Source organism: Hymenobacter metallilatus, assembly GCF_003944705.1.
GTDB lineage: Bacteria > Bacteroidota > Bacteroidia > Cytophagales > Hymenobacteraceae > Hymenobacter > Hymenobacter metallilatus.
Genome location: NZ_RWIS01000010.1, coordinates 1 through 57,509, shown reverse-complemented (window position 1 = coordinate 57,509; position 57,509 = coordinate 1). Strand labels below are relative to the sequence as shown.

Annotated in this window: 52 protein-coding genes and 1 pseudogene (1 of these 53 running past the window's edge); 24 read left to right on the top strand and 29 right to left on the bottom strand. The window is 57.3% G+C overall.

What is annotated here, in order from left to right:
• Positions 1–704, top strand: the 3' portion of a protein-coding gene (gene glmM, locus EI290_RS14875) for a phosphoglucosamine mutase (protein WP_125432005.1). Its footprint begins 685 nt before the window's first position; 704 of the gene's 1,389 nt are visible here — the last part of the coding sequence; the start codon falls outside the window, past its left edge; it ends in the stop codon at positions 702–704.
• Positions 705–880: 176 nt separating this feature from the next.
• On the top strand, positions 881–2,023 hold the full coding sequence (locus tag EI290_RS14870; RefSeq protein ID WP_125432003.1) for a cysteine desulfurase family protein: 1,143 nt from the start codon (positions 881–883) through the stop codon (positions 2,021–2,023).
• A gap of 195 nt (positions 2,024–2,218) precedes the next feature.
• Here the strand turns inward: EI290_RS14870 and EI290_RS14865 are convergent, their stop codons facing one another.
• Both EI290_RS14865 and EI290_RS14860 read right to left on the bottom strand, forming a co-directional pair.
• The gene (locus EI290_RS14865; protein ID WP_125432001.1) at positions 2,219–3,424 is read right to left on the bottom strand and encodes a hypothetical protein; all 1,206 of its coding nucleotides are present in this window, start codon (positions 3,422–3,424) and stop codon (positions 2,219–2,221) included.
• Complete coding sequence (locus tag EI290_RS14860; protein ID WP_125431999.1) at positions 3,421–4,425, bottom strand: DUF2157 domain-containing protein; 1,005 nt, start codon at positions 4,423–4,425, stop codon at positions 3,421–3,423. The genes EI290_RS14865 and EI290_RS14860 overlap by 4 nt, the downstream gene beginning before the upstream one ends.
• A gap of 164 nt (positions 4,426–4,589) precedes the next feature.
• Here EI290_RS14860 and EI290_RS14855 point away from each other — a divergent pair, with 164 nt between their 5' ends.
• The 3 genes from EI290_RS14855 to EI290_RS14845 all read left to right on the top strand — a co-directional run bounded on the left by EI290_RS14855 (position 4,590) and on the right by EI290_RS14845 (position 7,293).
• A complete protein-coding gene (locus EI290_RS14855) occupies positions 4,590–6,017 on the top strand; it encodes a B12-binding domain-containing radical SAM protein (protein ID WP_125431997.1) in 1,428 nt (475 codons plus the stop codon).
• A gap of 95 nt (positions 6,018–6,112) precedes the next feature.
• Positions 6,113–6,766, top strand: coding sequence for a hypothetical protein (locus tag EI290_RS14850; protein WP_125431995.1), 654 nt, complete (start codon positions 6,113–6,115; stop codon positions 6,764–6,766).
• Positions 6,767–6,810: 44 nt separating this feature from the next.
• On the top strand, positions 6,811–7,293 hold the full coding sequence (locus tag EI290_RS14845) for a PRC-barrel domain-containing protein (RefSeq protein ID WP_125431993.1): 483 nt from the start codon (positions 6,811–6,813) through the stop codon (positions 7,291–7,293).
• 98 nt (positions 7,294–7,391) lie between these two features.
• Here the strand turns inward: EI290_RS14845 and hemH are convergent, their stop codons facing one another.
• Entirely contained in the window at positions 7,392–8,441 is a 1,050-nt protein-coding gene (gene hemH, locus EI290_RS14840; protein ID WP_125431991.1) for a ferrochelatase, read from the bottom strand.
• 217 nt (positions 8,442–8,658) lie between these two features.
• Between hemH and era the strand changes: the two genes are divergently transcribed.
• From era to EI290_RS14820, 4 genes are all read left to right on the top strand, one after another.
• The gene (gene era / locus EI290_RS14835) at positions 8,659–9,558 is read left to right on the top strand and encodes a GTPase Era (protein ID WP_125431989.1); all 900 of its coding nucleotides are present in this window, start codon (positions 8,659–8,661) and stop codon (positions 9,556–9,558) included.
• Positions 9,559–9,819: 261 nt separating this feature from the next.
• Positions 9,820–11,142, top strand: a complete 1,323-nt coding sequence (gene der / locus EI290_RS14830; protein ID WP_125431987.1) for a ribosome biogenesis GTPase Der — start codon at positions 9,820–9,822, stop codon at positions 11,140–11,142.
• A 155-nt stretch (positions 11,143–11,297) separates the two neighbouring features.
• Complete coding sequence (locus EI290_RS14825) at positions 11,298–11,534, top strand: hypothetical protein (protein ID WP_125431985.1); 237 nt, start codon at positions 11,298–11,300, stop codon at positions 11,532–11,534.
• Positions 11,535–11,733: 199 nt separating this feature from the next.
• On the top strand, positions 11,734–11,970 hold the full coding sequence (locus EI290_RS14820; RefSeq protein ID WP_125431983.1) for a hypothetical protein: 237 nt from the start codon (positions 11,734–11,736) through the stop codon (positions 11,968–11,970).
• A 59-nt stretch (positions 11,971–12,029) separates the two neighbouring features.
• On the opposite strand, the gene EI290_RS14815 is transcribed toward EI290_RS14820, so the two are convergent.
• The 4 genes from EI290_RS14815 to EI290_RS14800 form a co-directional block, all read right to left on the bottom strand.
• The gene (locus tag EI290_RS14815) at positions 12,030–12,596 is read right to left on the bottom strand and encodes a hypothetical protein (RefSeq protein WP_125431981.1); all 567 of its coding nucleotides are present in this window, start codon (positions 12,594–12,596) and stop codon (positions 12,030–12,032) included.
• A gap of 131 nt (positions 12,597–12,727) precedes the next feature.
• A complete protein-coding gene (gene murQ, locus EI290_RS14810) occupies positions 12,728–13,528 on the bottom strand; it encodes an N-acetylmuramic acid 6-phosphate etherase (protein WP_125431979.1) in 801 nt (266 codons plus the stop codon).
• 125 nt (positions 13,529–13,653) lie between these two features.
• A complete protein-coding gene (locus EI290_RS14805) occupies positions 13,654–13,914 on the bottom strand; it encodes a cytochrome b5 domain-containing protein (RefSeq protein ID WP_246008970.1) in 261 nt (86 codons plus the stop codon).
• A gap of 141 nt (positions 13,915–14,055) precedes the next feature.
• Complete coding sequence (locus EI290_RS14800) at positions 14,056–15,240, bottom strand: formimidoylglutamase (protein ID WP_125431975.1); 1,185 nt, start codon at positions 15,238–15,240, stop codon at positions 14,056–14,058.
• Positions 15,241–15,446: 206 nt separating this feature from the next.
• Here EI290_RS14800 and EI290_RS14795 point away from each other — a divergent pair, with 206 nt between their 5' ends.
• From EI290_RS14795 to EI290_RS14770, 6 genes are all read left to right on the top strand, one after another.
• Positions 15,447–17,228 carry an AMP-dependent synthetase/ligase gene (locus EI290_RS14795; RefSeq protein WP_125431973.1) on the top strand — a complete coding sequence of 594 codons (1,782 nt, stop codon included), beginning with the start codon at positions 15,447–15,449 and terminating at the stop codon, positions 17,226–17,228.
• Positions 17,229–17,496: 268 nt separating this feature from the next.
• Positions 17,497–17,973, top strand: coding sequence for a MarR family winged helix-turn-helix transcriptional regulator (locus EI290_RS14790; protein WP_125431971.1), 477 nt, complete (start codon positions 17,497–17,499; stop codon positions 17,971–17,973).
• A 153-nt stretch (positions 17,974–18,126) separates the two neighbouring features.
• Positions 18,127–20,535 (top strand): 3-hydroxyacyl-CoA dehydrogenase/enoyl-CoA hydratase family protein, encoded by a 2,409-nt coding sequence (locus EI290_RS14785; RefSeq protein WP_125431969.1) that lies wholly within the window; start codon positions 18,127–18,129, stop codon positions 20,533–20,535.
• 181 nt (positions 20,536–20,716) lie between these two features.
• The gene (locus tag EI290_RS14780; RefSeq protein WP_125419172.1) at positions 20,717–21,895 is read left to right on the top strand and encodes an acetyl-CoA C-acyltransferase; all 1,179 of its coding nucleotides are present in this window, start codon (positions 20,717–20,719) and stop codon (positions 21,893–21,895) included.
• Positions 21,896–22,275: 380 nt separating this feature from the next.
• Entirely contained in the window at positions 22,276–24,063 is a 1,788-nt protein-coding gene (locus EI290_RS14775) for an acyl-CoA dehydrogenase family protein (protein ID WP_125431967.1), read from the top strand.
• 342 nt (positions 24,064–24,405) lie between these two features.
• Positions 24,406–25,830 (top strand): Glu/Leu/Phe/Val family dehydrogenase, encoded by a 1,425-nt coding sequence (locus tag EI290_RS14770; protein ID WP_125431965.1) that lies wholly within the window; start codon positions 24,406–24,408, stop codon positions 25,828–25,830.
• 98 nt (positions 25,831–25,928) lie between these two features.
• Here EI290_RS14770 and EI290_RS14765 read toward each other — a convergent pair whose 3' ends face one another.
• From EI290_RS14765 to mutY, 6 genes are all read right to left on the bottom strand, one after another.
• Positions 25,929–26,258 (bottom strand): YegP family protein, encoded by a 330-nt coding sequence (locus EI290_RS14765; protein WP_125431962.1) that lies wholly within the window; start codon positions 26,256–26,258, stop codon positions 25,929–25,931.
• Between the two features lie 152 nt (positions 26,259–26,410).
• Positions 26,411–27,859, bottom strand: a complete 1,449-nt coding sequence (locus EI290_RS14760) for a hypothetical protein (RefSeq protein WP_125431959.1) — start codon at positions 27,857–27,859, stop codon at positions 26,411–26,413.
• 774 nt (positions 27,860–28,633) lie between these two features.
• On the bottom strand, positions 28,634–30,733 hold the full coding sequence (recG, locus tag EI290_RS14755; protein ID WP_125431956.1) for an ATP-dependent DNA helicase RecG: 2,100 nt from the start codon (positions 30,731–30,733) through the stop codon (positions 28,634–28,636).
• Between the two features lie 106 nt (positions 30,734–30,839).
• Positions 30,840–31,436 (bottom strand): gliding motility lipoprotein GldD, encoded by a 597-nt coding sequence (gene gldD / locus EI290_RS14750; RefSeq protein WP_125431953.1) that lies wholly within the window; start codon positions 31,434–31,436, stop codon positions 30,840–30,842.
• Positions 31,437–31,565: 129 nt separating this feature from the next.
• A complete protein-coding gene (locus tag EI290_RS14745) occupies positions 31,566–31,985 on the bottom strand; it encodes a single-stranded DNA-binding protein (protein ID WP_125431950.1) in 420 nt (139 codons plus the stop codon).
• Positions 31,986–32,080: 95 nt separating this feature from the next.
• Positions 32,081–33,172 (bottom strand): A/G-specific adenine glycosylase, encoded by a 1,092-nt coding sequence (gene mutY, locus EI290_RS14740; protein ID WP_246008963.1) that lies wholly within the window; start codon positions 33,170–33,172, stop codon positions 32,081–32,083.
• Positions 33,173–33,373: 201 nt separating this feature from the next.
• On the opposite strand from mutY, the gene EI290_RS14735 reads away from it, so the two are divergent.
• The 4 genes from EI290_RS14735 (at position 33,374) to EI290_RS14720 (ending at position 39,257) form a co-directional block, all read left to right on the top strand.
• Entirely contained in the window at positions 33,374–33,676 is a 303-nt protein-coding gene (locus EI290_RS14735) for an HU family DNA-binding protein (RefSeq protein WP_110979047.1), read from the top strand.
• 179 nt (positions 33,677–33,855) lie between these two features.
• On the top strand, positions 33,856–34,677 hold the full coding sequence (locus tag EI290_RS14730; RefSeq protein ID WP_246008962.1) for a tetratricopeptide repeat protein: 822 nt from the start codon (positions 33,856–33,858) through the stop codon (positions 34,675–34,677).
• Between the two features lie 415 nt (positions 34,678–35,092).
• Positions 35,093–36,700 (top strand): Rne/Rng family ribonuclease, encoded by a 1,608-nt coding sequence (locus EI290_RS14725; RefSeq protein WP_125431947.1) that lies wholly within the window; start codon positions 35,093–35,095, stop codon positions 36,698–36,700.
• A 232-nt stretch (positions 36,701–36,932) separates the two neighbouring features.
• Positions 36,933–39,257, top strand: coding sequence for an ATP-binding protein (locus EI290_RS14720; RefSeq protein WP_125431944.1), 2,325 nt, complete (start codon positions 36,933–36,935; stop codon positions 39,255–39,257).
• Between the two features lie 2 nt (positions 39,258–39,259).
• Here EI290_RS14720 and EI290_RS14715 read toward each other — a convergent pair whose 3' ends face one another.
• A complete protein-coding gene (locus tag EI290_RS14715; RefSeq protein ID WP_125431941.1) occupies positions 39,260–39,985 on the bottom strand; it encodes a LytR/AlgR family response regulator transcription factor in 726 nt (241 codons plus the stop codon).
• A gap of 367 nt (positions 39,986–40,352) precedes the next feature.
• Between EI290_RS14715 and EI290_RS14710 the strand changes: the two genes are divergently transcribed.
• Positions 40,353–40,757, top strand: a complete 405-nt coding sequence (locus EI290_RS14710) for a hypothetical protein (protein WP_125431938.1) — start codon at positions 40,353–40,355, stop codon at positions 40,755–40,757.
• Positions 40,758–41,015: 258 nt separating this feature from the next.
• On the opposite strand, the gene EI290_RS14705 is transcribed toward EI290_RS14710, so the two are convergent.
• Positions 41,016–41,687: a porin family protein gene (locus EI290_RS14705; protein WP_125431935.1), complete on the bottom strand. Its 672-nt coding sequence runs from the start codon at positions 41,685–41,687 to the stop codon at positions 41,016–41,018.
• Between the two features lie 92 nt (positions 41,688–41,779).
• Here EI290_RS14705 and gldB point away from each other — a divergent pair, with 92 nt between their 5' ends.
• Positions 41,780–42,805: a gliding motility lipoprotein GldB gene (gene gldB, locus EI290_RS14700; RefSeq protein ID WP_246008961.1), complete on the top strand. Its 1,026-nt coding sequence runs from the start codon at positions 41,780–41,782 to the stop codon at positions 42,803–42,805.
• A 187-nt stretch (positions 42,806–42,992) separates the two neighbouring features.
• The gene (locus tag EI290_RS14695; RefSeq protein ID WP_125431932.1) at positions 42,993–44,192 is read left to right on the top strand and encodes a glycosyltransferase family 4 protein; all 1,200 of its coding nucleotides are present in this window, start codon (positions 42,993–42,995) and stop codon (positions 44,190–44,192) included.
• A gap of 59 nt (positions 44,193–44,251) precedes the next feature.
• On the opposite strand, the gene nth is transcribed toward EI290_RS14695, so the two are convergent.
• The 5 genes from nth to EI290_RS14670 all read right to left on the bottom strand — a co-directional run bounded on the left by nth (position 44,252) and on the right by EI290_RS14670 (position 47,414).
• Positions 44,252–44,953, bottom strand: coding sequence for an endonuclease III (nth, locus tag EI290_RS14690; protein WP_125431928.1), 702 nt, complete (start codon positions 44,951–44,953; stop codon positions 44,252–44,254).
• Between the two features lie 295 nt (positions 44,954–45,248).
• Positions 45,249–45,479: a hypothetical protein gene (locus tag EI290_RS14685; protein ID WP_125431925.1), complete on the bottom strand. Its 231-nt coding sequence runs from the start codon at positions 45,477–45,479 to the stop codon at positions 45,249–45,251.
• Positions 45,418–46,053, bottom strand: a complete 636-nt coding sequence (locus EI290_RS14680) for an RNA polymerase sigma factor (protein WP_125431922.1) — start codon at positions 46,051–46,053, stop codon at positions 45,418–45,420. The genes EI290_RS14685 and EI290_RS14680 overlap by 62 nt, the downstream gene beginning before the upstream one ends.
• A gap of 320 nt (positions 46,054–46,373) precedes the next feature.
• Positions 46,374–46,949 carry a DUF6799 domain-containing protein gene (locus EI290_RS14675; protein WP_125431919.1) on the bottom strand — a complete coding sequence of 192 codons (576 nt, stop codon included), beginning with the start codon at positions 46,947–46,949 and terminating at the stop codon, positions 46,374–46,376.
• 48 nt (positions 46,950–46,997) lie between these two features.
• Positions 46,998–47,414 carry a hypothetical protein gene (locus tag EI290_RS14670; RefSeq protein ID WP_125431916.1) on the bottom strand — a complete coding sequence of 139 codons (417 nt, stop codon included), beginning with the start codon at positions 47,412–47,414 and terminating at the stop codon, positions 46,998–47,000.
• Positions 47,415–47,631: 217 nt separating this feature from the next.
• Between EI290_RS14670 and EI290_RS14665 the strand changes: the two genes are divergently transcribed.
• Positions 47,632–48,924: an MFS transporter gene (locus EI290_RS14665; protein ID WP_125431913.1), complete on the top strand. Its 1,293-nt coding sequence runs from the start codon at positions 47,632–47,634 to the stop codon at positions 48,922–48,924.
• Between the two features lie 155 nt (positions 48,925–49,079).
• Here the strand turns inward: EI290_RS14665 and EI290_RS14660 are convergent, their stop codons facing one another.
• From EI290_RS14660 to EI290_RS14650, 3 genes are all read right to left on the bottom strand, one after another.
• On the bottom strand, positions 49,080–49,835 hold the full coding sequence (locus EI290_RS14660; RefSeq protein WP_125431910.1) for a copper resistance protein NlpE N-terminal domain-containing protein: 756 nt from the start codon (positions 49,833–49,835) through the stop codon (positions 49,080–49,082).
• Positions 49,836–49,922: 87 nt separating this feature from the next.
• On the bottom strand, positions 49,923–50,522 hold the full coding sequence (locus EI290_RS14655; RefSeq protein WP_125431908.1) for a hypothetical protein: 600 nt from the start codon (positions 50,520–50,522) through the stop codon (positions 49,923–49,925).
• 108 nt (positions 50,523–50,630) lie between these two features.
• On the bottom strand, positions 50,631–52,118 hold the full coding sequence (locus tag EI290_RS14650) for an alpha/beta hydrolase family protein (protein WP_125431905.1): 1,488 nt from the start codon (positions 52,116–52,118) through the stop codon (positions 50,631–50,633).
• 314 nt (positions 52,119–52,432) lie between these two features.
• On the opposite strand from EI290_RS14650, the gene EI290_RS14645 reads away from it, so the two are divergent.
• The gene (locus EI290_RS14645) at positions 52,433–53,125 is read left to right on the top strand and encodes an SGNH/GDSL hydrolase family protein (protein ID WP_185817009.1); all 693 of its coding nucleotides are present in this window, start codon (positions 52,433–52,435) and stop codon (positions 53,123–53,125) included.
• Between the two features lie 40 nt (positions 53,126–53,165).
• On the opposite strand, the gene EI290_RS14640 is transcribed toward EI290_RS14645, so the two are convergent.
• From EI290_RS14640 to EI290_RS14615, 6 genes and pseudogenes are all read right to left on the bottom strand, one after another.
• A complete protein-coding gene (locus EI290_RS14640) occupies positions 53,166–53,672 on the bottom strand; it encodes a YdeI/OmpD-associated family protein (RefSeq protein ID WP_125431898.1) in 507 nt (168 codons plus the stop codon).
• A gap of 13 nt (positions 53,673–53,685) precedes the next feature.
• Positions 53,686–54,660 (bottom strand): hypothetical protein, encoded by a 975-nt coding sequence (locus tag EI290_RS14635; protein WP_125431895.1) that lies wholly within the window; start codon positions 54,658–54,660, stop codon positions 53,686–53,688.
• Between the two features lie 79 nt (positions 54,661–54,739).
• Positions 54,740–55,165: pseudogene (gene arr / locus EI290_RS14630) on the bottom strand (NAD(+)--rifampin ADP-ribosyltransferase).
• 1 nt (position 55,166) lies between these two features.
• Entirely contained in the window at positions 55,167–55,745 is a 579-nt protein-coding gene (locus EI290_RS14625; RefSeq protein ID WP_125431892.1) for a YdeI/OmpD-associated family protein, read from the bottom strand.
• 93 nt (positions 55,746–55,838) lie between these two features.
• Positions 55,839–56,456 carry a hypothetical protein gene (locus tag EI290_RS14620; RefSeq protein WP_125431889.1) on the bottom strand — a complete coding sequence of 206 codons (618 nt, stop codon included), beginning with the start codon at positions 56,454–56,456 and terminating at the stop codon, positions 55,839–55,841.
• 214 nt (positions 56,457–56,670) lie between these two features.
• Positions 56,671–57,099 carry a hypothetical protein gene (locus EI290_RS14615; RefSeq protein ID WP_125431886.1) on the bottom strand — a complete coding sequence of 143 codons (429 nt, stop codon included), beginning with the start codon at positions 57,097–57,099 and terminating at the stop codon, positions 56,671–56,673.
• Between the last annotated feature and the right edge of the window lie 410 nt (positions 57,100–57,509).

Below are 57,509 nucleotides of genomic sequence, written 5' to 3'. Positions count from 1 at the left end.
ACCTACGCGAAATTGCCAAAACCATGGAGAAGGGTTCCTTCGACCTGGGTATTGTGGTAGACCCCGATGTGGACCGCCTGGCTCTGGTAAACGAAGACGGTACCATGTTCGGGGAGGAGTATACGCTGGTGGCCGTGGCCGATTACGTGCTACAGCAGAGTGGGGGCGGCAACACCGTGAGCAACCTTAGTAGCACCCGGGCCCTGCGTGACGTAACTGAGAAGCAGGGCGGGCAGTACGCTGCCGCTGCCGTGGGCGAGGTGAACGTGGTGAACAAAATGAAGGAAACAAACGCCGTTATCGGGGGCGAGGGCAACGGGGGCATCATCTACCCCGAGCTGCACTACGGCCGCGACTCTTTGGTGGGCATTGCTTTGTTCCTGAGCCATCTGGCCAAAACCGGCCTGACCATGACACGCCTGCGGGCTTCTTACCCAAGCTACTTCATTTCTAAAAACAAGATTGAGCTGACCCCTGAAATTGACACCGACCAAGTGCTGGTGGAAATGGAAAAGCGCTACGCCAAGCAGCCGGTAAACACCATCGACGGGGTGAAAATCGAGTTTGATAAGGAGTGGGTGCACCTGCGCAAATCCAACACCGAGCCCATCATCCGCATCTACGCCGAGTCGGACTCCAACGCCACGGCCGACCACCTGGCCAATAAAATTATCGGCGACATCAAGGAAATTATCAGCCAGTAGCTGGTAGCCGCCTGCCCGGGCGGCTGCAGAGCGCCACCTGCCTCCGGTACTATTCGTCGGAAGTGGGTGGCGCTTTTCGTTTCGCAGGGGTATAGCAGGCCGCTTAGCCCAGCAGAAACTGCTATTTTTGTGGGCGTTTTCCTTTCCTGCGTTTTCACTCTGCTTTTGTCTTGCTTATGAACGTGTATTTCGATAATGCGGCTACCACACCGCTGGACCCCGAGGTGCTGGACGCTATGTTGCCGTTCCTGCAAAACCACTTCGGCAACCCCAGCAGCATTCACGGCCACGGCCGCCAGGTGCGCGCTGCCATCGAAAACGCCCGCAAGACCATTGCACACCTGATTAATGCGGCTCCCGCCGAAATTGTATTCACCTCCTGCGGGACGGAGGCCGATAACTACGCGGCGTTTGGGAGCGTGCGTACTCTTGGCCTCAGGCACGGCATTACCTCGCAACTGGAGCATCATGCGGTGCTGCATACCATGCAGGCCCTGGAAAAGTGCGGCGACCTGACACTGAGCTACTTGCGCCACGATGCTCAGGGCCGCCTGGATCTGGCGCACCTGGAAGAGCTGCTGGCCACTCACCCGCGCACCTTTGTGAGCCTGATGCACGCTAACAACGAGTTGGGCAACCTCAACGACATTGCGGCCATTGGGGACATCTGTGCCCGGTATGACGCCGTGTTTCATACCGATACAGTGCAGACAATGGGCCACTACCGCCACGATGTGCAGCAGCTGAAGGCGCATTTTCTGGTAGGCTCGGCGCACAAGTTTCACGGGCCGAAGGGCGTGGGCTTTCTGTACCGCCGCTCGGGCCAAACAGTGGACGCCCTCATTCACGGCGGCTCCCAGGAGCGGAACCAGCGGGCCGGCACCGAAAACGTGTACGGCATCGTGGGGCTGGCAAAGGCCTTGGAAATTGCCTACCGCGACATGGCCGCGCACCAGCAGCACATCCAGGGGCTAAAGGACCGGTTTATTGAGAAGCTGCGAGCTGAAATTGACGGAGTAGAGTTCAACGGCACCTCTGCTGACGCCGACCATAGCCTATACACAGTGCTGAGCGTGAGCCTGCCGCCCTCCGACCTGAACGAAATGCTGCTCTTCAACCTCGATATCAACCACGTATCGGTATCGGGCGGCTCGGCATGTACCAGTGGGGCCAACGCTGGTTCCCACGTACTCAATGCCCTGAATGCCGACCCTAACCGGGGCACCATCCGCTTCTCCATGAGCAAGTACAACACCCCCGAGGAGGTGGACTACGCCGTGGAGCAACTGGCCAAGATGTACCGCCGGGTGCCGGCGTAGCCAGCTTCTTCGATAGTGAACCTGTTTAGGAGGCAAGCGGACGCCGGATAGAGCCTGCCGCCCTTGTGATTTTCTAAACAGCTTCAATAAAAAAAGCCCCGGTGCATGGTTCGTGCACCGGGGCTTTTTCATACGGTTATATTGAATGCTTGTATCGAGCTGTTCGATTACGTGTGGTGTCAGACCAATTCAATCCTAATACTCACCGGTGGCGCCGCCGCCCCCGGAGGAGCCGCCCCCAAACTGGAATGTTTCGGCCGGAGCCGGAGCAGCGTGGGCGGTTTCGGCCACAATCAAGGATTCCAGGTTGAGCTGCGGATCTTCGGCATCATCGGGGGTGGAGGTGAGGCCGTGGCGGGAGTGGCGCAGGTAGCGGGTGGCCCACGCCGCCCCGCCCGCAAGCAGGACACCCGCCAGCACGGCGGCCGTTTCAGGTGGCAGCACGCTGCGGTAGTAGCGCAGCGTATACACCGAAAACGCCGCCGTGAGCAACCCCAGCCACAGCCAGGTCCGGTCAGGTCGGCGCAGGCCCTGCACCAGATAAAAGACCGGAATGCCGGCCGTAAGCCCATAGAACAGCGGCGCCCGCGGAATCTGCGGGGCGGGGCCGGTCCAGTTTCCGCTCGACAGCAGCTCCGCGTTGCCCTCGCGCACAACCAGGTAGTTGACGGCTAGATACGCCGTGCCGAGGGTGAGGGCCCGTAGTACCCGCAGGCACCGGTGGTAGGGCAGCCGTTCGGGCCGCGCCAGCTGCCGCGTTGCCCACGCATGAGCACCCGCTGAGGCGGCGCTCAGGGCGAAGGGCAGCAGCAGCGTGCCGAGCGGCAGCATCAGTACCCCATTGGCGAACAGCAGCAGCGCGCAGAGGTAGGCTGCGGCGGCCACCAGCCGGTCGGCGTAGCGCAGTGTGGCCAGCACCAGCACCGCCAGCGTCAGGAGCAGGGCCAGCGCCAGCCGCAGGGTGCCGGGCGTAGGGTCGAGGTGGTCGGCGTAGCCGTACTCGTTTAGATGCGCGAAGGTGAGGTCGAAAATTAGTACGACCAGCCCCAGCAGCTCCAGGTAGAGCAAGGCGTTGTCGGCCCCGGAATGGTAGAGGTGCTTGCCGGCAATGACTAGCTCCAGCGTTACGCCGCCGACAAGCAACACGGGAAGGAGCGTGCCGAGAAAGTGGAATTGCGCTAGTACCCCAGCGAAGCCGGCCGCAAACAGCGCCCCCAGCGTGGTAAACAGAAACAACCCGATTCGTAGAAACAGGTGGGGGCGGTAAAACTCAAGCGGAAACGCCGCTTCAATGGCTCCGAGCTGCTCGGGCGTCAGCAGGCCCCGTTTGTGCCAGCGGCGGGCCTGGGCCTGAATGGCTTCGTGTCGGGGCCAGGTAGGATTGTAGGCGTAGAGGTTCATCGGAGGCCCAGGATCTTCTTGATATTCACGAAAAACAGTATCACGCCCACCGCCGACAGCGGCACGTACAGAAACAGCAGCATAAACACCCCGCCGTCGTGGCCATAGTCGGCAGTGGCCACCAGAAACCGTACCACCACATAAGTCACGGCCGTGTAGGCGTAGCCCACGCCCATGAGCAGGAACAGGTAGGAATGCGTGCGGCGGGCGTGCCAGATAAGCGCCGCGCATACCCCCAGAATCAGCAGCACCAGCAGGGCGGGCGGCAGGCTGTCGGGCCCGGGAGTGAAATCGAGCAGGGTAGCCGTGGCGGCTAGCAGCAGCAGGTTGCTGCCCAACGACAGGTAGGTAAAGGCGAAATGTGCCTTCCGGCCCAGCCGCTCCGAGGCTATGCCGGCGGCCATTAGCCCCAGGCCCAGCCCAATGGCGGCCGTGCTGAGCCGGGAATGCCAGAAGTTGTTGGTGGCGAAGGCCGACAGAGGCTGAATGGTGACGCCCACCCACGAGGCCAGCGCCGTAATGCCCATTGCCAGCACGCCCCGGTGGTCGAACCAATACGCCAGCCCCAGAAACAGCCCCGCCGGCAGCAGCGTGACCAACCCATAGCGGGTGCCGAAAAAGCTGTACTGCACCTGCAAGTAGGTTTCGAGCGTGATAAACAGCAGGCAACCCAGCAGCAGGGCGTAATCGGGCAGGAAACCCGCGCGGGGCGCTTCGGCCCAGGTGAAGGGTGGACGGTGCCGGGCTGCGTAGCCGAAGCAGCCCAGCATCAGCAGGGTAATGGCAGCCACCACCACGCCGTGCCCGATTTCGTTGATGTGTTGGTAGATGAGTACGCCCAGCCCACCGCTGAGCAGCACGATACCCAGGTACAGCAGCAGGCGCAGCTCCCGGTGCAAAGAAAACGGCCGGGTGGCTTCGTCCTGGCGGATACGCTCGGCCTGGGCGGGAGGCAGCAGCTGGTGTTCCAGCAGTTCCGTGAGTACGGCTTCGGGCAACATAGGCGGGGCAGCAGAATGGAGCGGCAAATACTGGATTCGTGGGCACAGTTATGCCTAGAGTCTAACGAATAGATTGACCGGAGTGCGTGATGTTTTTAAAAGAACTTTGAATTGCAAAGTATAATGTATTCCTTTCGGCCATATTCACTTTATGCCTTTTTGCTATGCGTGTGAAATTCATTCTGCCGGCCCTCACGGAAGCCACTAACCCCTACTGGCGACCCATCAAATACTCCTTATTTCCGCCGTTAGGACTGGCCACGCTGGCGGCTTTACTGCCGGATAGTTGGGAGGCTGAGTTGCAGGACGAGCACGTCGAGCCACTTCACCTCGATGATACCCCCAACCTGGTTGTTATTCAGGTGTACATCACCAACGCCTTCCGGGCCTACGCGCTGGCCCGCCATTACCGGGCCCGGGGCTGCTACGTGTGCCTGGGCGGCCTGCACGTAACCAGCCTACCCGAGGAGGCCGCGGAATTCGCCGACAGTATATTTCTGGGGCCAGGCGAAGACACCTTTCCGGAGTTTCTGCGCGACTGGCAGCAGCGGCGGCCCCGGGCCCGGTACGTAGCTCCGGCCCGCCGCACGCTGGTGGGGCTGCCGCCCATCCGCCGCGACCTGGTTAAGCGGGAGCTGTACTTGGTGCCCAACTCCATTGTAGTTACGCGCGGTTGCCCTCACCACTGCGACTTTTGCTATAAGGATGCCTTTTTCGAGGGTGGCAACACGTTCTACACCCAGCCCGTGGACGCGGCCTTGGCCGAAATTGAGCGGCTACCCGGCCGGCACTTATACTTTCTCGATGACCATCTGCTGGGCCACCAACGGTTTGCGGCCAGCTTGTTTGATGGAATGCGCGGGATGCGGCGGCTATTTCAGGGTGCGGCCACGGTGGACAGCATTCTGCGCGATAATGGCCTGCTGGAAAAAGCAGCTGAAGCAGGGTTACGCAGCTTGTTTGTAGGGTTTGAAACGCTGAGCACGGCCAACCTAAAAGCCAGCAATAAGCGCCAGAACCTGGGTAGAGACTACGCCCGGGCCATTGAGCGGCTGCATAGGTTGGGCATTATGATAAATGGCAGCTTTGTGTTCGGGCTGGATGACGATGGGCCGGATGTGTTTAAGCGCACCGTGGACTGGGCCGTGCAGCAGGGCATTACCACGGCTACCTTTCATATTGCCACCCCCTATCCTGGCACCGAGTACTTCCGGCGGATAGAGGCTGAAGGGCGCCTGCTGCACCGCCGCTGGAACGAGTACGATACCCGTACCGTGGTTCATCGGCCGGGTCCGGGACTTACTGCTGCCCAACTGAAGGAAGGGTATGATTGGGCATACCGGGAGTTTTACTCCTGGTCCAATATCACGAGGGCCAGTCTGGCACACCGCTCGGTGAAGCATCAGCTCAAGCATTTCGCCTACGCCGGCGGTTGGAAACGACTGGAGCCGCTGTGGAATTTTATCATCAAAACCCGGCAGCTACACTCCATGCGGCCGTTGTTGGAAGCAATTCTAAGTAAAGTGCAGGGCATCCGACAACTACCACAGGCCACCCCCGCCGATTTTATTCCGCTTCCCTTGCTGCCCTAGGTGCCTGGCTTGGAGTGCAAGGGAAGCTGATATATCGGAATCGAATCATATTTTGGCCGGAGCGCGTAAGGCACACGCACCCTTTTCCGGTTTGTATGGCTGATATTAATATTCAACGCAAGAAAAATACTCCCAGCCCCTGGCTGATTCTGCTGCTGGTGCTGGCTGTGGTGGGCATAGGTGCTTACTTCCTGTTCCGGGCTGAAACCGCTCCGCCCACCGATGTGCCCGCTCCGGCCGGCTCGGGCATTCCGGCCCCGCCCGACAGCACCACCGGGGCCGAAACCGGGCCTCGGCCCTCAGTGGATGCGGTAGGGGATATGGCCACCGAAGAAAGTACCCCCGTAACGGCCGAGGTGCTAACGGCTTTTGCGCAGGGAGATGCCAGCCAGCCAACATTCGGCCGGGAAGGTCTGCGTCTGCTTACCTCGGCCCTGGTAGATCTGGCGGACCGCGACGACCTGCGCGACGCCACCATCCGGAGCCGCCGCGACGACCTGACCAGTGCCACCAGCCGGCTCAGCGAAGCCGGGACCAGCCTACGGCCGGGGTATGTGGCTGCGGCCCTGCTTGTGCAGGCCATTCAACAAAAGGCCTACCCGGAGCTGGCTCCCGCAGCCCAGCAGCTTACCACTTTGGCCGACAACCTGAGTGGCCGTAGCAGCACTGCGCAGGAGCAGCAGCAGGTAAAAGATTACTTTACCACGGCCGCCCAACTGGTAAAAGCTCTGAATGAGCCTCCCCAATAACTTTCGTGGGGGTGACTCTATACTTCAGCCCTGACTATCAATTCATGGAAACAACTACCGACCCCATTCCCTCCGCCGAGGGTATGCACCTGCGCCGCCTGCGCGACCTGACCGAATTTGAAGTAGCCGATGGCAACCCCGACGTAAGGGGGTGGCCCGTGCGCGGTGCCGATGGCCGACAATTCGGACAGGTGTTTGAGCTAATCGTGGATGTGGAAGCGCTGAAAGTCCGCTACCTGGATATTGAGCTGGATGAGGCCCTGAACATCAATAAATGGGACCGGCACATTCTGCTGCCAATTGGGGTAGCCGCCCTCGATGAAGAAGCCGATAATGTGTTTGTGCCTTCCCTGACGGCTCAATCGGTACTGGAGTATCCGCCCTACGTCGAAATTCAGATTACCCGTCAGTACGAGGAAGCTATGCTGCGGGCCCTTAACCTTCCCCTGGCCGATACCGCCGGGTCGGATTTCTATGGGCAGCCAGGGTACGATGCGTCCACGTTTTACCAGCGCCGGCTACGCTAGAGACCAGAGCGCAAGAGGCGGGGGCCATATGGCACACGGGTTGTCCTGAACAACGCATGTGCCATATGGCCCCCGCCTCTTGCGCTCTGGTCTCTATTCTAATTTTGCCGGATCATATCTGTTACGGCTTCTACCCACAGCGGGGAGGAGTTTAGGCTGGGTACCAACTGCCAGTGCTGGCCGCCGGCTTCCTCAAACATCTCTTTGAACTCCTCGCCTACTTCAATGGTGGTTTCCAGGCAGTCGGCCACAAAAGCGGGAGAGAAGGCCAGCACGTTCTTAATGCCTTTGGCGGGCATTTCTTTGAGTGCCTCATCAGTGTATGGCTGCAGCCAGGGGTCACGCAGGCGGCTTTGCAGGCGGCTCTGGAAGCAAGTAGTGTACTGCTCGGGGCTGAGGCCCAGCGCGGCCCCCAACTGGCGTGAGGTTTCAAAACACTGGGCGCGGTAGCAGTAGCGGTTGTTTTTGTTGTAGCTGTTACAGCAGCTGCCCAGCTTGCAGTAGCCTTTGTGGCTCCCCTTCAATACGTGGCGCTCCGGAATACCGTGGTAGCTGAACACAATGTGGTCGTAGTTACGTTTGGCCAGCTCAGCCTTGCCCAGCGCGGCAAAGCTGTTGATAAAGCCAGGGTCATCCACAAATGAGCTGATAAAGCTGATGCTGGGTACCACCCACCACTTGCTCACCAACTCCATCACCTTCTCCTGCACCGAGCCGGTGCTGGCCGCCGCGTACTGCGGAAACAGCGGCAGCACAATGATGCGGTCCACAGCCGCGTCGCGCAGTTCCTGGAGGGCACTCTCAATGCTGGGGTTCTGGTAGCGCATACCAAAAGCCACCAGGTACTCCTTGCCCAGCTTTTCCTGCACCAGTTTCTGCAAATCCAGGCCGTGGTAGAGCAGGGGGGAGCCGCGTTCCGTATCCCAAAGCTGCTGGTACACCTTTGCCGATTTAGGCGCCCGCAACGGCACAATCAGCCCCCGGAACAGCGGGTAGCGCACTGCCGCCGGCATATCAATTACCCGGGCATCGGTGAGAAACTCGTTGAGGTAGCGGCGTACATCGGGCGTATTGGGCGAATCGGGGGTACCCAGGTTCACAAGCAGGACGCCGATACGGCCTTTGGAAGATGCTGAAGGTGAAGGCATTTTATTTAACTACTAGCTGTTAGCTGTCAGCGACTGGCCTGAGATGATAACCGCGCGACAGATACGTCAGCAACTGGGGGTATGTACTGGTTGGTGCATTAACCGGCAGGCGGGCTTTTTGACTTAAATCATCGTGCAAAAAAAGCTAATAGCTGACAGCTAACCACTAACAGCCCAAAATAACCGTACCTTTGCAGCCCAAAATCCAGAATCTGAAGTGAATACCGAACCAACTCCGCACCGCGCCGGCTTCGTGAGCATTATTGGCAAGCCCAACGTGGGCAAGTCCACGCTCATGAACGCCCTGATGGGTGAGCGGCTCAGCATCGTCACGAGCAAGGCCCAAACCACGCGCCACCGTATTCTGGGCATCCTCAACGGCGACGATTTTCAGCTGGTATACTCCGACACGCCTGGCATCATTCAGCCCAAATATGAGCTGCACAACGCCATGATGTCGTTTGTGTACTCCTCCCTGGAAGATGCCGATGTGGTGCTGTTTGTAACGGATATTTATGAGAAGCACGACGAGGAGCCGGTGGTAGAGCGCCTGCGTAAGATGGTGGACACGCCTATTCTGCTGCTGGTAAACAAAATAGACCAGGCCGACCAGGCCGAAGTGGAAGCGAAAGTGGAGTACTGGCGCAGCCATTTACCTAATGCTGCCCGGGTGCTGCCCATTTCGGCCTTGGAAAAGTTTGGCACCGGCGAGCTGCTGGATCTGGTGCTGGGCTACCTGCCCGTACATCCGCCTTACTACCCCAAAGATGAGCTAACGGATAAGCCGGAGCGGTTTTTTGCCGCCGAGATGATTCGGGAGAAAATCTTCAAGCTCTATAAAAAAGAGGTGCCTTACAGCTGCGAGGTAGGCATTGAGGAGTTCAAGGAAGATGATGATATTATCCGGATGCGCGCCATCATCTTCGTGGAGCGCGCCAGCCAGAAAGGCATCATCATCGGGCAGCAGGGTGCGGCCCTGAAGAAGGTAGGCACCTGGGCCCGGGAGGAAATGGAGAAGTTCTTCCAGAAAAAAGTGTTCCTCGAAATTCACGTCAAAGTCAACGAAAACTGGCGCACCGATCCCAAAGCCCTCAACCGCTTCGGGTACAGTCAGTGAGAGGGTGTGAGGGTGTGAGGGTGTGAGGGTAGGGGGGTAAGAGTCGTCATCCTGAGTGGAGCGAAGGCCTTACCACGTTAAAACAAACCGTTATAACGTCCTTTCTTCAACATTTACAGGGTCCTTCGCTCCGTTCAGGATGACAACACCTACCTCCACACCCCCACACCCTCCTACCCTAAAAATACCTCCGACCTCACATTCACTTAACTACTCCGGGCACTGCCGAAATTGGTCGGGCCGGCGGCTGGAGTCAGACGCATGAAGAATACAATTGCTATTGTGGGCCGCCCGAACGTGGGCAAATCCACCCTGTTTAACCGCCTGGTAGGCCAGCGCAAGGCCATCATGGACAACGAAAGCGGCGTAACCCGCGACCGGCACTACGGCTACGGCGACTGGACCGGTAAGTACTTTACCGTCATCGATACGGGCGGGTACGTGCACAACTCCGACGATATTTTTGAGGGCGAAATCAACAAGCAGGTAAAGCTGGCCATTGATGAGGCCGACGTGGTGCTGTTTATGGTAGACGTGGACGCCGGCGTGCACCACCTCGACGAGGAGTTTGCCAACGTGCTGCGCCGCTACCAGGGCAAAAAGCCCATTTACATTGTGGCCAACAAGGCCGACACCAACGCCCGCGCCCACGCCGCCGGCGAGTTTTACACACTTGGCGTTGGCGACGGGGAAATTTACCCCATCAGCTCCCAGAGCGGCTCGGGCACCGGTGATTTGCTGGATGCCGTTATCAGCCACTTCGAGGACGAGGGCGTAGAGGAGCCCGACCTGGGTATTCCCAAAATTGCCGTGGTGGGCCGCCCCAACGTGGGCAAGTCCTCGTTCGTGAACCTGCTGCTGGGTACTGACCGTAGCATTGTGACTGATATTGCCGGTACCACCCGCGACTCTATCCAGGCCCGCTACAACGCCTTTGGCAAGGAGTTCATGCTGGTGGATACCGCCGGTTTGCGCCGTAAAACCAAGGTGCACGAAGATGTGGAGTTTTACTCCGTGCTGCGCTCCATTCGGGCCCTGGAAGAAGCCGATATCTGCGTGGTAATGCTGGACGCTACCCGGGGCATTGAGGCCCAGGACGTGAACATCATCGGCCTGGCCGATAAGAACCGCAAGGGCATCGTAATACTGGTGAACAAGTGGGACCTGATTGAGAACAAGGAAACCAATACGGCCAAGGAGTTCGAGGCTAAAATCATGGAGAAGATTGCGCCTATTGCCTATCCACCCGTGATTTTTATTTCCGTACTCAACAAGCAGCGCGTACACAAAGCCATTGAGACGGCCATCGACGTGTACGAGAACAAGCGCCGTAAAATTCCGACCTCGGAGTTGAATGAGGTGATGCTGAAGGAAATTGAGAAGTACCCGCCGCCCATCCAGAAGGGCAAAATGGTGCGCATCAAGTACGCCACGCAGCTGCCCACGCACAATCCGGTGTTTGCTTTCTTCTGCAACCTGCCCCAGTACGTGAAGGAAAGCTACACCCGCTACCTGGAAAACCGCCTGCGGGAAAACTTCAACTTCACCGGAGTACCCATTGGCATTGTGTTCCGCAAAAAATAGGCTAACGCCATGGTAGGCAGCCCCGCGGAAAAAAAGATGAAAATATTTTTTAGCCGCTGGGTTACCTTCTAGCTGAACAGATATAAAGCCCTGATTGTCGGCGCAGGCTGGCAGTTATTGTCTTTTGAAATTCCATTCTCTCAATCATCCCCATCATGAAAAAGGTATTGTTCCTCGCCCTGGCTGCTGCTTCGTTCTCTTTCGCTTCTTGCGACAGCAAAACCGAAAACGCTCAGGAAGCTCAGGCTGAGAAAGTAGAAGACGCTGGCGAAGCTAAGGCTGACGCTATGGAAGCTGCTGGCAACGAAGCTGGTGCTGACTCGGTTGAAAACTCGACCGAAGCCAAAGCCGACGCTATGGAAAACGCTGCTGACGCAACCGACGCCAAGTAAGTCGACGCGCCACTCGGCGCGCCAGGAAGCCGGCCCTTCGCACGAAGGGCCGGCTTTTTTGTGTCCGCCCGCTGGCGGGTGCCGTAGTTTGCAGGAAGCAGGAAGGCTTTAGTTGCCTTCCCGTTGAGCTGGAGCACCTGATGAAATTGGATGGTAGCCCTGCAAAGCGGTCCGCTGTTATTGCCATTCCCTCTCTACCATGAAAAAAGCACTGCTCCTGATTATTGCGTTTCTGGCTTTAGCTTCCTGCAATACGAGGAGTAAGGATATTCAGGAGGCCGCCCGCCCGGTTGGAACGCCGGACGATCTGAAAACGGATGCGTTGGAAGCGGCAGCCGACTCAATCCGCGACGCTGTTGAGGCCGCAGGCGACAAAATGGAAGCCTCTCCTGACTCCACCAGCACCAGGCAGGAAGCCGCACCAACCGGCGGCTAGCAAAACGGGCCGCCCCGGAAGGGGCAGCCCGTTTCTAAGGGGTGGGGTGGAGGCCGGTTTTACCCCAGGCGGCGCTGTAGCAGGCCATCTACTACTTCAACTAGCTTGCGGGGCGGGTAAGTACGCCACGGAAGCTCATCCAGCTGTCCCCCAAAATTGACGTACGAATCCAGGTTGTACTGGCGCATTTCACGGATAACGTGGTCCTGGAAGTTTACGGCGGCAATCCAGCCGTCCTCTACATCCTCAAACCATTCCTCGTAGTATGAGTCATCGGAGCCGTGAAAATTGAATACGTTTTCGCCGATGAGAATAAACTTGCGGATGCCCTCGTGCGTCATCAAATCCACTATGTTACGCTTGAGCAGCATGATGTCGTTTTCGATGGCGTCGTTCCACTCGCCGATAAACTCAATAACAGCCGTGCCCAACTCGTAGTCCACAAACAGGATTTTCAGGTACAGCGTATCGGAGTCGAGGCTGTCCCATTGGGGATGAATGTAGTAGCCGTAAATCGTATTGGTGTAGGTGTCGAGGCTGTTTTCGGCCTCAAACAATGGGGAGCGAGGGTCTTCGGACGCCTGGTACTGTTCCAGCCAGGCGTAGTGCGGCTCAAGGGTATGCATAGCAGTTACGGAAAGAAAAGCCCACACCGGAGCCTGGGCTGGCTGTTTTCTTGGCTAACTGTGAATATGCAAACGGGGTTTCCAAAGCCCGGCGAAAAGTAGCTGCAGCGCCCCGTTGAGCCGGCCTGCAACTACTGTTTGGCCTCCAGCGCCGCCCGCACCGAGCCGTACTGGCGTAGCAATGCGGCCGCTTCGGGTTGGGCAATGCCCAATTCATCCATCAGCATCTTCTCGCCCCGGTCTACCAGCTTGGCGTTGCTGAGCTGCATGTCCACCATCTTGTTGCCCTTCACCCGCCCCAACCGGATGAAGGTGGCAGTAGTAAGCATATTGAGCACAAGCTTTTGGGCGGTGCCGGCCTTCAGGCGAGTACTGCCGGTTACAAACTCTGGGCCCGTTACCACCTCCACCGGATATTCGGCTACGGCCGCTACCCGGGAGCCGGCGTTGCACACAATGCAGCCGGTGGCTATGCCTTGCCGCCGGGCTTGCTCCAGGCCCCCAATTACGTAGGGAGTCCGGCCCGAGGCAGCAATACCCACCACCATGTCATTGGCGTTGATGTTGTAAGCAGATAAGTCTTGCCAGGCCTGCTCGGCATCGTCCTCAGCATTTTCCACTGCTTTCCGGATGGCGGTGTCGCCGCCGGCAATCAGGCCAATAACGATGCCGTGCGGCACGCCAAACGTAGGCGGACACTCCGAGGCATCCAGAATACCGAGTCGCCCGCTGGTGCCAGCCCCAATGTAGAACAAACGCCCGCCCTTGCCCAACCGCGCCACAGTAGCTTCCACCAGTGCCTCAATCTGGGGCAACGCCTGGGCCACGGCCCGGGGTACCGTCTGATCAACACTATTAATGCCGGCCAGCAGCTCGCGGGTGGACAGGGTTTCGAGGTGGTTGAATTCGGAAGGACTTTCGGTGGTACTCATGCAGATAGGAATGAGGGAGTGGAGAAATGAGGTGAGAAGGTGGTGGGAGTAAGAGATAAGGAGATTGTGCGGATACCGTTGCCGCTACCGCCTGATCCTCCCGTTTCTCATCCCTCATTACTCACTTACGCCAGGCGGCCGATAACCGGGAATTTATCGAATACGTTGGGGGTGTGTGGAGCGTCGTGGTCCAGCTCTTTGGTGAGGTCCTGGCCGGCCCAGTGCTCGTAGTGGTTGCCCCGCTTCCAGAGGCGGGAGCGGCTCACATCATACACCAACCCCCGGTAGGCCACCCAGATTTCGTCCCGATCCTGCCCGTTGCGCAAAGCCAGCTGGCCCCTGGTATACGTTACTGGTTGCGGGTTGCCAGTGGCTGGTTGAGGCAGAATAGCAGAGGAGGCCGCCTCCGTTACACCTTCGTTGGCAGCGTCGGGTTTGGCGTCTTCCGCAAAGGAATCAGCAGGCGAAATCGGCGTTTGCATACACATCAACTAGAAACCAGAAACAAGCAACCAGAAACTCAACTCTTACCCCAGCAGCGCCTGTGTCAGAATCCAGCGGTGCGGCAGGTCGCCTTGGGCGGCGTGCAGGTAATCCTGGTAGCTGCAGGGTACAATGCGTTTCACATTGCCCGCCAGGTTTACCACTTCCATCCACCACCGGTCCGTCTGTTGCGACTTATAGAACACAATCCGGTCAGGTCCTTCCTCCGCGGACTCATCCAAAGGGCTGTAATCGGGCGGACCGTGCAGGCCCGCCGCGTACCGGATAAAGCTGGGTCCGCGAAAATCGGTTTCGCGGCGGCGGTGGTAGTAGCCTTCCACAAAATACCAGAGCATAGTGGCCAGCACCATAGCCGCCAGCCCATGGGTGTCATAGTCGGGGCGGTAGCCGTATAATCCGAAGGAGGAAAGCTGGTCGTTGCAGCCGGCGTACCAGGCCAGTTTGGCGGCCTCCTCATTAGTAAGCCCGAACGGGTTGGCTGGATAGTAGCCGGGTGCATCGTTCCAGCGCAGGGCCGTAATATCCACGCTCACAAAATCGGCCTGGCGCAGCAGAGGCTCGGCCTGCCGGATATCATCACGCACTTGGCCTACCCGCAGCGTTTCAAAATGCAGCTTTTCCAGGGCCGTCAGCACATCGGGGGCTACTAGATACTGCTGATGCGCCAGTTGAGCGAAATTGAACAGAAAGCTGGGCTCGTGCAGCAGCATCCGGCGCAGGTGGCTGTCCTCAGGCGTAGCGCTATCCGGCTCGGCCATGTCCACGCGGGCATCAATTGCCGCAAAACTGATAGGTCGTTCCAGCGTTTCGTAGGCCAGAAACTGCCCGTAGTCAAGGTCGTGTGAGCCTCCCAGCAGCAGTGGTACGGTGTTGTGCTCCAGCAGGGCCGCAATAATTTCGCGCAGGCGCTGGTAGGTGTCTTCCAGCGTGAGGCCAGGCCGCAGGTTGCCCAAATCCACCAGCCGGCAAGGCCCCGAGCCCTTCTGCAGCTGATACAGGCAGGTGCGCACGGCATCGGCACCGTGTTGAGCCGGCGGGCCCGCGGCGCTGCCTCTCCATTCATCCAGCCCGATAAGCGCCAAATCGGCTGCTCGCCAATCCGGAAATGTATCCAGGAAGGGCGTAACGTAGCTTGCCAGCGTAGTAGAAGCGGATGCGGAAGAAACCAGCTCCTCGGTGAGCGGGTCAAAAAAGATGGCCAGATTCATCGTGCGCGGCGGGTGCGTACTCCGACAAAGCTACGCAAAACCCTGCCATGGCCCTACCCTCATTTAATTCCCGGATAGCGCTTTCCCGCGAAAAAAATAGTTATTTAAGCTGCCGTTCCCGCTGTCGGTCTTTTTGTTTGCCCGTATCAGGAGTGGCAATGCCCTTTCTCTCTGGTTCCCTATCCCACCAAGTGCCCCCGTTTCACATGGATATTCGTCGTACGTTCGACATTCTGCCTCACCTGCAGCAGAAGTACAATAAGCCCGACTGTTTCGCTGCCAAACTCGACGGCCGATACACGCCCATCAGCACCGATGCCGTTGTCGAGAAGGTCAACCAGGTAAGCCTGGGACTGCGCAGCCTCGGCATTGGCAAGGACGACAAGGTGGCTATTATTGCCATGAACCGTCCGGAGTGGATGTTCGCCGATTTTGGTATTGCCCAGCTGGGAGCCACCAGTGTGCCCATGTACCCCAGCATCACGGTGGAGGATTATAAGTACATCTTCCAGGATGCCGGCGTAAAGGCCGTATTTGTGTCGGATAAGAAGCTGTTCGATAAAGTACAGGAAGCGACGCAGGGGTTGAATATTCCGGCCGCAAACGTCTTCACCTTCGATAAGGTGGAAGGAGCCCGTCATTTCGATGAGCTGCTGGAGCTAGGCAAGAAAGGCAGCCCCGCCGACCTGGAGCCCCTGAAAGCCGCCGTGCAGCCCGACGACCTGCTCACGCTGATTTATACCTCGGGTACTACCGGGCAGCCCAAGGGCGTAATGCTTACCCACAACAACCTGCTCAGCAACTGCCGCAATTCCCAGCGCTTCGTGCCCGTGTCCAAAGAAGACAAGGCCCTGAGCTTCCTGCCGCTCTGCCACATTTTTGAGCGCATGGTTACCCACCTCTACCTCATCAACGGTGTAAGCATCTATTACGCCGAGAGTATGGAAACCATTGCCGACAACCTGCGCGAGGTAAAGCCTGAAATCTTCACCACCGTACCGCGGCTGCTGGAGAAGGTGTATGATAAAATCGTTGCTAAGGGCCACGAGCAGACCGGCGTCAAGAAAAGTCTGTTTTTCTGGGCCCTGGACCTGGGCCTCAAGTACGACAACCAGAAAGACCACGGCTTTTTCTATAACACCCAGCTGGCCATGGCCAACAAGCTCATTTTCAGTAAATGGCGGGAGGCCCTGGGCGGCAACCTGCGCTGCATCGTGAGCGGTGGCGGGGCGTTGCAGCCCCGGCTGGCGCGGGTATTCTGGGCCGGCGGTATCCGCGTAATGGAGGGCTACGGCCTCACCGAAACGTCCCCCGTAATTGCCGTGGGCGGCTACGAGCCCGAAAACAACATGATTGGCACCGTGGGCCCCATTATTGACAACACCGAGGTGAAAATTGCCGCTGATGGCGAAATCCTCACCAAATCGGAATCGGTGATGAAGGGATACTACAATAAGCCTGAACTAACGGCCAAGGAATTTGACGAAGAAGGCTGGTTTCATACCGGCGACATTGGGGAGTTGGTGGATGGCCGCTTCCTCAAAATCACCGACCGTAAAAAGGAAATGTTCAAGACCTCCGGCGGCAAATACATTGCCCCGCAGGTTATCGAAGGCAAGCTGAAGGAGTCGCCGCTGGTGGAGCAGTGCATGGTGGTTGGCGACGGGCAAAAATTCCCTTCCGCGCTGGTTATCCCTTCCTTCGACGACCTGAAAGGCTGGTGCAAGCGCAATGGCGTCGACTGCAACTGCTCCAACGAGGACCTGGTGAAAAATGAGAAAGTGGTAAAGATGTACGAAGACCTCGTGCACAAGTATAACAACGGCTTTGCGCAGTGGGAGCAGGTCAAGAAAATTGCGTTGCTTCCCAGTCTCTGGACCGTGGAAACCGGCGAAATGACCCCTACCATGAAGGTGAAGCGCAAGGTCATCACTGAAAATAATAAGGATATCATCGAGGGTCTTTATCATCAGGACGGCCAGCGCTAATACCAAAAGAGGCTCTACTACACCAGCAGTAGAGCCTCTTTTTTTCTGAACTCCACAACCGTCCACATACCGGTGCCAACAGGCAAACGGTCAGATGCCGCAGCCAGGAGCCACAGTTGAGTCCGGACGGGTTGGCATAGGCAAGGGTACCATTGGCAGCCGACCGGTTTCAGCTAAGGTGCGAGAGGAAGCCAAAACTTTTTTTGGGCAACATAGTATGCAAGCATAACAGTTTTCTGTATGTTTACCGGACTTGCAGTACCTCTCCATGACTCCCGAAGAAACCGTCGATTATAATATCAAAGTTGCCTGGCATGCCATTTCGCGCATGTACAATACGCAGGCCGCCAAGCACGACATCACCACGAGCATTGGGTTCGTGCTACTGAACATCGACCAGGAAAACGGCACCCCGGCTACTAAAATAGCTCCCTTGCTGGGTCTGGAAACCCGCTCCCTGACGCGCATTCTGCGCAGCATGGAGGAAAAGGGCCTTATCTATAAACAGGCCGACACTCAGGACAAACGCTCAGTGCGCATCTTCCTGACCGAAGAAGGCCTAAAGAAAAAAGAGGTTTCCCGCCAAACGGTGCGCCACTTCAACCTGAAAGTGCGCGAGAAAATCCCGCAGAACGAGTTGAACGTGTTTTTTAAGGTTGTCAGCCAGATTACCGGCATGATTGAGAGCAAAACGCTTTTCGACGATTTTAAGCTGAAACCCCTGCGCTCCGAGTCGCCGGCCTAGCCGGGCGGCCCGGAGTTTTTTATGGGCTGACCTTCTGGTAAGAGGGCCACCTGTTTGCCCAAGAACTCGGCATGACGACTAGTTAAGGCTTATGGCCAGCAACTGGTAACTGATAACTAATAACTCATTTTCCCACCTCATTCCTCCCCAAGAATGAACCGTACCATCAAAAAAGTAGCCGTACTAGGCTCCGGGGTGATGGGCTCGCGCATTGCGTGCCATTTCGCCAACATCGGTGTGCAGGTGCTGCTGCTCGACATTGCGCCCAAGGAGCTGCTGCCCGCCGAAGAGGCCAAAGGCCTGAAGCTGGACAACCCGGCCGTGAAGAACCGCATCGTGAACAGCTCCTTGCAGGCGGCCGTGGCGGCCAACCCCTCGCCGCTGTACCGCAAGCAGGATGTGAGCCGCATCAAGACCGGTAACTTTGATGATAACCTCAAGGACATTGCCGGCTGCGACTGGACGATTGAGGTGGTAGTGGAACGTCTCGACATCAAAAAGAGCCTGTTTGAGCGCGTAGAGCAGTTCCGCAAGCCCGGCACGCTCATCACCTCGAACACCTCCGGTATTCCGATTCACATGATGACGGAAGGCCGCTCTGACGACTTCCGCAAGCACTTCTGCGGCACGCACTTCTTCAACCCGCCCCGCTACCTGAAGCTGCTCGAAATCATCCCGACGCCGGAAACCGACAAGTCGGTGGTGGATTTCCTGATGCACTACGGCGACCTGTACTTGGGCAAAACCACCGTACTGGCCAAGGATACTCCGGCTTTCATTGCCAACCGCGTGGGCGTATTCGCCATCATGGACGTGGTGCAGGTGATGAGCGAGCTGGGTTTGACGGTGGAGGAAGTGGACAAGCTGACCGGCCCGGTTATCGGCCACGCCAAGTCGGCCACGTTCCGCACTTCCGACGTGGTGGGTTTGGATACGATGATCAATGTGGCCAACGGCCTCGCCCAGAACCTGCCCAACGACGAAGCCAAGCACGTGTTCCAACTGCCCGACTTCATCAAGAAGATGGCCGAGAACAAGTGGCTGGGCGACAAAACCGCTCAGGGCTTCTACAAGAAAGTGAAGGGCGCCGGCGGCAAGTCGGAAATCCAGGCCCTCGACCTGAACACGCTGGAATACAAGCCCAGCCAGAAGGTGAAGTTTGCCACTCTGGAAGCCACCAAGCCGATTGAAAAGCTGGCGGACCGCTTCAAGGTGCTGGCCGCCGGCAAAGACAAGGCCGGGGACTTCTACCGCAAGACCTTCGCCGGCCTGTTTGCCTACGTGAGCAACCGGATTCCGGAAATCACCGACTCGCTCTACAAGATTGACGACGCCCTGCGTGCCGGCTTCGGCTGGGACCTGGGCCCCTTCGAAACCTGGGATGCCCTGGGCGTGCAGAAGGCCCTGGAGCTGGCCAAGGCCGAAGGCAAAACCGTAGCGCCATGGGTAGAGGAAATGGTAGCCGCCGGCCACACCGCCTTCTACAAAGTGAGCGAAGCGGGCGTGAAGCAGTTCTACGACATCGAGTCGAAGAGCTACCAGACCATTCCGGGCATGGAGAACTTCATTATTCTGGATAACCTGCGCGCCACGGGCAAAGTGCTGTGGAAAAATGCCGGGGCCTCGGTGCTCGACATGGGCGACGGTATCCTGAACGTGGAGTTCCACTCGAAAATGAACGCGCTGGGTTCCGACGTCATCCAGGGCCTGCTGAAAGGCGTGGAGCTGGCTGAAAAGGACTTCCGCGGCCTCGTAGTGGGCAACGACGCGCCGAACTTCTCAGCCGGCGCCAACCTGGGCCTGGTGTACATGTTTGCGCTGGATCAGGAGTACGACGAGCTGAACCTGATGATTGCCCAGTTCCAGCAGGCCATGATGCGGATGCGCTACAGCAGCATTCCGGTGGTAGGCGCGCCCCACGGCCTGGCTCTGGGCGGCGGCTGCGAGCTGAACCTGCACTGCGACCGGGTGGTAGCGGCGGCCGAAACCTACATGGGCCTCGTGGAATTCGGCGTGGGCCTGATTCCGGGCGGCGGCGGCACCAAGGAAATGACCCTGCGCACCGCCCTCAAGTACGAGGAAGGCGAGCCAGAGTACAACCTGCTGCGCAACGCCTTCATGACGGTGAGCACCGCTAAGGTCTCTACCTCGGCCCACGAAGCCTTCGACCTGGGCTTCCTGCGCCGCGGCGACGAAGTGGTGGTTAACTCCAACCGCGTACTGGCCCAGGCCAAAGCCGCCGCCATTGAGCTGGCCGAGGATGGCTACACCCAGCCCGTGCAGAAAACCAACATCAAGGTGCAGGGCAAAGGCGCCCTGGGCATGTTCCTGACCGGCGTACACGCCATGAAGGAAGGCCGCTACATCTCCGACCACGACGTGAAGATTGCCAACAAGCTGGCCTACATCATGTGCGGCGGCGACCTGAGCAGCCCCACCGAAGTATCGGAGCAGTACTTGCTGGACCTGGAGCGCGAAGCCTTCCTCAGCCTCACCGGCGAGCGGAAAACGCTGGAACGGATTCAGTCGATTCTGACGACCGGCAAACCATTGAGAAACTAGAGCTAAAAACTAGTTCCCCTCCTTGGAAAGGAGGGGCTAGGGGTGGTTGAATGACGTCAGAACAATACTAGAGCTAGTTCTAAATACTGTTCTACCAGCCATCAACCACCCCCAACCCCTCCTTTCCAAGGAGGGGAGCTAGCCCACCTCAACTTCTCCACCTTCTCTAAGACTCAACACCATGAACGCATATATCGTAGCCGGCTACCGTACGGCCGTTGGCAAGGCCAACCGTGGCGGTTTCCGCTTCACCCGCCCCGATGACCTCGCCGCCGACGTCATCAAGCACCTGGTGGCCTCGGTGCCCCAGCTGGACCCCACCCGCATCGACGACGTGATTGTGGGCAACGCCGTACCGGAGGCCGAGCAGGGCCTGCAGATGGGTCGCCTGATTTCGTTGCTGGCTTTGCCGATGAACGTATCGGGCCTCATCGTGAACCGCTACTGCGGCTCCGGCGTGGAAACCATTGCCATGGCCGCTGGTAAAATTGCTGCTGGTATGGCCGACTGCATCGTGGCCGGTGGTACCGAAAGCATGAGCCTGGTGCCTACCGTGGGCTGGAAAACCGTGCCCAACTACAAGCTCGCCCAGCAGCACCCCGACTATTACCTCGGCATGGGCCTCACCGCCGAAGCCGTGGCTCAGGACTACGGCATCACCCGCGAAGACCAGGACCAGTTTGCCTACAACTCGCACCAGAAGGCCATCAAAGCCATTCAGGAAGGCAAGTTCAAAGAGCAGATTGTGCCCGTAACAGTGGAGGAAACCTACCTCGACCAAGCCACCGGCAAGAAGAAAAACCGCTCGTTCGTGGTGGACACCGACGAAGGCCCCCGCGCTGATACGTCGATGGAGGCGCTGGGCAAGCTGCGCCCCGTGTTTGCCGCCAACGGCTCGGTAACGGCCGGTAACTCCTCCCAGACTTCCGACGGTGCTGCTTTCGTCATTGTGATGTCGGAGCGCATGGTGAAGGAGCTGAACCTGGAGCCGATTGCCCGCATGGTGACCTACGCCACCGAAGGTATCGATCCGCGCATCATGGGCATGGGTCCCATCAAGGCCGTGCCGAAGGCGCTGCGCCAGGCCGGTATGAAGCTCCAGGACATCGACCTGTTCGAGCTGAACGAGGCCTTCGCCTCCCAGAGCCTCGCCGTAATGCGCGAGCTGGACATGGACCAGAGCAAAGTGAACGTGAACGGCGGCGCTATTGCCCTCGGCCACCCGCTGGGCTGCTCCGGTGCCAAGCTCAGCATCCAGCTGTTCCACGAGCTGCGCGCCCGGGGTCAGAAGTACGGCATGGTAACCGCCTGCGTAGGCGGCGGCCAGGGCGTAGCTGGCATCTACGAGTTGCTGAAGTAGCAATGTAGCATACGCTTTAGCTTGTGCCGTGGGCGGCCCGAAGCCCAGCTTCGGACGGAAAACTCAGCCGCTCACGGCACAAGCTAAAGTTTCTGTGACTGATTTGTCATCCTGAGCGGAGCGAAGGACCTTATCACGCCAGAACGAATCGTTACAACGCGACAAGGTCCTTCGCTCCGCTCAGGATGACAGATGGTTGACAAAGATTTCCCCGCTGATCCGGGGTTTTCTTTTCGTGAACTAGTCGGCAAGCATAACAAATTTTTGTATCTTTCGGTACGACAAAACAACGGGGCTTACTTGCCGGTAAATAGTAGGTAAGCCGAGTAGTTTCTCTTCTTTTTGACTTCGAATTTTCCCACATCAACCCTCACCCGGTCATGGAAGTAACCAACCAACTTGTGAAAGGCGGCGAGTTTATCATCAAGGAAACCGACGCCCAGGACGTATTCACGCCCGCCGATTTTTCGGAGGAGCAGAACATGATGCACCAGACCGCTCTCGACTTCGTGGAGAAGGAGGTGACGCCGCTGCTGGAGCGCCTCGATAACCACGAGGAAGGCCTCATGCGCAGCCTGATGGAAAAGGCCGGCGAGCTGGGTTTGTTCGGCGTGAGCATTCCCGAGCAGTACGGCGGGTTGGACATGGACTTCCCCACGTCGCTGCGCGTGACGGAGGGTGTGGGCGGTGGCCACTCGTTCCCGGTAGCCTTCGCGGCCCACACGGGTATTGCCATGCTGCCCATTCTGTACTTCGGCAACGAGGAGCAGAAAGCCAAGTACCTGCCCGGCCTGACCTCCGGCGAGCTGATGGGCGCCTACTGCCTCACTGAGCCTGGCTCCGGTTCCGACGCCCTGGGCGCCAAAACCAAAGCCATGCCCACCGAGGACGGCGAGCATTACGTGCTCAACGGCCAGAAAATGTGGATTACCAACGGTGGTTTCGCCGACGTATTTATCGTGTTTGCCCAGGTGGACGGTGACAAGTTCACCGGCTTCATTGTGGAGAAAAACACGCCCGGCCTGAGCCTCGGCAACGAGGAGCACAAGATGGGCATTAAGGGTTCCTCGACCCGCCAGGTGTTCCTCTCCGACGTGAAAGTGCCGAAATCGGCGGTGCTGGGCGAGATTGGCAAAGGCCACCTCATTGCCTTCAACATCCTGAACATCGGCCGCATCAAGCTGGCTGCCGCTTGCCTGGGTGCTACCAAAATGGCTTCCACGCTGAGCGTGAAGTACGCCAACGAGCGGGTGCAGTTCAAGCTGCCCATCAGCAAGTTCGGCGCTATCAAGTACAAGCTGGCCCAGCAGGCCGTGCGGATCTACGCCGTGGAATCGGCTATTTACCGCGCCGGCATGGACATCTACCGCATGGAGCAGGAGCTGCTCAGCAAAGGCCAGAGCCACAACGAGGCCCTGCTGGGTGCCGCCCGCGAGTTTGCCGTGGAGTGCGCTCTGCTGAAAGTGGAAGGCTCGGAAGTGCTTGATTACGTGGTGGACGAAGGCGTGCAGATCTACGGTGGCTACGGCTTCTCAGCCGACTACCCGATGGACCGCGCTTACCGGGACTCGCGTATCAACCGCATCTTCGAGGGCACCAACGAAATCAACCGCATGCTGCTCGTGGACATGATCCTGAAAAAGGGTCTAAAAGGCGAGCTGGACCTGATGGGCCCTGCCCAGGCCGTGCAGCAGGAGCTGATGGCTATTCCGGACTTCAACCTGGAAGAAGAAACCGGTCTGTTCGCCGCCGAGAAGAAAACCATTCAGAAGCTGAAGAAGGCCATCCTGATGGTAGCCGGTACGGCCGTGCAGAAGTACATGAACTCGCTCGCCAAAGAGCAGGAAGTACTAATGAACATTGCTGATATGGCTATCAAGGTGTACACCGCTGAAAGCACCCTGCTGCGCGTGGAGAAGGAAGCCGCCGCTAAAGGCGAAGAGGCCGTTTCGACGCAAATCGACATTGCCCGCGTGTACCTCTACGACACCGTGGACCAGGTGAACAAGTTCGGCAAAGACGCCATCGGCACCATGACCGAAGGCGACGAGCAGCGCCTGCTGGCCATGGGCCTGAAGCGCTTCACTAAGTCGGACCTCTACAACGCCAAGGAAGCTCGTCGCCGCATAGCCGACAAGCTGATTGCCGCCAACGAGTACGCCTACTAAATCACGGATTTAGCCGGATTCATCGGATTTCGCGGATGTTGCAGGCGGTGCTGGCAGGCGCTTTCTGCACGCCGTGAAAAACCTGAGAAACCGCAAGCCGCTCCCGGTTCGGGGGCGGCTTGCTGCGTTTTCGAGCCGAGGGCATTGAACGGTGTAGAGACGCGACACTTCGCGTCTCGCTGTTGCTGATGTTGTTAGAAATGTAGGCCTCCAGTCGTCCAACGACGAGACGCAAGGTATTGCGTCTCTACCCCGTTCAGGTTTCAAAAACACGGCGGGCACAACGCCAAAGGCCGGGCTGCCGTTTGCAGGTACATCTCCCACCTTCAACTCTATACACCTATGGCCAACGAACAGGTACAGGGTAAAGACTTTTACGAGAGCGTGCTGCGGTTTTACGACCACGCAGCCAGCTTCTCCAAGCTCGACCCCGGCATCATCGCCCAGATCCGGGCCTGCAATAGCATCTACAAGGTCAACTTCCCGGTGGAAGTGGACGGCCACGTGCAGGTGTTCGAGGGCATCCGGGTGCAGCACAGCCACCACAAGCTGCCTAGCAAGGGCGGCATCCGCTACAGTGTGTACGTGGATGAGGAGGAGGTAATGGCCCTGGCAACCCTGATGACCTTCAAGTGTGCCTTGGTGGATGTGCCGTTCGGCGGCGCGAAAGGTGGCGTGAAAATCAACCCGCGCACTACGCCCGTCAACATCCTGGAGCGCGTGACGCGGCGCTATGCCACGGAGCTGATTAAAAAGAATCTCATCGGCCCCGGCATGGACGTGCCAGCCCCCGACTACGGCACCGGCAGCCGCGAAATGGCCTGGATTGCCGATACCTACCAGACCTTCAAGTACGGCGACACCAACGCCCTGGGCTGCGTAACCGGCAAGCCGGTAGGGCAGGGGGGCATCCGGGGGCGGACCGAGGCCACGGGCCTGGGCGTGTTCTATGGCCTGCGCGAGTTGCTATTGGACGAGCCGATGCTGGCCAAAGTGGGCCTGAGCAGCGGCGTGGCCGGCAAGCGCATCATCGTGCAGGGGCTGGGCAACGTGGGCTACTACGCGGCCAAGTTCTGCCAGGAAGCCGGCGCCCTCATCATCGGCATTGCCGAGCGGGAAGGTGGCATCTATAAGGAAACCGGCCTGGACGTGGAAGCTGTTTTCCGGCACCGACAGAACGGCGGTTCCCTGCTGGGCTTCGCCGGAGCCGAGGACGTGGCCGAGTCGCTGGACCTGCTGGAGCGGGAGTGCGACGTGCTGATTCCGGCTGCCTTGGAAAACCAGATTCACGAAGGCAACGCCGACCGTATCAAGGCCAAAATTATTGCCGAAGGCGCCAACGGCCCCACCACCCAGGCCGCCGAGAAAATTCTGCTGGAAAAGGGTGTCATTATCCTGCCCGACCTCTACCTCAACGCCGGCGGCGTAACGGTATCGTACTTTGAGTGGCTGAAAAACCTATCAAACGTGCGCTTCGGGCGCATGGGCAAGCGGGCCGAGGAAGGGGCTATGCGCCGGCTGGTGGAAACCATTGAGCGCACCACCGGCAAAACCATCAGCCCCCAAGAGCGCCAGCTCATCGTGCACGGTGCCGACGAAATCGACCTCGTGCATTCCGGCCTCGAAGACACCATGATTACCGCTTACCAGTCCATCCGCAAGGTGATGGACGACGTGGAGGGCATCACCGATCTGCGCACCGCCGCCTTCTACAGCGCCATCGAAAAGATAGGTGTCAGCTACCAGTCGCTGGGTATTTTCCCGTAACAAATGTAGGTGTTGGCAAGCTCAGTATGACGCAATACAGTAAACAGGCTGCTCCTGCACTCAGAAGCAGCCTGTTTACTTTAAATTCTCGGCGGAGCCTAGGCTGTGACCTTGTCCTTCACCTCGGCGATGGGCGCATTCTTTTTCACTGACTCGATGCCGTTGTCGCGGCCGGAGGCGCTGGTGTAGGATTCGCTCTGGCCGATAACCTGACCATTGGCAGCTTTCAGCGAGAAGGAAAAGCTGTTGCCGTCGCGGCGGGCGTACCGGTCGTCGTTGGGGGCATTCTTCTTCACCGATTCGATGCCGTTTTCGCAGGCGGCGCGGGTGGTGTAGCCCTCGCTCTGCAGAATAGACTCGTGGTTGCCGGCTTTCAGGCGGAAGTAATAGTCGCCGTTTTTACCTTGGTACATCTCGAAGTAACCCATGCTGTGTAAGGAAAAGAGAGTGAAACCATAAAGAATAGAGCAAACTACATATTTTAACGATAAAGCCAAGACTACTTGCTGGTTAGCTAAGCAAACGGGCTGCTTTCAGCATTGAAAGCAGCCCGTTTATGACTGAATGAAAAACCGTTGCCCTATTTCACCACAATCTTATTCAGCATAAGGGCCGCCGTTTTCTTGTTCGGGCGACTTACGCCAACAATCGTTTTGGCGTCCAGCCAGGCCGTGAAATCCTTCACGTAAGAGGGGTTTTGGTCGGCGGCTACGTTCAGACCCAGTCCTTTCGGCTCCGATACCACACCCGACTGCACGTTCAGGCGGCGCAGGTACAAATCGGACTTATTCTTGATTTTCTCCCAAGTAACTATCTGCACGTCCTGGCCAAACACGGCCGCGCGGTAGCCGATGCTACTGAAACCCTCGGCCGCCGGAGCTACTTGGTCTTTGGCCAGGATGCTGTGCCAGGTGGGCGACTGAAACTCGTTGTAGCCGAACAAGTGCAGCTCGCGGGTGTGGCCGGGCGAGTCGTCGCCACCCTCCTCGTATTTCTTCTCGGCCAGCACCACCAGTTGTTTCTCGTCGGTGAGGAGCAAATCGGTTAGGTACACATCTTCCAGGCGCTTCACTTGGCCACCATTGGCCTTATTTACTTCGGCCAGGTACTCGGGAGTGAAGCGAAACTCGGGCGCGAATTTCATATCACCCTCGCCCGAGAAATCAAATTTGACCACTTTCAAGCTGTAGTAAGCACCGCCCTCCCGCTCGTTGCAAATGGCCGCGGCATACAGCGTGTTGTCGGGCTGCAGGCGGAAGCGTGAATCAAACACATTCACCACTTTGCCGCCAAACGTGCCGCCTACCGACACCGACATTACTTTGACCTCGGGCGAATCGTTGCGGTAGCGGCGGACAGTCAGTTTTTTCATCTCATCGCCTACCAGGGTTACGAACTGCGAGCCGTCGTTGCCGACATGTACGGTAGTTGAGAAAAAGGCACCCTGGTCGTGGAAATCATAGGTGCGGTCTTTTAATTTCAGCAGCTTCTCGTCGTAGATGGTGGCCGTAATGGCTTTGAGCTGAGTACCCTGCGTGAGGTAGCGCCATATAATGAGCTTGGTGCCATCTGGGGAAAACCCAACGCCTGGGCGTCGCTCCCGCGCGCTGGCATCCAGCAGCTTCTTAGGGGCTGATTTCTGGCCGCTGGCCAAGTCGAGGGTGTAGGCCGTTAGCTGTTGCGCCGCGCCGCTCTGATGAATCACAACGGTGGCTTGGCTATTAGTGCGCGAGAAGCCATCCACGGTTTCACCGGCCGCTACCGGCACTGCCGTGCTCCACAGGCGCTTCAGGTCTGCATCGTACCGCTCCACAGCATATTCTGTGGCCGATTTATGAGCCAGAATAACAAAACCACTGCCCGCCACCGGTAGAGTTTTGCTGGCAATGCGCTGGTTATAGCGGTCCTCCGTTTGTTCAGGCAGGTAGCTGAATGCGGCTGACTTCACTCGTTGAGCCACCGCTGGAGGCAGAGCTGTAAGCACTGTGCTGGCGGTAATACCAGCGGCTAGCAGAAATGAAAAACGCACAGACAAAGGCAGTTAGGTGAACGAAAAAACGGAGCGAAAAAAAATGTACTCTCCAAAGGTATCCAACTTCGGCCGCACTCCGTACACCCACCGCTTTACAACTCCTGTAATACCCTCTGGCTGATAATTCATGCTTTCTTAACACCAAAAGGGTGTCAAAAAGAGGGGGTAGGGCCTTTCTTTGCAGCGTAGAAGTTGCAAAAGAGGTGTGTCAGCACTTGGACGAGTGGAGAATACTGCATAGCGAAAAATGAATATTTCGTATATAGCAGCTCCTTGCTTATCTGGTGTAGAGAAGGTTGTACAGGCTTTTTTCTGGTTCTTTTTGTATCTCTTCGGGAGGATTTTAGGATTTCAGATCTATTGGTCTGAAATTTGCAAACCTCCGGAACTTCTAAAACCCGGCAGTACGCTATGAAATCTTTGTTACGCTTTACTCTTATGATTTCGCTTGTAGTAGTTGGAAAGCTCAATCAGCAGACAACACTACCGGTTTCTGCTGCTAAAGCTGCTCAGCCTGTATGGCGGGTGCCGGTACGAACCGCTTCTTTCTTCCAGACATCCACTGCCGTTAAGCGAAAGATCAGGGGAGGCGGGGCCTCCTTCTGGCAGGCAACTGCCCCAACAGCCGTTACGACTAACACCATTGAATAAACTCCGGTAGACGACTTTTTTCATAAGGTCGTCTTTTTTGTGTTTCTACCCAAGCAGCTCGGCCGCTACCACTTCGTAAGCGACCGGGCTGTTTTTCGGCAGCGTATCGTTGCCAGAGCCTTAGCTAATGCGGCTCCAGTTAACGGCCGTAGCTGGCAGGCTCTCGATGTGGCGGCGGATAGCTTGGTTCTGGGGCTGATTGAGGCCCGGGTCGCTGTGCAGGATGGCTTGGGCCGCCGCCCGACTTTCACTCAGAATGCGGCCATCCTTGGCCAGGTCGGCAATGAGCAGGTCGAGCACGCCGCTTTGCTGGGTGCCCATCAGGTCGCCGGGGCCGCGCAGCTTCAGGTCGATATCGGCAATTTCGAAGCCGTTGTTGGTGCGCACCATGGTTTCAATGCGGGTGCGGGAGTCTTTGCTGAGTTTGTAGCCGCTCATCAGAATGCAGTAGCTCTGCTCGGCCCCCCGGCCCACCCGGCCGCGTAGCTGGTGTAACTGCGAAAGGCCAAACCGCTCGGTGCTCTCAATTACCATTACGGAAGCGTTGGGCACGTTCACGCCGACTTCAATTACGGTGGTAGCCACCATAATCTGGGTTTCGTTTTTAATGAAGCGCTGCATTTCTGCATCCTTCTCTCCGGCCGTCATGCGGCCATGCACAATACTGATTTGGAACTCCGGGAAGGCGCGGGCTACGCTTTCGTAGCCATCCATCAGGTCCTTGTAGTCGGCCATGGTTTCGCTTTCCTCAATCAGCGGATACACGATGTACACCTGCCGGCCCAGCCGAATCTGGTCGCGCAGGAAGCCAAATACTTTGAGTCGGTTGGAGTCGAAGCGGTGCACCGTAACAATGGGCTTGCGGCCCGCCGGCAGCTCATCAATCACCGACACGTCTAGGTCGCCGTAGAGCGTCATGGCCAGAGTGCGCGGAATGGGCGTGGCCGTCATCACCAGCACGTGGGGTATCACGTGGGGGTTTTTCTGCCAGAGCTTAGAGCGTTGCGCTACCCCGAAGCGGTGCTGCTCGTCCATGATGGTCAGGCCCAGGTTCTTGAACTGGACCACATCCTCCAGCAAAGCGTGCGTACCCACCAGCATGTGCATCTCGCCGCTCCGCAACTGCTCGTGCAGGACGCGCCGCGCGGCCGTGCGGGTAGAGCCTGTAAGCAGCCCGATTTTTAGCCCCAGCATGTCGGCGTAGGTTTTCAGGCCGGTATAGTGCTGGTCGGCCAGAATTTCGGTGGGAGCCATCAGGCAGCTTTGCGCGCCGTTGTCGGCAGCCATCAGCATACTGATGAAGGCCACAATGGTTTTGCCCGAGCCCACGTCGCCCTGGAGCAGCCGGTTCATCTGCTGGCCGGCGCAGAAATCCTTGTAGATATCGTGGATAACTCGTTTTTGCGCCCCGGTAAGGTCGAAGGGCATGATGTTCTTGTAGAAGTGTACTAGCGTAGGGACTTCCTTGAAAATCTGCCCGGCCAGCGTCACTTTACGCTGGTCGCGCTGGCGCAGCAGCTTCAGCTGCACGTAAAACAGCTCCTCAAACTTCAGCCGGAACCGGGCTTTTTGCAGCAGGTCGGAGTTCTGGGGAAAGTGAATCTGCTGCAAAGCCGTGGCCTTGTCCATCAGCCCGTAATGCTGAATCAGCTCGGCCGACAGGGTTTCCTGCACCTGCGGCAGCGCAATTTTCAGCAAGTCGGCCACCATGCGCGCCAGGGCTTTGCTGTCGATGCGGTGGTAATTCTTGAGCTTTTCGCTGGTGTTGTACACCGGTTGCAGGTAGCTCTGGCCGGGCTTCTGCTCGGTTACTTCTTCCAGCTCCGGATGGGCCATCTGGGGGCGGCCGTTGAACATGGTCGGCTTCCCGAAAACAATGTACTCCTGGTGGTTGCGAATGATTTTTTCCAGGTAGTTCACGCCTTTGAACCACACCAGTTCCAGCTCCCCGCTGGCGTCGGCTACCTTGGCCACCATGCGCTTCTTCGGCCCCTCACCTAGTACCTCGCGCCCGCGCAGAATGCCTTTCACCTGCACGTACGGCATATCGTCGTGCAGGTCGCAGATGTTGTAAAACTGAGTGCGGTCGAGGTACCGGAAGGGGTAGCGCTGAATCAGGTCGCCGTAGGTGAACAGGTTCAGCTCTTTTTGCAGTAGCTGCGCCCGTTGTAGCCCCACTCCCCGCAGGTACTCCAATTTGGTTTGAAAGAAGTTGGTCATTCTAATCAGCTGTTAGCTAGTGGCCGTTAGCTGTTAGCCTTTTGTCGTTAAATAAATATGTTGAAGCTCTTAGAGTGGAACTGACAGCCATCAGCTAATAGCCATATCATTGGTATTTCAGGGTATTCAGCAGGTGCACCACGTCCGCTTTCACGTACTCAATTACCGGGGCCAGGGAGTCGTTGGCAGTGGCGGTGCGGAAATACAAGGCCCCCCGGAAGAAGTGCCGGGTGCTATCCGTAGTGTAAAACTGAAACTGGCTGGGTACTTCACCCTGTAGCTCAAACACCGCTACCCGCATCCCGTGCGGTGTTTTTAGCACCGATTCATCGATGGCCGTGGCCTTAATTTCGTGCTTGCTGGTGAGCTTGCGCGCATCTTCCAGCATCCGGTTGAAGAGCTTGGGCTGGCCTTGCAAATCCGAATAGGTTATCTGCACATTGGCCTGCAGGCTGGGGTAGTACACGTTAATCCAGTGGGGACGGGCCAAGTACGACGAGTCGCGCAGGATTTTGGCGTAGCGTGAGTACTCAAACGTGTACGGGTGGCCCGAGGGCAGCAGCCGGTACGTGTGCGGCGGCAAATCAATGCGGTTATACCCCTTTGGTTTCGGGGTAAAATCAGGAGTAGATGTGCAGCTGGCAGCTACCAGAAGTAACGAGCATACTGCGCCAGCGGCGCGTAGAAAGCGAAGGTCAGCCATGCAGAAGCGGGGGCAGATGAGTAGGTAAAGGTAGCCAAGAAACCAGCGCCGTGCCTGCCCCTGTTCCGGATAGCACGCAAAAAGCCCCGGCAACTGCCGGGGCTTGCTAAGGCAGCCGGTGGACAGTGCCTAAAACGGTAATTGGTCGAGTTCAGGCTCCTGCCGGAAGGTAGTGGGGGCTTCGGCGGCGGGGGCGGGCTGCGCCGCATCGGTGGTGGAGCGGCTGCCGAGCAGGGAAATTTCTTCGGCCACAATTTCCGTCACGTAGCGCGTCTGGTTGTCCTTGTCCTGGTACTGGCGCGTCCGGATGCGGCCTTCCACGTACACTTGCTGGCCTTTGCGCAGGTATTTCTCGGCCAACTCGGCCAAGTTACGCCAGGCCGCAATAGTGTGCCATTCAGTGCGCTCCACGCGAGTGCCCTGCTTGTCCTTGTAGTATTCATTGGTAGCCATAGTAAAGTTGGCCACGGTGTTGCCCCCTTCCAAATGGCGTACTTCCGGGTCTTTGCCCAGGTGTCCAATCAGAATGACTTTGTTTACGCTTGCCATGTGTTCTTACTGAAGTAGTTAGGAGTGAAATAGGGAATTTGTTCAGAAAGCTAAAGATAGAAAATAATGCATGTATTGCCAAGTTTATTAGAAAATTATATAGCTGAATTGCTAATGTAATTAGCTACAAGAATCGACTTCGGCAATTCCTCAATTTCGGTGGCCCGGTACGGCGCCAGACCAGTGGCCGCCAGCGTAGCCGCTGGCAACGGCCCGGCCAGCTCCACAGCGTGAAATTTAGCCTCCACCTTCTGATGGCTCAGCACGTGGCGCAGGGCAGCAACGGGCTCAGCTGCCTGGGTAGCGGCCAGTTGCCCCCCCAGCGTCTGCACGGCATCTACCACCGCCACCGCCGGAAAGTCGGCCGAGTCGGTTTCGTGCAGGGCAAAATCGTAGAGTCCCTCCCAGATATCCTTGGGGCCCCGCTTGCGCATATACACCGTGTCGGCGTAGCGCAGCACCAGGTAATGGAAGTAACGGGTGCGGGCGGCTTTGGCTTTGCTCTTGACGGGTAACTCCTGCACCAGACCCCGCTGAAACGCAAAGCACTGCTGCTGGAGCGGGCAAAACAGGCAATCGGGCTTCTGTGGAGTACATTGGATGGCTCCAAACTCCATAATAGCCTGGTTGAAGTCAGCCGGGTGGTCGGCCGGAATCAGCGTATCGGCCAGCTGCTGGAAGGCTTTGCGGCTGGCCGGCGCGGCAATATCCTGCGTCAGGCCAAACACCCGCGCCAGCACCCGGAACACGTTACCATCCAGCACCGCCACTTGCTCATCGTAAGCAAATGAGGCAATAGCCGCCGCCGTATACTGCCCCACGCCGCGCAGCTGCAACAACTCTTGGTAAGTACCCGGGAACTGCCCGCCATATTCCTGTACCACCTGCTGGGCTGTGTGGTGCATGTTACGGGCCCTGGAGTAATAGCCCAGGCCCTGCCAGTGGCGCAATACCTCATCCTGGGGCGCGGCAGCCAGGTCGTGTACCGTGGGGTAAGTGGTAATGAAATCCAGGTAATAGGGTAGGCCCTGTTTTACGCGGGTTTGCTGCAGAATCACCTCCGACAGCCAGATGGCGTACGGGTCGCGGATATGACGCCACGGCAGGTCGCGGCGGTGGCGCGGGTACCAGCTCAGCAGAGCCGCTGAAAACCAGGAGCGGGAGGAAATAGTTGTGGTTGAACTCAAGGCTTTGAGAAAGAATTAGTTGGATGCAAACAGGACGCCGGGGTGGATTGCAGGAAAACGGTTTGCAAAACCAAAAAAGCGGACTACCTTTGTGCCCCTCAAAACGCAGGCAAACTCTTACCGGGCAAGTGCTTACGTTTTGAGGAAAGGCATCTTTTTTGCCAATCAGAATATTTTTCACTCCCTAGTACACTTACCAGCGTGACTAAAGCAGAAGTAATTGCCGAAATTGCCGACAAGACCGGCATCGAGAAAGCAGACGTTTCGGCTACCGTAGAAGCCTTCTTCAAAGTCGTGAAGGATTCGATGGCTGAAGGCAACAACATTTATGTGCGTGGCTTTGGCTCTTTCGTGAACAAGAAACGGGCGAAAAAAGTAGCCCGTAACATCTCGAAAAACACGTCGATTATCATCGACGAGCATTTCATCCCCAGCTTCAAGCCGTCGAAGACCTTCATTGGTAAGATCAAAAACAGCAAGAAAATCAAGGAGTTGGCTGCCTAGGCAGTCTGCTTCATTCTATTGCCGGCTGAGCCGCCGGGCTCACTTCTACTCCGAGACCCGGCGGCCGGCTTTTTCCCGTGCTGATGGCTACTACCACCTCTTCCTCTAAGCATCAATTTCTTGTGCTGGCCCTGGCGTTTGCGCTGGCGGCCGGTTTGTTTTTGCTGCCGAAGGTAATTGTGAAGCCCAAGGAAGGCAAAGAGTCGCTGACCCAGAACGCCGCCCGTACGGCTAACCGCGACCAGGGCGCCGCGGCTCCCTCCACGGCCGCCAGCGGTTTGGACGAGCACGGCCACCCAATTGGTAGTCATGAAGGAGACGCCGAGCAGCCTCACATGACGTTGCCGCCCGCCCAGCGTCGGGAAATCAATGTATTGGTTGGCAAATTCACTGCTGAAACGGATCAAACGGCGAAACTTCGGCTGGCTCAGCAACTCGCCGAAAAGTTTAAAGCCGTTGAGCGTTTTGATAGTGCCGGCTACTATCTGGAGCAAATTGCCCTGGTACGTCCGGGAGAGCAAACCTGGAAACGGGCGGCCGACCAGTACTTTGAGGCGTACAGTTTTGCCACTACCGAAGAACGGCAGAAGCTATTGGGTGCCAAGTGTCAGGAACTGTATGGGAAAGTGTTGAAAAACAACCCTGACAACCTAGATGCCAAAACCAACCTCGGTATGGCCTACATGTCCAGCGCCAATCCGGTGCAAGGCATTACGCTGATTCGGGAAGTTCTGGCAGCTGACCCTCGCAATGAAAAAGCCTTGTATAACCTTGGTTTTCTGGCTATTCAGAGCGGACAGTTTGATAAAGCTGTGGAGCGTTTTCAGGAGTTGATAAAAGTAAACCCCGAAAACGTCAACGGACAGTTTTATCTTGGCGTCTCGTTAGCAAAAACCGGCGCGAAGGAGGAGGCTAAAAAAGCTTTCCTCAAAGCCAAAAGCATCAGCCCCGACCCAGCTTTGGCTGCGTCGGTGGACGAAGAGCTGAAAAAATTGCAGTAACTGAGTTTCTGGTTTCTGGTTGCTTGTTTCTAGTTATCTGAACTAGAAACAAGCAACCAGAAACCAGAAACTCACTAAGAAACCATTCAACCACTTAACCCACATCAACATGCCCTGCGGTAAAAAGAGAAAGCGTCACAAAATTGCTACTCACAAGCGGAAGAAGCGTCTGCGCAAGAACCGTCACAAGAAGAAGTAAGCCCTCCCGGGGTTTTGCTGGCGGGTAGTACTGATGCGTTCAGCCACCCGTCTATCTATCACTTAGGTTCTCTGAGAGTGGCCATAAGTTTGCTTTCCCCGTGGCTCAAAAGGGAAGCTGGTGCCTGGGTGCACCGGCTTCCCTTTGCGGGTTTCAAGGGGGCAGCGGGCAAAATGGGTATCTCTATCAGAGAGTCTGCTCTAACCGCTTAATCCATTGAGTAACGAATTAATCATTAATTCTACTCAGGACGGAGAACGGATTGCCCTGCTACAGGACAAGCGGCTCATCGAATATCACTTCGACCGCAATGACACCGCCTATTCAGTCGGTGACATCTTCCTGGGCACGGTCAAGAAAGTTATGCCCGGTCTGAACGCCGCGTTCATTGACATCGGGTACCAAAAAGATGCCTTTCTGCACTACGGCGACCTAGGAGAGAATTTTCCTTCCTTGGTGAAGTGGGGTAAAGGCGTCCAATCGCAGAAAATTACCGTCGGCCCCCTGAAAACCTTCCAGTTTGACGGGGCACTCGACAAAGTCGGTAAAATTGATACTACCTTGAAAAAAGGCCAGCAGCTGCTGGTGCAGATTATCAAGGAGCCAATTTCTACCAAAGGACCGCGCTTGTCCATGGATATTTCCATGGCTGGCCGCTACTTGGTGCTGGTGCCATTTTCCAATACCATCAGCGTATCCAAAAAGATTGTCAGCAAGACGGAGCGGGAGCGGCTTAAGCGGCTCATCGCCTCTATCAAACCCGACAATTTTGGCGTGATCATCCGTACCGTGGCCGAAGGCCGCGAAGTGGCTGAACTCGACAAGGATATGCAGAACATGGTGGAGAAGTGGAACACCTTGTTTCAGAACTTGAAGGCGGGCAAACCCAACGACAAGATTCTGGGCGAGCTGGGCCGCACCTCCTCTATGCTGCGCGACATGCTCAACGAGTCGTTCGATGCCATTACCGTGGACTCGGCGCCTATGTACGAGGAAATGCGCAGCTACTTGCAGCAGATTGCCCCGGATAAGCTGGGGCTGCTGAAGCTGCACACTGGCAAAGTAAAAATCTTTGAGCAGTACGGCATTGAAAAGCAGCTGAAAACGCTGTTTGGCAAAACCGTAACGGTGCCCGGAGGTGGCTACTTGGTAGTAGAACACACGGAAGCTCTGCACGTTATCGATGTAAACTCGGGCAACAAGAGCAACCAGGAAGGCGACCAAGAGGCCACAGCCCTGCACGTGAACCTCGCGGCCGCCAAAGAAGTAGCCCGCCAGCTGCGGCTGCGCGACATGGGCGGCATCATCGTAGTCGACTTTATTGATATGAAGTCGGGTGAGAGCCGCAAGAAGGTGGAGGACGCCGTGCACAGCATCATGAAACATGATAAGGCCCGGTATACCATTCTACCCATCACCAAGTTTGGGCTGCTTCAGATTACCCGGCAGCGCGTGCGGCCGGCCGAAGCCATTGTAACCGGCGAGGTATGCCCCACCTGCGGCGGTACGGGTAAGATTTCAGCTTCTATCCTCGTGACGGACGAAATCGACAACAGCATTGATGACCTGCTGGTAGCTCAAAACCAATCGGGTATAACGCTTTCGGTCCATCCTTTCCTGCACGCCTACTACACCAAGGGGTTGGTAAGCCGGCAGATGAAATGGTACCTGAAGTACTATAAGTGGGTGAAAGTAACGAAGGACACCAGTCTGGGACTTACGGAGTACCGCATTGAGGATGAGTACGGCGAGGAAATCGAGCTGCACTCAGCCGCGGCGGCCATGAGCCGGTTGCAGGACCGGGAATTAGAAATAACTGACTGACGGATTTTTTCTGCGAGAAAACTCCTCCTGATAGAAGAAAAGGCCGCTTCACGGATAGTGAGGCGGCCTTTTTCGTTGGGCCGGGCCAGGCAAATATATGCTGAGCTGCCTGTTTGCCTTTCAGCCACCACAATAAGCTGTTGGTGGGGTAAAAGTGTTCGTTTAGCCAGAATGGTTGACTGTTCGGCGAGGACCAGCGTACTTGCGAGGAAGCCGTTCCCCTCCGCTCCCCATGAGTTCTTCTACTGCCCTTCCGTTTGAATTTTCAGATGCTGTCCAAGCGCATCAACGGATTCAGGAGCTGGAGCGGGAGTTGCAGGCCGCCAAAGAAGCAGCCCGCACAATGGAAAATCGTTTGGGGCACCTGATCAACTATGTGCAGGAAGGCGTGCTGCTGACGGATACGGATGGCCGCATTTCGTTGGTGAACGAGCGTTTTTGTCAGTTGTGGGATATGCCCCAGCCAGCTGCTTACTGGGTTGGCCGTTCCTGGCAGGAAATGGCGGCGGTGATGATACCATTGGTTGCCGATGGTCCCGCTTTTGAGCAGCGGATTCATGCCTTACGGGCCGGTGGCCAGCCCGTGTTTAATGAGCGGGTAGACCTGAGCGACGGCCGCATTCTGGAGCGGGACTTCATTCCGGTGCAGCAGGTGGATACGCTGAGTGCCCGAAGTATGATCCGGCTGCGGGATGCCACCGAGTACCATCGGGCGGCGGAACAGTTACGGGCAGTGGCCAGCATTCCGGGACAAAATCCTAACCCGATTTTTCGGATTGATGGAGAAGGCCAGGTGCTGTACAACAATCCATCGGCCAGTGCCCTGCACGCCAGCCTCAACGACGCTGACCAAAACCGCCTGCTGGCAAAAATACAACGGCTGGCCTCGGCTGCTCTGACCCAGAATGCTCCCTGGCAGGTAGATATACCTGTTGGCAACAGCTTTTACGCCGTGTTTGTGGTGCCTTTCCCAGAGGAGGGCTACGCCAATCTGTACCTAGTGAATATTACCAAGCGGATGCTGGTGGAGCAGGAACTCAACCATGCCAAAGACGAGGCGGAAGCAGCAGTGCGGGCCCGGGAGAATTTTCTGGCCAATATGAGTCATGAAATCCGCACGCCTATGAACGGGGTGCTGGGCATGGCTACGCAGCTTAGCAAAACCCGCCTTGATGCCCGCCAGCAGGATTTTCTGCGCATCATTCGGACTTCGGGCCAGCATTTGCTCAGCATCATCAACGATGTGCTGGATATGGCCAAGATTACCTCCGGCAAGCTGGAGTTTGAGCAAACGGCTTTCAACCTCTGCGACTCTATGGCTGAGGCTCTGCAACCGTTGGTTCACCAAGCCATTGAGAAGGGGATTAGCGTGGCAGGTACGCCCCTGAAAACGTCCTGCTCCTTACCCTGGGTGATTGGTGACCCGTACCGCCTGAACCAAGTTCTCATTAATCTGATGGCAAATGCCATCAAGTTTACGGAGGCCGGTGGCCATATTACAGTAATTGGCCGGCAACTGGCGGCTACTGCCGACACCCTTACGGTGGAGTTTTTGGTAACAGATACAGGCATTGGTATCCCGGCTGAGCAGCTGGAACGCATATTTGAGGGCTTCACGCAGGCTTATGCCGATACTACCCGGCGGTTTGGCGGCACCGGATTGGGCCTGAGCATTTCCCGGGCCATTATAGAACAACTGGGCGGCACATTAACCGTGCATAGTAAAGTAGGTAAAGGCAGTACCTTCCGGTTTCAGCTCACCCTGCCCCGCACTACTGCTCAGGCGGCTACCGCCACTGCTTCTGCGTTTGACACTGGCGTACTACGCGGCCGCCGGGTGCTGCTGGTAGAGGACAACGAGATTAACCGGGACGTGGCCCGGATGCTATTGGAGGAATGGGGAGTAGAGGTGCATGAGGCCGAGGATGGCCAGCGTGGGGTGGAGCAGTATCAACGGCAGTCCTACGATGCCATTCTGATGGATATTCAGATGCCCGGTATGAGCGGGCTGGAAGCTACTGCCCTTATTCGGCAGCTGCCGGATGCCACAAAAGCTAACGTGCCCATTCTGGCACTTACGGCCAATGCCTTTCGGGCCGACTATGTAAAGTACCTGGCCGCAGGCATGACGGACTGCCTGACAAAGCCGTTCGAAGAGCTGGAATTGTACCAGGCACTGGAGAAACTGATGCCACCCGCCGGTCCGAAAAGCAGCTACGATCTGACAAAGCTGCGTACCCTGGCGCACGGACGCGAGGCCTTCGTCCTTAAAATCATTCGTTCCTTCCTGTTGAATATGCCGGAGAGCCTAGTGCAGCTGGAAACTGCAGCAGCCACTGGCAACTGGCAGCAGGTAGCGGCCCTTGTGCACCATATCAAGCCCGGTATCGAATCGTTGGGTATACAGGATGTGGCGGGGGCGCTGCAGCAACTGGAGCAGCAAGCGGCTGGGCCGGGAGCCGAGCAAAGCTTGGCTCATGCCGCCGTGGCCCGCATAGTGGCGCAGGTGAAGCGGGCGCTGCACGAACTGCCCCGGGAGTTACCAGCGGAGGCGTAAGTTTACAAGCCCCGCAAATGGCGGTAAAAATCCTCTTGGTAAGATTTGCCCACCGGTACCTCGTACTTGCCAAGCTGGAGCATGTGGTCTTCCACCGCATCAATACGCTGAGTATTGACAATGTAGCTCCGATGCGCCCGCACAAAATGCGCAAATGGCAGCCGTTCAGCCAATGCCTTGAGCGTCATGTATACAATATGCTTCTGGGTAGCAGTAACCAGAATAGAGTAAGTAGACATGGCTTCAATAAACAGTACCTCATCGAAATTGAGGCGTAGCATCTTTGTGCCTACTTTCACAAACAGCGCGGAGCCTGGCGCTTCGCTGGGCAGCTCTGGAGAGGGTGGTGTAGCCAGTGTGCGTTGCTGATCCAGTACGCGCGTAACGGCCTGCGTAAATCGGGGTAGGTCAACGGGTTTTACCAAGTAATCAACCACCTGCAGATTAAACGCATCCACTGCAAAGTCGCGGTGCGTGGTTACGATGATAACCGGCGGAGTTGGCTGAGGTAGTAGCCGGGCCAGCTCCAGCCCCGTGAGGTGGGGCATCTCAACATCCAGGAGCAACAAATCGGCCTTACCACCCTGACGAAAATACTGCAATGCCTCCAGGCTACCGGGTAGAGAGGCCGCCAGCGTAAGCTCGGGCGTAAGCTCAATCAGGTGTTCCAGTGTCAACCGGTTTATTTCATTGTCGTCAACAAGTACGCAGGCAAAGGGTCTGGTCATAGGCTGCAGGCAAGGAACAACTGGGTACTGCAATTGAGGTAGTACGAGTCCGTGGTACCATTTTGGGATGCTTATACAACTCAGCGGGTGCAAGTTAGTTCACTGCCCGCCAAACGAACCTAACCCGGCGTCCGAATTGGATTAACCAGGCTCAAAGCTCGTTCAGCAGTGATAAAGTCAGGTTGTAAGATGGATACACGAACTTTGCAGGTTATATAAGCGGCCCATCATTCACACAAGAAAACAGGGCGTTCAGGTATAGTTTTCCAGCATTGGGATATTCTGGAAAGATTGTAAGGAGCCACCTAGTAGGTTTGCGTTGACCACAGCCAGAAATTTTTCCGCTCCTGACCACGTAGCTACGCCCATGAAACAAACGGTACTTACTGCCTCGTTGCTGATAGCCCTGGTAGCTGCTCAGGCCACGCCAACTTCACGCCCAGCACCCCGGAAGGTGGGAAAGCTGTCGAAACTGACAAAGCTTTCGTCGCGGGAAACGGCCGAGTTATCTACTCGCTCCCTGCAGCTCACCTGTTACCTCACGGATATTCTGCGCCTGTCGGGCAAACAAGCGGCTGAAGTACGGCGTGCTACTCTGCTGGAGCTGCAACAGGGTGGGCAGGACAGTAAGCAGGCCGCCACAACTTACAACGCGGCCCTGTTGCGTATTCTGACTTCCGGGCAATATAGTACGTTCCGGTGGCTGGAAGAACGGCAGCCCGTTGCCAATCTGTTGCAAAGCCCATTTACAATCGAGCCAGCACGGCAATAATGGCGTTGGGTATGTCGATACGAGTTATACTGGGATGGTTGCAGTTTTTGGTGGTAGCAGTGCTGTGTTTTGCCGGAGCGTATGCTCTTTCGCGCCGGGCGGCATTAACGGCTACGCCCGCTAAGCCCCCACTGGTTGCGGGCAGCCAGGCCGTTACGGCCTTCCGGGCGCTATAAAGACGAGCAATTACCAATATACACCAACGCCCGCAGTACCAGCCGGTACTGCGGGCGTTGGTGTGCCGGAAGGCCCCGAAACCTAAAACTTGATGCCCAGGTCCAGGGCAAACTCGCTGTTTTTCAGCTCTACTTCCTTGAAATTCCGCTCGTCGCCGAAATAGTTGTCGATGTTGAAGAGGCCACGGTGGTAGCTCAGGCCGGCCAGCAGCTTAGTATTCTGGCCCAGCTGGTACTCCACCCCAAAGCCTCCGCGCAGACCCGCATCCGGAATAATCACGTGCTTGGCAGCTTTGGTTTCCTGTCCGGTGCCGGCATCGGTGTAGCGCTTCTCCCCGTTGATGCGGCCGGCAATGGCCGCATTCAGGGAGCCCCCGAGCTGGAAATACAGCTTGGTATCAGTGGCAATGTCGTTGGTGAAAAGCTTTACCGTAATAGGTACCTGCAAATACTGTAGGCCAATTTTCTGCTCGATACGGCGGTTCTGGCTGGGGTCGAAGTAGCTGATGGTGCCGCCCTTACCTGTAAGCTCCAGGCCAGTACTAAAGGCATAGTTCTGCCCGAAGAAATAATCGACAATAATGCCTCCACCAATTCCCACTTTGGATTTCTGGTTTTCGAAGCCATAGTTGCTGGGCGAGTCGGCCCGCAGATGGGTGACGGAGGGCGAAACCTTTAGGCCAATTTCAACCTGGGCCAATGCGACGCCACTGGTGGCACCACTAACAATGAGGGCAAGCAAGGCTTTTTTCATGGCAGCTGTGGAATTACTGGAGGAGAGAAACACGAAGCTAGGGCGGTGAGCCGTTTGGTTTTGGCTAATTTCGCCTTAAAGATAGAAGCGTGATGCACATTCCTACCCGTTTGCGTACCCTGGCCGTATTCCTGGCCTCCGCCGCCATTTTTGGGGCCTGTAGTCCCGGTCAGGAAAGCTGTGAGCTGAATCCGGAAGTAGCCAGAATAGATGCACCAGTGTCGATTGAGCGGTTAGAGAAACCATTTTTTCAAATAAAGTCGCCGGCCGACGCCAACCGGTTCCTGCAGGAGCACAAGCTGTTTGCCCGGCAGTTCCTGCAGAGCGGGCAGTATCCGGCGGGAGTGTTGGGCGCTACCATTACGCGCCTGGCCACCAACCCCGGCCTGCAAAAATTAGGCAATCAGGCCGATACGTCGTTTACGGCCGCGGGCCTGGAAAAGCAGCTGAAGCCCATGTTTCAGCATATTCGCTATTATTTTCCGGATTTCCGGGTGCCCCCCGTCAAGACCTTTGTGAGCGGCCTGAGCCAGGATTTGTTTGTGAATGACAGCCTGCTGGTACTCGGCACGGATTACTTTGTAGGCCCTACAGCAGCCTACCGGCCCAACGTGCCAGGCTACATTCTGCGCCGCTACACCAAGGAGCACTTGGTGCCCACGGTGGCGCTGGCCATCAGCAGCAAATACAACCAGAAGCAGCTTACCAACCAAACCATGCTGGGCGAAATGGTGCAGTATGGCAAGTCACTCTATTTTGCGGAGAAAATGCTGCCTTGTACGCCCGATTCATTGCTCATCGGCTACACTGACAAGGAAATGGCCGGGGTGCATTTTAATGAGGGCAAAATATGGGCGCACTTCATTGAGAAGAGTCTGCTCTACAACACCGCGGCCTTTACCATCCAGAAGTACATTGGGGAGCGGCCTAACATTCCGGAAATCGATAAAACCTGCCCGGGTAGGGTAGGGGCTTGGGTGGGCTGGCAGATTGTGCGCAAGTACATGACCGAGCACCCGAACGTAACCCTCAAGCAGCTGATGGCCGAGAAAAATGCCCAGCGCATCCTCAACGACTCGCGCTACCGGCCTAAGGTAAACCAGGGTCGGGTAAATTAAAGCTCGAGAAGCAAGAACGACTACCCAGCGCGGAGCGGCGCCATGCGGTAATGAGTTTGTTTAAAAGATGACGCCAGGGCAGTACGGGCGCAGTACGCTGCACCCTTGCTTCATCCGTCTTGTCCTTGGTCGACTTTTTAAACAGGTTCAATTTTGAACTCCTGATGCTCAACTCGTAATTACCTGAATGCACATTGCCGTCTTCAGCCAGTATCACACCAACCCCGACTGTCCGGCCACCAGTCGGCACTACTCTCTGCTGGCGCAGATGGCCCGTGTGCACCGGGTTACGCTCATCACTACTACTACCTGGGAGGCGCAGCGCCTGACGCGGGAGTTTCCGTGGCTGCCGGAGGGCGTGGAGATGCGCACCGCCGCCGTGCCCTACGACAACCGGATGGGCGTACTCCGCCGGGGAGTATCGTTTGGGCGCTACGCGGCCTACGCCCTGCGGGAAGGGCTGCGCATAGCCAAGCCGGACGTTATCTGGGGCATCAGCACGCCGCTCACGGCGGCATGGGCGGCCGCTCAGGTGGCGCGCTGGCGCCGGGTGCCTTGGGTATTTGAAGTGCAGGATTTATGGCCGGCTTTCCCAATTGCCATGGGAGCAGTGCCCAGCCGTCTGGCCCAAAGGGGCCTGTTTGCGCTGGAAAAGAGCCTGTATCAATCAGCCCGGCACATTTTGCCTCTTTCGCCTGATATGACGGCCTACGTACGGGACCTGGGTATTCCGGCGGAGAAGATAACCACCGTCCTGAATGGCACCGACCTGGATCTGGCCGCGGCGGCCACGGATGAAGCAGTAGCCGCGTTGCGCCGTACTTGGCAGTTGGAAGGCCATCAGGTGATTTTATATGCCGGTACTTTCGGGCGGGCCAATAATATTCCGTTGCTGCTGGAGGCGGCCATTCAGCTGGCTCCGCAGTGCCCCCGGGCGGTGTGGCTGTTTATGGGCCACGGTTTTCACGCCCCCGACCTGGCCGCCGCTGCCGCCCGGTACCCCTTTATCCGGGTGGTGCCGCCCCAGCCGCGCCATGCTGTATTTACATGGTTCCGGCTGGCCGAGGTATCGGTGGCCCCGTTTCTGGGCCTGCCAGTGCTGGATGCCAACTCGCCCGCTAAATTTTACGACAGCCTGGCTGTGGGTACGCCGGTCATCGTCACTAATCCTGGCTGGACCAAGCGCTTCGTGGAGCAGTACCGCTGCGGCTGGTATTCGCCCGCCGACAACGCCACTGCGCTGGCAGAGCTTCTTGCGCAGCTATGTAGCGCATCAGAGCAGTTGAGCCTGGCCGGGATGCACGGCCGCCAGATAGCGCAGCGGGAGTTCGACCGGCAACAAATTGGGCAGGTGATGCTGCGGATACTAGAAGATGCAGCCAGCTGACCCCAGAAGGAACTTATGGGCTTTCTAGAACTACTTATATACTAAGTTGTGCTGATTGGTTACGAATTAATGGACTTACGACGTTTAGGAGGGTTTTCTGTTGTTGCATTAAGAGTTTTGCTCGCCACTTCGGCGTAATACTTACACCAGCTGGATAGGGGGCAGATGGCGCATTTGGGGGAGCGAGCCAAACAGATATACCGGCCGTGCAAAATCAGCCAGTGGTGGGCTTTAGGAATCAGATTCTGCGGAATATATCGTACCAACTCCTTTTCTACCGCCAGCGGGGTGGTGGCCGTTTTGGCAACCAGCCCCAACCGGTGCGACACCCGGAACACATGCGTATCCACGGCCATAGCCGGCTGGTTGTAGATGACGGATACGACCACGTTGGCCGTCTTGCGCCCTACGCCCGGCAGGCGCTGTAGCTCTTCAATAGTGCTGGGCACCTCGCCCCCAAAATCCTGGACCAACAGCTGCCCCAGTCCGGCCAGGTGCTTGGCCTTGTTGTTGGGATAGGAAACGCTGCGGATGAACGGAAAAATATCCTCCGCGGCGGCAGCGGCCAGATGCTCGGGCGTCGGAAATTGTTGCAATAGGGCTGGCATTACCTGGTTCACGCGCTTATCGGTACACTGGGCGCTCAGCACTACTGCCACAATCAGCTCGTACGGGTTGGAGTAATGCAGCTCCGTTTCCGGCTCCGGGAAGTGCGTGGTAAAATACTCGAGGAAGTGACGGAAACGCTCGGGCTTGCGCATGAGGGGCAGCTAAGTAAAGAAGTGGTGTGGCAAACGGTGCATCAGGCCCGTAGCGCGGAACTTGTTTAGGAAGTAAGCAAAGCTCAGCAGGACCTTCTGTTGACTTTCTAAACAGCTTCGGGGCTTTACACCGGAGCGGTTGCTAGTGTATGTTTGGTTATCGGCGCGGAGGCAACCAGCTACGGGCTAAAGCCCGCGCTACACCGGGAAAGCCGGTAGGGTACCAACGCAACGTGCCGCAAAGGTACCAAGCGGTACCCTTGCGGCGCGGGTTGTTGGGGCCGGACCGGGCAGATTATTCCTTTCGCAGAAAGGTGCGGGAATACTGCAGGATAGAATCGGTGGTGCGCTGGCTGGGAGTACGGCGCAAGCCGTTCAGGGCCTGCTGGGCCAGCAGCAAATCGGCGCAGGAAGCCGCTAGTTCCGCATCATGCTGGAGGGCTTGTTCGATGGCCTGCTGCTCGTTAGCTGGCAATTCGTTGTACACGTACCGGAGCAGCGTCTCGTGGGTAAAGGTTTTGATCATAGAAAACGGGTTGTGCGGCCATTTTTTTCCGCAGGTTGATCAGCGCATAGCGCATACGCCCCAGCGCGGTATTAATGCTGACCCCCGTTGCATCGGCAATTTCCTGAAAACTCATGTCGCCGTAATGGCGCATGATCAGGACTTCTTTCTGCGCCGCGGGCAGCTCCTGAATCAGTTCCCGAAGCCGCGCGTGGGTTTCTTCCCGGGTAAGCGCAGCCTCGGCTCCTTCCTCTGCCAACGACAACGAATTGAACGCATGACTTGTTGTGTCGAGGTTCAATAAAGGACTCCGTTTTTCGCGCCGGAAGCAGTCAATAGCCAAGTTATGCGCAATTCGGCAGATCCAAGACGAAAATTTTCCTTCTTCATTATACCGGCCACTCTTCATGGTATGCACGGCCTTGATAAAAGTATCCTGCAGCAAATCTTCCGCCACGTCTTCGTCGCGGACAATGAGCATAATAGTCGTAAATACACGGGCCTTGTGCCGCTCAAGCAACTGAGCAAAGGCATCTTCCTGGCCGGCAATATAGCGCGAAATGAGAGCGGAGTCGCTCGGCTGCATGGTTTCCATAAACACTACGAAAAAAAGGGGACGTAGAGCTTTAGGCCATAGAGTGCGGTTGCCGGTGGATACTTGCGTGAAGGAAGAATGAAGATTCTGAAGAAATCAAATGTAGAGAACCGCCAACCGAAACGCAACGGGTGATTAGCGGAAATGACAAAATTTTTTTGATCAATCGAAAAACTGATTATTAGGCATTCTGCATATGCAATACTGCATTGCCGTACCACCTGTCTGGCTACGGTATTGCTATAAGCCCCCGGAGGCTGATTCGTTGATTATAAATTGACAGTCAGCAGCCGGGGGCTAGCCGCAGCAAGAACCGTGCGCTACGGTTGCAGTTGCTGGCTTAGCTGCTGAATGCGGGTTTCCAGCTCCGGCGCCGGGGTGCTGCCTGCAGCGGCGGCCGTGGCCCGCTGGTCCAGCAGCTGGCTCAGCTGGCGGAGCTGGTCGAGGCGCTGGGCCGTGTTCTGGAGTTGCGTAGCAATGGCCGCCAGGTTGGTGGCCACCGGAATAGCAACGGTAGTAGTACCGGCCGAACCAGTAGCCTGCTCATCATGGCGGGCAATAGCCTCGGGCGTCATCATGTCGTCGCGGTAGATCACCACGTCGCCTTGCATGTTCACGGCCTTGCCGTTTTCCAGCAGCTGGCGGGTACCGTTCTTGCTCACCATAATGCCGTCGGGGCGTAGGGTAAGGCCGTTGGTAAAGCGCAGCGGCGCAGAAAGTGGCGTAGTCTGCCCGGCCTGTAGCCGGAAAACCTTGCCATTGCGCCGGAATGCTCCGTCTTTCAATTGAGCAGCTGTGGTGCCCGGAGCCGTTTGCTGGGCCTGCGCGGTAAGGGCAGCAGTGGTAAGGAACCCTGCCAAAAGCAGGTAGCGGAAAGCAGATGTAGGAACTGACATATAGGGAGGCGGTGGAGTGAGGCGTGAGTTGAGTAGCGGTAAAAAGCATCAGCTGCTTTCGTGGTGCTGGCGGCCGGCCAGCCAGCGCAAAGCGGGCGCGTCGTTGGCAAACAGTCGCACGTGGGCCTGGTCGGTGAGGACCATGGGGGAGCCGCTTTCCTGCTCCTCGGGGCTGAGCTGGCTGGCGGCCACCAGAAATGCCAGGTATACCCGGCCATGGGCCCGGGCGGCCAGCTGCGGCACAAACTGCGTGAGTACCCAATGGGTGTCATCCTCGCTGGCGGGGCCCCGCTGCCGCAAATCCAGCAGCCAGTAGCGCCGGTTGCGGGCCGATGTCAGAACCAGCGTGTAGCTCTGCTGTAGCTCCTGGGCGGCCGCCGGCCGTAGCCAGCGCACCTCCGTTACGCCCAGTTCGGGGCGGTGCTGCAACGTCAGCAGATCGGTGAGGGCAGAAGTAGAAGGCATAGTAGCTAGCCGCAGGAAACCAGACAAATAACACAACGGGCTGTGCGCGGATAGGCAGGCCCGCAGCGCCTTGAATTACCCATACGGTATCGGGCCTGAAATGGCTTGCCCGCGAAAAAAGGAAGCGCGGGCCACCCGATAAAAGTATACTGGCTGAGCTTAGCGGGCCAGCAGCGGCCCCTACCTTTACCGGGCCGTTGCTTTCCGGCCGCTTCCTATGTCAGCTTCCCTTCCTGCTCCCGACTCTCCTCGCCACGACCCGTACGCGGCCCTGCGCGTTCCGGATTTTCGCCGGTTTATTGCGGCCCGGGCCAGCTTTGTCGTGGCCACCCGTATTCAGGGGCTGGTAGTAAGCTGGCAGCTGTTTAAGCTCACCGGCGACCCGTGGAAGCTGGGCCTGATTGGCCTGACGGAGGCCATACCCAGCATTGCGGTGTCGTTGTACGCGGGGCACGTAGCCGATTCCATCAAGCGCAAGAATATTATTCTGGTATCGGTGGCGCTGCTGGTGCTGTGTGCCGGGGCTTTGGCGGGGCTGTCGTCGGCGGCCGGGGGGAGGCTGCTGGCCGCGGAGCACCTGGGCACGCTGCCCATTTACGCGGTAATCTTTGTGAGTGGTATTGCCCGGGGCTTTCTGGGGCCGGCCCTGTTTTCCTACATGCCCCAGCTGCTGCCCGACCGGGATAAGCTGGCCAATGCCATTACCTGGAACAGTACTACCTGGCAGGGCTCCTCGGTGATAGGCCCCGTAATTGGCGGCTACCTGATTGCCCCGCTCGGCGTGGGCGGGGCTTACGCCGTAGCCACCAGCTTGCTACTAGTGGCCTGGACGCTGTTCGGAAGTCTGGCCTCACATCCGCTACCGGCGCGGGAAGGAGCAGCCCCCGATTTCCGGGAGAGTATTGGCACAGGACTGAAATTCATCTTCGGAAACCAGCTGGTGCTGGCGGCTTTGTCGCTGGATCTGTTTGCTGTGCTGTTTGGGGGAGCCGTGGCCATGCTGCCGGTGTTTGCCGAAAGCATTCTGAAAGTAGGTTCCACCGGCCTGGGCCACCTGGAGTCGGCGCCGGCGCTGGGGTCAGTGCTGATGGCCGTGTTGCTCACGTATTTTCCGTTGCGCCGCCATGCCGGCCGCAAGCTGCTGTGGGCCGTGGCGGGGTTCGGACTGGCCACTATTGGGTTTGCCCTGTCGCGCAACTTCTGGCTTTCAATGGGGCTTCTGTTTCTGACGGGAATGTTTGATTCCGTGTCGGTGATTGTGCGCTCCACGTTGCTGCACACCTTCACCCCGGAGCACATGAAGGGCCGGGTATCGGCCGTGAACAACATCTTCATCGGCTCCAGCAACGAAATCGGGGCGTTTGAATCGGGGGCCGTGGCCAAATGGCTGGGTACCGCCACCTCGGTGGTTTTTGGGGGCATTATGACCCTGATAGTAGTGGGCATTACGGCGCTGAGCGCCGATAAGCTCCGCCGCCTGGATATGACCCCTGAAAAGCCTAACGCCTAACGCGCGGGCTGGCCGACCGTCAACTATCATTTGGTTTCACTGCCCGCAGAATTTCGTCCTGAGCCGGCAGCCAGTTGCGCACGGTGCACAAGGATAAAAACAGCGGGGCCGCTGCGCAGTAGTACGCAGCGGCCCCGCTGTTTTTATCGGCCAACTCACTTCTGAAAGGCCTGCTTCTGGTCCTGAGGGCAGATGGGGTCGGGTTTCATTTCCAGAATTTTGGCTACCTGCAAGGTTGCTTCCGTACCCGTGCCTTCCGTACGGGGCTGACTGGCAACGGTAGCCGCCACCCGCAGAAATACCGGTTTGCCGGCCTCCTGGCGGGTGGTGCCGTACTGGCGTTGCAGTTGGGCGTTCAGGCCGGTTGAGGCAATGGCATACCGCCTGTCGGAGCCGCATTCTACGAATACCGCCGCATCGGCCAGATAGGTGTAGCGGCCGGTGAACTCGCGGGTAGTGCCAGGGGCGTTCAGGTCGGTGGCGGCCAGGTGCTGCAGCGTATAATCCCGGCCGGCCGTTTGCATGGGTTTGCCATCCGCATCCAGCAGACGCAGCTCCTGGTTAGGCTCTACCTGATACCGTCGTACCGGGTCGTTGCCGCTGGGTTCCAGCGTAACTACCTGCCCCCGTACGCGCCAGGGGCCCCGGCGGTAGTTTTCGGGCCGGGGCCGGCCGATGTACACCTCCTGCAGCTCGTAGAGGCTGTCAGGCTTGAGGGTAAGACGGGTGGCAATGCCCTGACAGTCGTTGCAAGGTACGGTGTCGGCGTATACGCCGGCCAGGGGCAAGGTGGCCGCCCCGGCGTCTTTATCGGGGGCATTGTTCTGGGAGCCGGTGCCGTAAGGCTGCTCCCGGCCCTGGCAGGCGGCAAGCAGGAACAGTACGGAAGCGGCAGGAAATAAACGAGGCATAGCGGAGCAGAGTAAACGGGGTGAATACTTCCTGCTACGCAAGCAGCTCCGGTTGGATACATTAGCCCAGCCCGGTACTGGCGCAACTCAGGCCCGCATCGGCACCAGAATAAACGTGCCGCGCAGGCACCGGGCAAACCCCTGGCGGCGGTTGTCCTGGTTGAGGTCGTGGCGCTGGTACTGGCCGTTGAGCGTAGTACCTACCACCAGCATAGTATAGCCGCGCCGCCGCACCAGGTACCGCCGCTGCACCGCGGCCCGCACCGGGGTGTACCGCTGCCCCAAGTGTTGAGTGGCCTCCCAGGCGGCCAGCAAGGGTTGGGGGTCGGTATCGGTGGCGCGGGCCTGCCGGTACAGGTCCGCCAGCCGCACATCGGAGGTGTAATGCGCCTCAGGGGCATGGCGCACCACCAGGTCGTGCGCCTGCCACAGGTGCTTCATGGCATCCCGTTTCGGAAACACCTCCCCGCAATGGCGACAGATATGCTCTTCCGGGCCGCACCGGAGCTGGCCGGTAGCGCGGGGCAGCTCCGGTGCGGCGGTGCGTTGCTCGCGCAATACCTGCATCAGGGCCGAAAACAACTCCCCCTCACTCGCACTGTGCTTATGGCGCAGGATATCGAGGGTATGGCGGCTCAACATATCGAAGGCCAGCAGGTCATGTAAATCGGCGCGAAGCGGGTGCATGGAAAGAGCTAATGCTTCTGATCGGGTGGGGGTTCCCACGGGCAGGAGTAAATGCAACGCGCCGGAACAGGTCCGGCGCGTTGCATTGGTTGGCAATCTATAGTCTGATCAGCGGCTGGCCTGCGCGCTCTTAATTGTTTTCTTACCGGCTTTAGGCGTACTCGTTGCCGATTTGTCGGTGGCCGAGGGGCCTGGTTGGGGGCGCTCCGTATTCTCGAAAATCCATTCGCGCATCATATCCAGCGCTTTGGGAGAAAATACCGGCTGCTGCTCCCCGTTCACCAGCGGCCAGTCTTTCATTTCGGGCTGATACCAATGGTTGGCACCGGCAATCCGAGCTGATTTTACTTTGGCGCTTTTCAGGCCACTCTTCAGCGGGGCCATATTCTGGTGAGAATCTACCTGCAAATCGTTGGAGCCACCCAGCAGCAGCACCGGACATTTCACGCTGGCCAGGCTGCGGGTGGGGTCGAAATCGAGGAAGTAGCGCGACCAGGGCGAGGTGAGCTGAATGGCCCGGGCCCGGGCCATGTGGGGGTCCAGGTCCACGTTGTTGAAGCGCAGCGTGGCCGCCACTTTGCCCCGGGCCTGGTTATCGTTGGGCGTCTGACGGATGATTTCCACCATTTCCTTGTGCAGTTCCAGCGCGGCCTTTACCTGCGCCGGATTCGAGCCAATCAGGCGCATAATCTCCATTTGCTGCCGCATAATTACGTCGCGCCCCGGCACGCCGTAGCCCGACAGCGACACCACGAAGGCAGGTGTGGCGGGCTGCTGCTCGGCGGCGGCCAGCAGGGCTACGTTGGCACCCTCACCGTGGCCTACCAACCCAATGTAGCGCTGGTCGATAAGGGGCTTGGCCCGCAGGTACACCATGGCAGCCTGGGCGTCGCCCACCAAATCGGCGGTAGTAGTTACAAAATGGTTGCCCTGCGACCGGCCCACGCCCCGGTCGTCGAAGCGCAGAACGGCAATGCCGCGGCGGGTAAGGTGGTCGGCCAGGGCTCCAAACATGCGGTAGTCCTGCTGCTCCACGTCGCGGTTCTGGGGGCCATTATCGGAGAGCAGCACTACAGCCGGGAAAGGGCCCGGGCCCGCCGGAATGGTGAGCGTGCCGGCCAGGGCCAGGTCGGCGGCAGTATTCACAAACTTTACTTCCTCTTCCCGGTAGGGCGGGGTAAGACGGGGCTTACTGGCGGCAACGGGGGCGGCGGCGGCCTTCAGGCGGGTGAGGGTGAGCGGGGCCGACAGGCCCGGCTGCGTCCAGGTGCCCTGAAACGTTGTGCCTCCATCCTTCACTTTACCCACAAACTTGCTGCCGGCCTGCTCAATGCTGATGGTAATATCGGTACCCTTAAGGGTCACCTCAGCCGGCATACGACTGATGCGCTGCTGGGGCGCATCGAGGGCCGCGTAGTAGGTGCCATTGGAGAGAGGAACCAGCGTGATGATAAGCGTAAGCTGACCGCCGGGTACCTTCAGCGGACCTTTCCACTGACCGTTCAGAGCAGCCGGAGGTTCGGCGGCGGTAACCGGAGCGGCAGGTAGCCAGAAACACAGCCCGAGCAGAAAAAATACGTGTAAGAGTTTCTTCATAAAATGAAAAACAAGAGGGGTATTTTACTGTCGCCAGGGCAACAAGAGTATGAAAATATCAAACTTGACGCACAGTTACCAATGAAGGTTACGAAACCAGATCCAGAACACGTTGGAGAAGATAGAAACGCCAAAAAAACTTTCACCGGGTCGTCGGCAGACGCCGCTCATACGTATGCACAATGCTCTATGTGCAGCAAGTACTATATAGGTGTGGGTGCATAAGCTGCGCAACCTGTAGTAGTACAGCCCGACTTTGCCTCATTAGCCGGCTGCTAGCTTGCTGGTGCTTACCCTGCCTTGATTTCTACTCTATGCCTTCTACTCGCTCTGGCTGGCTTCTCGGTTTCTGTTTAGCTGCTGGCTGGGGGTGCTATACCCAAACAGCTGCCGCGCAGGCCTCCGCCGTGCACCCCACCCAATGGGCAGCTGAGCTGCGGGCTTTTGCCCGCCAGGATAGCCTCACCCCGCCGCCTACCAAGCCCATCCTGTTCTACGGCAGCTCCTCTATCAGAAAATGGGAATCGTTGCGCCAGGATTTTCCGGGCCGGGCAGTGCTCAACCGGGGTTTTGGTGGCTCCCGCTTCCCCGATGCGCTGTATTACTTTGATACGCTGGTGGTGGCCCACCAGCCCCGGCAGGTAGTGCTGTACGAGGGCGACAACGACATCGGGTCCGGGGCCACAGCGCAGGAAGTGTTTCAGTCGTTCCGGGCGTTTGAGCAGCTGATGCAGCAGCGGCTGCCCAAGGTTCCGCTGGTGTTTCTGGCTATTAAGCCCAGTCCTGCCCGCTGGGCGCTTTATCCACAGGTGCAGGAAGCCAACCACCTCATTCGGGAGTACATCCAGCAGCACCCGAAGTACCTGCGCTACGTGGATACTGCCACGCCTTTGTTGGGTGCCAATGGCCGGCCGCAGCCGCAGTTCTACGTAGCTGACAGCCTGCACATGACGCCCGCTGGCTACCGGATCTGGACGCGGGTGGTGGGTAAAGCCCTGAAAAAGTAGCGGCGTATCCGGCACAGGCTGGGTTTCATACCCTTAACCATCAGCCCCGATAGGTTGCCGGTGGGGTAGAAATGCCCTGGCTTAGCAGGGTACAGGCCATTTCTACCCGGTGCACTTTGTGGTCATCCAAAGTGGCCGCTGCTACCCATTGCACCCAAACCCGCCGTTGGGCTGGGGTAAGCTGCTCGAAAGCTGCCAGCGCCCCCGGCACGTCGGCCAGACAGTCGCGCAGCTCGGCTTCGGATACGTTCAGGGCCAATGGCTTTTCCGGCTGGTCACCGTGCAATACCAGCCGCACAGTGTCGCCGGCCTGCTTACCGATTCGGTGGCGAATTTCGGCCCGCACCGGCAGAAACAGCCGGCCCTGCCCCATCGACATCAGACTAACATTTTCCAGCACGTACGCATCAATCTGCCCGCTTACTTTTCCGGCACCAAAATAGGCCCCCGGGAGCTTCACCGTGGCCGGCAGCGGCGCATACGTCCACCCGCCCTTGCCCGGAAAGCGTTCCAGCGTCACATCGGCGTTAAGGAGTTCGGGGGGCATGGTGGAAATGTAACTAGAAAGCTACGCTTGGAACTACTTTTTGCATAAAATCAGGCGTTAGTTTGAGTGCATGCAGTGCGTTTGCAATACAATCGGTTGCGCTGTAATGAGTGTAGATGAAGATAGATTTGTGCAAATACTTAATAGGAGTACTAGAGCCTACCAGTGGCTTATCAGCCGTGAATAAAAACCGTTTTCTTCCAGCCTTATCAGGATAAGGAAGTGGAATAGCCAGATTGTGCTGCAGCACAAATTCGCACGATTTTTCTAAAATATCCTTCCACGTTTTCAATGGAACTACTGAGCCATCTGGTAGCCGCAACTGTCGAGGTTTTTGAGTGGGGTCTAGCTGTAGCGTGTTCACATGGGTTAACTCCACAAACTTGTCTGGGCTGTCCTTCGTAACCTTGTCAGATTTAGTTATTGACTTTTTGGCTGACACTGTATCTATAGCAACTTTGGATGATTCAGCTACTAATACTGCCTGGTTTCCAATTCCGTAGCCACTATGCGCAGCATCGAGCCACTGAATCAATTGTAGAGCGGCTTCAGCTAATGGCGTTTCGTTGATGTTGAGAGTAGCCGCAGGGTGGTAGCTGGAATGCTGAGGAGAATATAGATGCCATTGCAGCCCGTCTGTAATGAATAACTGTTTTGGCTTTAGTGAAAAGCCGTAACCGATGGCAGCTCCAATATGCCCTAACTTATCAAGACTCTCTTCTAGCTTTTTTGCTTCGATTACTGCAACTATTTCACCGGCTGCGCCATGCAATACGTAATCCAACGTCTGTTTAGCACCAACTGTGCGCTCCGGCTCTACCATGCGCACATTGGCTGTATCCCATCCCAAGGCGCGTAATACGGGGTCTATGAGTGCGGCACGGGTAGCCGCTTCGTTTTTGCGTAGTAGCGTTGCGTTGGTTTGGGCACTAGCGCGAACAGTTTGTAGAACGGAATAAAGCGAAGCTAATGGACTGGAAATGGTCATTGTGCCTGAATAAAATGCAGTATACAATGTTACGGAATTGCGAGAGTCTCTGCAGTTCCCTCCGACGTTTTGATTTTTATTACTCCTCAATAGCCTCAATGCCTTGCTGCTTCAGTCGCTCCAGGTTCTCCCGCATGGATTGGAGCTGCTCGGGTAAGTGGCCCTGCCAGTCCTGCACCTCGCCCACCACTCGCAATGGGTGCCGCGTACGGTAGGATTTGGTGGGGTTGCCCGGAAACTTTTTGTCCGTCAGGTTGGGGTCGTCCTCGATGGGGCCGGTGGGCTCCACTCGGTAAATCCGGCCGCGACCGGTGCCCAGGGCCAGCTCGGCACCCTAGGTAGCGGCCTCCAGGGTGGCGCTCAGGTACACGAAGGCCGCCGGCTTGCGTTGGCCGTAGTTGGAGGCAAAACCGGGCGTAATCAGGTCACTGGGCTGCAAATCGGCCTTGGTGCCGTGGTACAACGGCTGGGCGGTGAGGTCGGGGAGGGGAGTAGCGGGGCGCATATCAGTCGTGGAGGCCTTTACCTTCGAAAATTTGGGGCAGGCATTTCTCTATGCGCGACTCCCGGGTTTTGGCTTGTTTGGGGGCGGAGAAGTGCAGGTGGTAGGCCCGCTGCCGGCCCGGTGTCAGGGCTGCAAAGGCTGTTTTTAGCGCCAGGTTGGCCTCTAGCTGGCGCTGAAACTCCTCGGGAAACACCAGCGGCCCAGTTGCTTTCGGCTCTACTTTTAGCCCCAGTCTTTCCACCTCCATCGCCTCATAGAGATACGCTTGCAGGGTAGGTTTCAGGTCGCTGATTTGTTGGGCGTTGGTGAACCGGGCCTGCCGGGCACCCTGTACGTTTTCCGTCTGCTGAACTAGCAGGCCGCTAGGGTCACTCAGCAACGCGCCCTTCACGAACAGCAGCGCGCAGTATTCCTTGAAAGCATGAATCAGGGCCACGTTTCGGTTCTGAAACGTGTAGCACGGCACACCCCATTTCAGTTCCTCCACCAGCCCACACTCCAGCGCTATAGTTCGCAGCAGCGCAAGCTCCGGCTGCCATTTCTCGGCTTTATTGAAGTAGAAGTCGACTTTGGGGTTCATGGCAGTGCGTTATCAGGGAAACAGCTGTTCTATTCGGTCGTAGGTAGCTGGAATATAGCAGCAAGGCAGAGTAAAACGCAACGGCATTCGGGCCTACTTGCACAACGCTGGGGCAACGTTGTCGGCAGTGTAGGCGCTCAAGGCGTTGTATTCGCGGGCTGATGCCTCAAACCGGCAAACCGGGCAGGCGCTGACCTGCTGATTTTTCAGGTAACGTATCGTCCTGTCGTTTTGAACATAGGTCCTTTCCTCTAGCCGGGTTTCGGGCAAGCCAGCCGGCCCGCCGGTGTGGGCTTTGTAGGTGAACAGTAGTTTACCGTCTTTGTAGTAATATTCATACCTGGAGGTGCCGTCGCCAACAAATCCCCAGTCCAGTACAATCTTGACAACTGTACCGTTGGCGGTGTAATAGGTTATCGTGTTTTCAGCATCACACACGAACCTCCGCTTTCTAATTGTCAACGGGAGCGAGTTGATACGCGCCACTTCCTTACGGATACCCAGCACCGCTTGCTCGATAGGGCGGGTGGCCAGGGAAGCCGCTTCTTCTGCAAAAGTATCCCGGGCAAATGGCGGCTGTTGTACTTTGGCTGCCAGTTGCGCTGGGGCCGGCTGATTTTCTGTTACGGCCGGCTCTTCCCGCGTCGTGGTAGGTTGCTCACAGGAAGTAAGCGAGTACGACAAAGTCAGAAGAAGAAAAAGGCGTTTCATACCACAGCGTTGGGTGAGTAGAGCACAAGGGAGAGATTGTCAGGCCAGCTGACAAATAGCTTCAGGAGCTGGTGTGGCAATTGTATGAGGCAAGGAGCGTGTGCTGTAGCCCATAGCGCCTGTGTATCGGTATCGGTCAGCGAAGTGGTAGTACGGACCACCGTTTCCGCTACGAGCGGAGGCTGCCGTTCACGAAACTGTTATTAAATACGCTTCAGCCATTCTGTACATGCTGCAGAATAGCCGGTAAATTCTGGATTGGTGAAAACCAGCCATTCAGCTCATTGAACCGCAGGCCATAAACGCCCTGCGCCGAAAGAGCCAGCAGGTAGTCAAGGGCTTTGTGCGTATCCGTGGATATTACCAGCACGCTGCCACTTTCATCCACAAACCCACCGTTAGGAATGGCTCTGGCGTATTCCTGGGCTCGTTGCCTATCCGTAAACAGAAACACCCAGGGTTTTCCATCCATAACTCCCACAAACGGTTTCCGGTCTTCGATGTTGGCCGTTTGCCGCGTTATGAAGTGCCATTGCGGCAAGCTGAGGGCCGCCTTCCATAAAGCGGACAGGTCTTCCGTTTTTCCGGAACTCTTGGCTTTTGCTAAAAGAAGATCAATATCCTCGGGGGCAGTAAGGTCCATCGGTATTTGTCAGATTGCCAGTGAAGGGTTTATAGCAATTGACATACTGTGTGTAGGATGTTTGGTTGTATGAGCTACTGTTCGTGATATGCGGCACCTTTTCGTTTGGCACGAGTGTAGCATAAATAGTACTGGCCATATCGGAGGCCAAACCATCCCGCCCCAAACGACAACCGCGCCATCCGGATTGCTCCAGATTGCGCGGTTGCGGAGGATAATTTCGTCGCACTTACTCGGCTACGCCAATGAATCACGTTCAAGCAGCTTTGCTGTGTGTAGCTACTTAGAGCGTGTTTGGGAATTCAGACCCGATTGAGCGACATAGTGATGTTAGCTAGTAATAGCCAAGCAACATGGCTAGCGGGAGTGAATTCGTAATCAACGACCACGCGGCGAAAGCAGGCTAACCA

Bases quoted from the DNA above. Each gene is read 5' to 3' on its own strand.
- EI290_RS14870 (WP_125432003.1), top strand. From the start codon at position 881: ATGAACGTGTATTTCGATAATGCGGCTACCACACCGCTGGACCCCGAG.
- EI290_RS14865 (WP_125432001.1), bottom strand. From the start codon at position 3,424: ATGAACCTCTACGCCTACAATCCTACCTGGCCCCGACACGAAGCCATT.
- EI290_RS14860 (WP_125431999.1), bottom strand. From the start codon at position 4,425: ATGTTGCCCGAAGCCGTACTCACGGAACTGCTGGAACACCAGCTGCTG.
- EI290_RS14855 (WP_125431997.1), top strand. From the start codon at position 4,590: ATGCGTGTGAAATTCATTCTGCCGGCCCTCACGGAAGCCACTAACCCC.
- EI290_RS14850 (WP_125431995.1), top strand. From the start codon at position 6,113: ATGGCTGATATTAATATTCAACGCAAGAAAAATACTCCCAGCCCCTGG.
- EI290_RS14845 (WP_125431993.1), top strand. From the start codon at position 6,811: ATGGAAACAACTACCGACCCCATTCCCTCCGCCGAGGGTATGCACCTG.
- hemH (WP_125431991.1), bottom strand. From the start codon at position 8,441: ATGCCTTCACCTTCAGCATCTTCCAAAGGCCGTATCGGCGTCCTGCTT.
- der (WP_125431987.1), top strand. From the start codon at position 9,820: ATGAAGAATACAATTGCTATTGTGGGCCGCCCGAACGTGGGCAAATCC.
- EI290_RS14825 (WP_125431985.1), top strand. From the start codon at position 11,298: ATGAAAAAGGTATTGTTCCTCGCCCTGGCTGCTGCTTCGTTCTCTTTC.
- EI290_RS14820 (WP_125431983.1), top strand. From the start codon at position 11,734: ATGAAAAAAGCACTGCTCCTGATTATTGCGTTTCTGGCTTTAGCTTCC.
- EI290_RS14815 (WP_125431981.1), bottom strand. From the start codon at position 12,596: ATGCATACCCTTGAGCCGCACTACGCCTGGCTGGAACAGTACCAGGCG.
- murQ (WP_125431979.1), bottom strand. From the start codon at position 13,528: ATGAGTACCACCGAAAGTCCTTCCGAATTCAACCACCTCGAAACCCTG.
- EI290_RS14800 (WP_125431975.1), bottom strand. From the start codon at position 15,240: ATGAATCTGGCCATCTTTTTTGACCCGCTCACCGAGGAGCTGGTTTCT.
- EI290_RS14795 (WP_125431973.1), top strand. From the start codon at position 15,447: ATGGATATTCGTCGTACGTTCGACATTCTGCCTCACCTGCAGCAGAAG.
- EI290_RS14790 (WP_125431971.1), top strand. From the start codon at position 17,497: ATGACTCCCGAAGAAACCGTCGATTATAATATCAAAGTTGCCTGGCAT.
- EI290_RS14785 (WP_125431969.1), top strand. From the start codon at position 18,127: ATGAACCGTACCATCAAAAAAGTAGCCGTACTAGGCTCCGGGGTGATG.
- EI290_RS14780 (WP_125419172.1), top strand. From the start codon at position 20,717: ATGAACGCATATATCGTAGCCGGCTACCGTACGGCCGTTGGCAAGGCC.
- EI290_RS14775 (WP_125431967.1), top strand. From the start codon at position 22,276: ATGGAAGTAACCAACCAACTTGTGAAAGGCGGCGAGTTTATCATCAAG.
- EI290_RS14770 (WP_125431965.1), top strand. From the start codon at position 24,406: ATGGCCAACGAACAGGTACAGGGTAAAGACTTTTACGAGAGCGTGCTG.
- EI290_RS14765 (WP_125431962.1), bottom strand. From the start codon at position 26,258: ATGGGTTACTTCGAGATGTACCAAGGTAAAAACGGCGACTATTACTTC.
- recG (WP_125431956.1), bottom strand. From the start codon at position 30,733: ATGACCAACTTCTTTCAAACCAAATTGGAGTACCTGCGGGGAGTGGGG.
- gldD (WP_125431953.1), bottom strand. From the start codon at position 31,436: ATGGCTGACCTTCGCTTTCTACGCGCCGCTGGCGCAGTATGCTCGTTA.
- EI290_RS14745 (WP_125431950.1), bottom strand. From the start codon at position 31,985: ATGGCAAGCGTAAACAAAGTCATTCTGATTGGACACCTGGGCAAAGAC.
- EI290_RS14720 (WP_125431944.1), top strand. From the start codon at position 36,933: ATGAGTTCTTCTACTGCCCTTCCGTTTGAATTTTCAGATGCTGTCCAA.
- EI290_RS14715 (WP_125431941.1), bottom strand. From the start codon at position 39,985: ATGACCAGACCCTTTGCCTGCGTACTTGTTGACGACAATGAAATAAAC.
- EI290_RS14710 (WP_125431938.1), top strand. From the start codon at position 40,353: ATGAAACAAACGGTACTTACTGCCTCGTTGCTGATAGCCCTGGTAGCT.
- EI290_RS14705 (WP_125431935.1), bottom strand. From the start codon at position 41,687: ATGAAAAAAGCCTTGCTTGCCCTCATTGTTAGTGGTGCCACCAGTGGC.
- gldB (WP_246008961.1), top strand. From the start codon at position 41,780: ATGCACATTCCTACCCGTTTGCGTACCCTGGCCGTATTCCTGGCCTCC.
- EI290_RS14695 (WP_125431932.1), top strand. From the start codon at position 42,993: ATGCACATTGCCGTCTTCAGCCAGTATCACACCAACCCCGACTGTCCG.
- nth (WP_125431928.1), bottom strand. From the start codon at position 44,953: ATGCGCAAGCCCGAGCGTTTCCGTCACTTCCTCGAGTATTTTACCACG.
- EI290_RS14685 (WP_125431925.1), bottom strand. From the start codon at position 45,479: ATGATCAAAACCTTTACCCACGAGACGCTGCTCCGGTACGTGTACAAC.
- EI290_RS14680 (WP_125431922.1), bottom strand. From the start codon at position 46,053: ATGGAAACCATGCAGCCGAGCGACTCCGCTCTCATTTCGCGCTATATT.
- EI290_RS14675 (WP_125431919.1), bottom strand. From the start codon at position 46,949: ATGTCAGTTCCTACATCTGCTTTCCGCTACCTGCTTTTGGCAGGGTTC.
- EI290_RS14670 (WP_125431916.1), bottom strand. From the start codon at position 47,414: ATGCCTTCTACTTCTGCCCTCACCGATCTGCTGACGTTGCAGCACCGC.
- EI290_RS14665 (WP_125431913.1), top strand. From the start codon at position 47,632: ATGTCAGCTTCCCTTCCTGCTCCCGACTCTCCTCGCCACGACCCGTAC.
- EI290_RS14660 (WP_125431910.1), bottom strand. From the start codon at position 49,835: ATGCCTCGTTTATTTCCTGCCGCTTCCGTACTGTTCCTGCTTGCCGCC.
- EI290_RS14655 (WP_125431908.1), bottom strand. From the start codon at position 50,522: ATGCACCCGCTTCGCGCCGATTTACATGACCTGCTGGCCTTCGATATG.
- EI290_RS14650 (WP_125431905.1), bottom strand. From the start codon at position 52,118: ATGAAGAAACTCTTACACGTATTTTTTCTGCTCGGGCTGTGTTTCTGG.
- EI290_RS14645 (WP_185817009.1), top strand. From the start codon at position 52,433: ATGCCTTCTACTCGCTCTGGCTGGCTTCTCGGTTTCTGTTTAGCTGCT.
- EI290_RS14640 (WP_125431898.1), bottom strand. From the start codon at position 53,672: ATGCCCCCCGAACTCCTTAACGCCGATGTGACGCTGGAACGCTTTCCG.
- EI290_RS14635 (WP_125431895.1), bottom strand. From the start codon at position 54,660: ATGACCATTTCCAGTCCATTAGCTTCGCTTTATTCCGTTCTACAAACT.
- EI290_RS14625 (WP_125431892.1), bottom strand. From the start codon at position 55,745: ATGAACCCCAAAGTCGACTTCTACTTCAATAAAGCCGAGAAATGGCAG.
- EI290_RS14620 (WP_125431889.1), bottom strand. From the start codon at position 56,456: ATGAAACGCCTTTTTCTTCTTCTGACTTTGTCGTACTCGCTTACTTCC.
- EI290_RS14615 (WP_125431886.1), bottom strand. From the start codon at position 57,099: ATGGACCTTACTGCCCCCGAGGATATTGATCTTCTTTTAGCAAAAGCC.